Source organism: Burkholderia sp. AW49-1, from assembly GCF_053427845.1.
Genome location: NZ_JBSAXF010000009.1, coordinates 1 through 57671, shown reverse-complemented (window position 1 = coordinate 57671; position 57671 = coordinate 1). Strand labels below are relative to the sequence as shown.

The window sequence follows — 57671 nt, the reverse complement described above, 5'->3', positions numbered from 1 at the left end:
CGACCGGCTGGAGAGCGACGGCCAGCCGATGCAGTATGCGAGCCCCAATTCAGCCTACAACCCGAAGCTCGGCGCCGCCGTACCCGTAACGGGGGCGGCTGCTGACATCGGGCCGAACGGCAAGCCGCGCACGATCGTCGGCGCGCAGACCATCGAGCGGACCGAGCAGCTCAACGGGACGGTGCGGACGGGCTACGCGTTCACGGACCGCGTCGACGCGACGCTGACGCTCGGGCACTGGGAAAACCATTACCGGCAGCACGGCGAAACCTTCCTGCGCGATGCGGCGGGCAATCCCGTCTACGGCGGCAACGTGTCGATCGGCGGCCGGAACATGACCATCGCGCCGAGCGCGTTCGCGCCGCAGCGCGGCGACCAGGAGAACTGGCTGTACGCGCTCGGCCTGAACGGCAGGCTCGATTCGGGCTGGCGGCTGTCGGGCGTGGTGTCGGCGTACGACGTATCGCGTGACGTGCTGCGCGCGGCGTCGACGGTGCAGGGCGGGGCGGGCACGCTGTTCCAGGGCGACGGCACGGGCTGGCGCACGTTTGACCTGAAGGCCGAGGCGCCGGAAGTGAAGGGCCACGCATTCACGTTCGGCTATCACTACGACAACTATTTCCTGCGCAACGTCACGTACAACACGGCCGACTGGCCGGCCGGGCCGACTACGTCGCTCGCGAGCGTCTACCGGGGCGACACGCGCACGCAGGCGCTGTTCGCACAGGACGCGTGGCGTTTCGCGCCCGGCTGGCTCGCGACCCTCGGCCTGCGCTACGAGCGCTGGGACGCATACGGCGGCGTGCTCGGCAACGCCAACGGCATGCTCGGCTACGCGGACCGCGGCGCGAATGCGCTGTCGCCGAAAGTCGCGCTGCAATGGGACGCGACGGACGTCTGGCGCTTCCGGCTGTCGTTCGCGACCGGCACGCGCTTTCCGACGGTCGGCGAACTGTTCCAGGGCGCGATCTCGAACAACGCGATCGTCAACAACAACCCGAACCTGCGCCCGGAAAAGGCGATCGACTGGGATTTCACGGCCGAGCGCGACGTGGGTGTCGGCGTCGTGCGCGCGAGCGTGTTCCAGAGCGACCTGCGCGATTCGATCTACAGCCAGACGACGGTGTCGGGCGCATCGACCGTCACCAACATCTCGAACGTCGATCGTGTGCGCGTACGCGGCGTCGAACTCGCATTCAGCGGTCAGAACGTCGGGCTGCGCGGGCTCGACATCGACGCGAACGTGTCGGCGAGCAATGCGCAGATTCTGGCCGACGCCGCGAATCCGGCTTACGTCGGTTCGCGCTTTCCGCGCATCCCGCGCATGCGCGCGAACCTGCTCGCGTCGTACCGCTTCGACGAGCACTGGCTCGCGAGCGCCGGCGTCCGCTACTCGGGCCGCCAGTTCAATACGCTCGACAACGGCGACGTGAATCCGGACGTGTACGGCGGCACGAGCATCTTCACGGTCGTCGACCTGAAGGCGCGCTACCGGTTCGACCGTCACTGGACCGCGTCGCTCGGCATCGACAACCTGACCGACCGCCGCTATTACGTGTTCCACCCGTATCCGGGCCGCACTTTCTTCGGAGAACTGAAATGGTCGCTGTGAAATCGTTCGCGGCAGGCTGCGCGATGTGGCTCGCGGCGCTGTCGCCCGCACGCGCGCACGACGCGCCGAACGCCGTCGATCCGCATGCGGCGCACATGAACATGCAGGCCGCGCCGGCGCAGCAGAAGCAGCCGCTCGCGACCGGCGCCGCATTCGACGCGCGGCACCGGCTGTGGGTCGCATGGGTCGAAGGCGCGCACGTCGTCGTCGCGCGCTCGGACGACGCGGGCCGCACGCTGTCCGCACGCACGACCGTCAACGCGATGCCCGAGCCGATCTACACGAGTGCGGAAAATCGCCCGAAGATCGCGACGAGCCCGGACGGTCGCGCGGTGTACGTGTCGTGGTCGATGCCGCTCGATGCGCCGTACACCGGCATGGTGCGCTTCTCGCGTTCGCTCGACGGCGGCGCGACCTGGAGCGTGCCCGTCACCGTGCATCGCGACCGGCAGGCGATCACGCACCGCTTCGACATGATGGCGGTCGATCCGGCCGGCAACATTGCGATCGCGTGGATCGACAAGCGCGATCTCGTCGCGGCGAAGGCGGCGGGGCGGACGTACGACGGCGCGGCAGTCTACTTCGCCGTGTCGCGCGACGGCGGCGCGTCGTTCGAGCCCGAGCGCAAGGTCACCGATCACACATGCGAATGCTGTCGCATCGCGATGGCGATCGGTCCGGCCGGACATATCGAGGCCGTGTGGCGCAACGTGTTCCCGGGGCAGGTCCGCGACCATGCGCTCGCGGTGCTGCCCGTGTCGGCGTCGGCGCCCGTCGTGCCGGTTCGCGCGACGTTCTCGAACTGGCACGTCGAGGCGTGCCCCGAGCACGGGCCCGCGCTCGCGATCACGCCGGACGGCACCCGCCACATTGCGTGGTTCGGCGTCGTCGACGGTCGCGCCGACGTGTTCTACTCGCGCATCGACGTCGATGGCCGGCCGCTCGGCACGCCTTGGACGTTCGGCGCGAATCCGGCGGTGCCGGCCGAGCAGGCATCGCATGCGGCGCTCGTCGCGCGCGGCGATGTCGTCTGGCTCGCATGGAAGGCGTTCGACGGCGACACGATGCAGATCAAGCTGCGCCGCTCGGACGATCGCGGCGAGCACTGGTCGGTGCCGCGCGTGATCGCGACGACGTCGGGTGCGAGCGACAACCCGCAACTGCTCGACGATGCCGGACGCATCTACCTGTCGTGGCGTACGCGTCACGACGGCTATCGGCTGATTTCCGTGGAGGGAGCGCAATGAAACGACTGATGGTTTCGATCGGCGCCGTGCTTGCGAGCCTGTCCGCGTGGGCCGGTGAACTGCAGCCGCTGCACGCGGCCGAGGTCGCGAAGTTGTACGCGACGGCGCCCGAACGGCCGCTCGCGGTCGAGATCTGGTCGCTCGATTGCGGCTACTGCCGCGAGAACGCCGCGCATCTGGTCGCGTGGGGGCGGCGGCATCCGGACGTGCGGCTCGCGATGGTCTCGATGGACGCGTACGACGAGAACGGTGCGGCAATCGCACACGCGCTCGCGCAAATGAACCTGCCGCCGCAGGTCGCGCAGTATGCGAATGCGGAGCCGATGCCCGAGCGCCTGCGGGCGGCACTCGATGCGAGGTGGCGGGGAGAAATGCCGCGTACCGTGTGGATCGGACGCGATGGCGCACGCGAGGCGCGCAGCGGATTGCTGACGACCGACGTGCTCGACGGCTGGTTGCAAGGCGGCAAGCGTCGGTGAAAGCGGAAGGTGGCGCGCGGGCGATGCCGCGCGCCGCTTCGATGCAGATACGAAACGAAAGCGCGCCCGCAGGCGCGCGAGAAGATCGTCAGGCCGCGCGCCTGAACAGCCGGATCACGAACAGCAGAATCACGGCGCCGATGACCGCGACGATCACCGAACCGATGAAGCCGCTGCCGAGGCTGATGCCGAGCACCCCGGCCAGCCAGCCGCCGATCACCGCGCCGACGATACCGACGATGATGTCGACGATCAGGCCGAACCCGCCGCCCTTGACGAGCAGGCCAGCCAGCCAGCCGGCGATCGCGCCGATGATGAGCCACATAATCAAGCCATGAGTCATGGTGATCCTCTCCTTGTGTTGAGTCGAAATGACCGGACGTCGGCTGTTTCTCCGCAAGCTGCGTGAAGGCGGCATGCGACCCGCCGCGCCGCCCACGCAATGTAACGCGATAGACGGGTCGGAATCGTTAAGTAATGTTATGCACCCTTAACGGGTTTTTCCAGGGGATTCGTCTGTCTACGCAATGAATCTGTAAGGAAGGGGCGCCATGTGTCATCGTCCTTGCGTCGGCGTCGATGCGTCGGTGTCGGGCAGGCCGTCACCGGCGTCGGCAATCAGGCGGGTGACGGTCGCCGCGTCGCCGATCGCCTCGATCGCCAGCAGCGCGAAGCGCGCGAGAAAGAGCGATGCATCGGTTTCGCCGATGCGAGTCATCGTGCGGCACAGGTCGGTGTAAAGGATGTCGCGTTCGGTGTCCGTCATCATGCGTTCTCCTGAAGATCGGCTGACATGTGCGGGTGCAGCGCGCGTTCGAGTGCGGCGCTCAGGTCGGTGACGCGCGCATCGTGCCAGCGGCCGAGCACATGTCCGTCCGGACGCACGAGATAGACGGTGCCGTCGCGCGCGCCGTACAGGTCGAACAGCCGGCCGTCGGCATCGTAGCCGCCGCATCGCTGATGTTGCGGTGCCGCGTGTCGCGCGAGCGTGACCAGCGCGAACGGGATGCCGGCGTCGTGCAGGCGTCGCTCGAGATCGGCGAACGACTGATCGGGCGCACCGTCGCGTGTGAAGCGGAACGCGGTGAAGCACGAGCCGACGAGATCGGTCAGGTAGCCGCGACGCGCGCCGTTGTCGTTGCAGATGTCGCTCGACGTGTGCAGCATCAGCGGACATTCGGCGAGCACCGTGCCGGGCGGCGGCCCAGCCGAGAACGAATCGCGTTCGTCCGCATTCAGCGGCGACGCCGTGTAGGCGATGGCCGAAGTCTGGCGCGGATTGATCAGCGAACGCAACGCCGGATGCCGGACCGCGAGCGTCAGCACGGCCTTGCGCATCAGCTCGAACGCGAACGACGGCGGCGCCATGAACTCGGTGCTCTTGGTGCCGTAGCGCAGGTTCTCGTGCGTCGCGAACACGCGCTCGTCCGAATAGCTGTCGAGCAGCGCGTCCGACGCGAGGCCGCGAATCACGTACGCCAGTTTCCACGCGACATTGTCCGCGTCGTCGATGCCCGAGTTCGCGCCGCGCACGCCGAAGATCGGCACGAGGTGCGCGGCGTCGCCACAGAACAGCACGCGGCCGTGCCGGTAGCGTTCGAGCGTCAGCGCGTTCGCCTTGTAGATCGTGATCCAGATCGGCGACCAGTCGCCGCGCTCGCCCATCATGTCGAGCAGGCTCTGTACGCGCGGGATCACGTTCTCGGGTTTGACGGCCGCTTCGGGATCCTCATCGTCGCGCAGCTGGTAGTCGATCCGCCACACGTTGTCGGGCTGCTTGTGGACGAGCACCGTCGAGCCCGGATTCGACGCCGGGTCGAAGTAGGCGAGCCGCTCGGTCGGCCGATCGCTGTCGAGCGCGATGTCGACGATCACGTAACGGCCTTCGTAGCTGGTGCCGTGCAGCGACAGGCCGAGCGCATCGCGCATCGTGCTGCGCCCGCCGTCGCTCGCGACGACCCAGTCGGCATCGAGTGCGTACCCGCCGAGCGGCGTATCGACGTCGAGACGCACGCCGTCCGGACGCCGCGTGACGCCGGCGACCTTCGTCTGCCAGCGGATTTCGACGAGTTCGGGGCGGCGCAGCGCGGCATCGAGCAGGAACTGCTCGATGTGATACTGCGCGAGGTTCACCATCGGCGGCAGCTTCTGGTTTTCGTCCTCCGGCATCGTGAAATGCAGTACTTCGTCGTGACGATGGAAGCTGCGTCCGCCGCTCCACGGCAGTCCGACGCCAAGGAAACGATCGAGTGCGCCGAGCCGCTCGATGATCTCGAGGCTGCGTCGCGAGATGCAGATTGCGCGGCTGCCGTGACAGACCGAATCGTCGGCTTCGAGCAGCACGCTGCGGATGCCGTGATTGGCGAGACCGAGCGCGACCGCAAGGCCCACCGGCCCGCCACCGACGATCGCGACGCGGTGCCGCTGCATGTCGACACCGTCGCTGCAGGCCGGCAGGTGAGCGGGATGGCGCGCGGCGACGAACGGATATGGCTTGAATTCAATGCCCATCGTTGGCTTCCAGGTTGCACTGTTTGAATGCGCACGCTCGACGACGCGATGCGTGCGGCAGGCTGGATGCAGTATGGAAGCCGGACCGAACATCGCTGTCCCCATTCCGGGTACAGCGTACGGCTGGCAGCGGGCCGGGATTTACCCCGACGCGTTCAGGCTCGGCGAGCGCGGTTCAGGGTTGCAGGCACAGCGCGAACAGCTGGCGCTGGCTCGAGATACCGAGGCGCCGGTACGCGCGCTTCTGATAGGTGACGACGCTGGAGGCCTTGATGCCGATCGTCTCGCCGATCTCCTGCGCGGTCTGGCCTTCGAGCACGCCGCGCAGCACGTCGAGTTCGCGCTTGGACAATGCCGGGCATGCGCCGCGCAGCCGCGCGAGCATCAGTTGCGGGATCCCGATCTGCGCCGCGCCGGCGAGCGCATAGTGGTGCTGCGCGGCCTGCGCGATCAGCGGCGCGAGCGTTTCGATGGCCGCGATTTCGCGCGGCTGGAACGCGCCGCTGCGATGCGCGCGATACAGATTGATCGACAGCCAGGTCGAGTCGTTTGGCTGCATCAGCAACGCGAGGCGATCGGACACGTCGGGACCGCGATAGCAGGCCGCGCGATATGCGTCGTGGCAGATCTCGTCGCCGGCCTGCTGATGCAGCAGCACGTCGCGGCGGTGCGTGCCGCGACCGGCGGCCGAGACGATCTTCTGGTTGCCGTCGAGCGTATAGAAATGTCGCGCGTAGGTGTCGGCGACGTCACGCAGGTAGCGGCCGCCGCGATGATCGGCGACCGAGACGGTGCGGGGCCGGTTGCCGAATTCGTACGCGAAGATCGTGCACTGCGTGACGGACAGCGCGTCGTCGAAGAGCTTCAGGATTTCCGCGGCGAACACATTCGGCTCGCTGCCGCCGATCGCGGTGACGAGGCCGGTTGCGCGGGACACGTCCAGTTGTCCGCCGAGGTTGGGTCGTTCGAGACGCCAGATGCGCATGATGCGGGGGGGAGGGGCGGGTGGTCCGGCGATTGTAATCGGCGGCGCGCGGCGCGGGAGTCGGGGGATGCCCGCAAGCGGAAATGACGGGGAGGGTGGCGTAGGACTCCGTTTATCGGAAACCGTGGCCGGGAAAGAGAAAAGGCCTGATAAGCGATGCTTATCAGGCCTTTATATCTTGGTGCCGGAGATAGGAGTCGAACCTACGACCTTCGCATTACGAATGCGCTGCTCTACCAACTGAGCTACACCGGCAGCAGAGAAATGAAATTATATGGTTAAATCCGAGATCTTGGCAATAGGTTTTGCGAATTTTTTTCAGCTTGCTGCGGCTGCTTCGCGAAACCATCGATCCGGCGGACTTCCCGCTTTCACTTCACTGCGATGCAGCCTGTCAGGGCCACATCGCGAAGGCGCGATTGTACTGGCGTCTCGCACCTCCGTCTAGTGCTGCAGTGCAAATTTATTTGCCTTCGCCTTCGTTGTGATAGCTGGTCACGCGCTCGACTTCGTTCTTCGAGCCGAGGAACACCGGCACGCGCTGGTGCAGGCCGGTCGGCTGCACTTCCATGATGCGCTGCGTGCCCGTCGTCGCGGCGCCGCCGGCCTGTTCGACGATGAACGACATCGGGTTCGCTTCGTACATCAGGCGCAGCTTGCCCGGACGATCGGGCGTGCGCTTGTCGGCCGGGTACATGAAGATGCCGCCGCGGTTCAGGATCCGGTGCACGTCGGCCACCATCGACGCGATCCAGCGCATGTTGAAGTTGTCGCCTCGCGGGCCTTCCTTGCCAGCGTTCAATTCGCTGACGTAGCGCTGGACCGGCTCATACCAGTGACGTGCGTTCGATGCGTTGATCGCGTATTCGCGCGTATCGGCCGGGATCTGCATGTTGCTTTGCGTGAGCACCCACGAGCCGACTTCGCGGTCGAGCGTGAAGCAGTTCACGCCGTTGCCGGTCGTCAGCACGAACACGGATTGCGGACCATACACCGCGTAGCCGGCCGCGACCTGCTCCGTGCCCGGTTGCAGGAACGATTCCTCGGTGGCCTGCTTGCCGTCCGGGCAGCGCAGCACCGAGAAGATCGTGCCGATCGACACGTTCACGTCGATGTTCGACGAGCCGTCGAGCGGATCGAACACGAGCAAATATTCGCCGCGCGGGTAGTTCGCGGGGATCGGGAAGAACGTTTCCATTTCTTCCGACGCCATCGCGGCGAGGTTGCCGCCCCATTCGTTCGCGTCGAGCAGGATTTCGTTCGACAGGATGTCGAGTTTCTTCTGCACTTCGCCCTGGACGTTCTCGCTGCCGGCGGTACCGAGTGCATCGCCGAGCGCGCCCTTCGACACGTTGTAGCTGATCGCCTTGCACGCGCGGGCGACGACTTCGATCAGCAGGCGGAGGTCGGCGGGGAGGTTGTTGGTCTCACGCTGCTGCTCGATCAGGAACTTGGACAGCGTGGTGCGGCGGGCAATGGACATGACAGACTCCGAAAGGCCAAAGAATCCTTGAATTGCCGCAATTTTACCCGGCGCGCCTCCCGAGCCGCCGCCTTTTTTCGTCCGGTTACATGGTCGATCGGCTGCCCCGGCCGGGTTCGGGCGTGCGCGGCGCGGCGGCTCGGCGCGAAAGCGGCGGTAAAACCGGGCGCCTGAACGCGTGGTCCCGCTCCGACCCCGCCAACCTTCAGACGACAAAAAAGCCGGCGCCGCGATGGGGCGGCGCCGGCTTCGTCGCACGAGCACGCGACGCGAATCGCGTGCGTGACGTTACGCGAGTGCCTTCTCGACGATCTCGCGCACGTCGCGCGATTTCGCGCCGGCGGCGACCTGCTCGAGCGCATCGCGCATCCGGTCGCGCAGCGCCGGCGTGAAGCGGCGCCACAGTTCGAGCGAGCGGGCGAGGCGCGCGGCGACCTGAGGGTTGATCGCGTCGAGCGCGAGCACCTGTTCGGCCCAGAACGCGTAGCCCGAGCCGTCCGCCGCGTGGAATTGCGCCGGGTTTGCCGCGCAGAAACTGAAGATCAGCGAGCGTGCGCGGTTCGGGTTCTTCAGATTGAACGCGGGGTGGGCCATCAGCTTGCGTACCTTCGCGAGCGTCGGCTGCGTGGACGTGCCGCGCTGCGCGGCCTGCATCGCGAACCACTTGTCGATCACGAGCGCTTCCTTCTCGAAGCGACGGTAGAAGTCGTCGAGCGCGCGTTCGGCCGCGTCGTTCGCGCCCGATGCCGCGGCGGACAGCAGCGCGCCGAGCGCGGCGGCACGATCGGTCATGTTGTTCGCCGCATCGTACTGCGCGGTCGCGATGCGCACGGCGTCGGCCGGATCCTCGAGTTCGGCGAGATACGCGAGCGCGAGGTTCTTCAGCGCACGGCGGCCGGATGCGTCGGGCGTCGGCTCATACGCGCCCGGTGTCTGATGCTGCTCGTACGCGGCGAGCCACTCGACGCGCAGCGCGGTCGCGAGCTGGCGGCGCACGAACTGGCGCGCGCGATGCACGGCGGCCGGATCGGCTTCCGCCATCTGGTCGGCCAGATAGGTTTCCGACGGCAGCGTCAACGCGAGTTCGCGGAACGCGGGCGACAGGTTTTCATCGGTCAGCACGCGGCGGAACGCGGCGACGAAGTTCTCGCCGAGCGTGAGCGGCTCGTTCGCGGCGGCGCGCGCGGCGAGCGTCAGCAGCGCGCGCGTCGCGAGGCGCTGGCCGGCTTCCCAGCGGTTGAACGGGTCGCTGTCGTGGGCGAGCAGGAAGGCGAGGTCGTCGTCGCTGTAGTCGTACTCGACGATCACCGGTGCCGAGAAATTGCGCAGCAGCGACGGCAGCGGCTGCTCCGGCACGTCGACGAACGTGAAGGTCTGTTCGGTATCGGTGAAGTCGAGCACGCGCGTCGTGCCCGACGCGGCCGTTTCGCCGTCGAGACGCAACGGCAGGTCGCGGCCGTCGCGGCCGATCAGGCCGATCGCGAACGGAATCAGCAGCGGCCCCTGCTGCGTCTCGCGCGCGGCCGGCGACGCATCGCCGTAGCCTTGCGCGAGCGTGACCGTGTAGCGGCGCGCGGCCGCGTCGTACGCGGTGCGCACCGACACGCGCGGCGTGCCGGCCTGGCTGTACCAGCGTTCGAATTGCGCGAGATCGCGTCCGTTTGCGTCGGCCATCGCATGACGGAAGTCGTCGCACGTCACGGCGTGACCGTCGTGGCGCTTGAAGTACAGGTCCATCCCGTTGCGGAAGCCGTCGCGGCCGAACAGCGTCTGGTACATCCGCACGACTTCCGAGCCTTTCTCGTAGACGGTCATCGTGTAGAAGTTGTTGATCTCGACGTAGCTTTCCGGACGCACCGGATGCGCCATCGGGCCCGCGTCCTCGGCGAACTGCAGCTGGCGCAGCACGCGCACGTCCTCGATGCGCTTGACCGCGCGGGCCGCGGAATCGACGTCGTCGCCCGCCGCCATGTCGGCCGAGAATTCCTGGTCGCGGAACACCGTCAGGCCTTCCTTCAGGCTCAGCTGGAACCAGTCGCGGCAGGTCACACGGTTGCCGGTCCAGTTGTGGAAGTACTCGTGGCCGACCACGGATTCGATGTTCGCGAAGTCGGTGTCGGTCGCGGTCTCGGGGTTCGCCAGAACGTACTTCGTGTTGAAGATGTTGAGCCCCTTGTTCTCCATCGCGCCCATGTTGAAGTCGCCCACGGCGACGATCATGAAGCGGTCGAGATCGAGCTCGAGGCCGAAGCGCTTCTCGTCCCAGCGGATCGAGTGAATCAGCGAATCCATCGCGTGACGGGTCTTGTCGAGGTCGGCCGGTTCGACCCAGACCTGCAGCAGCTTTTCCTTGCCGGAGCCGGACGTGATCTTCTCCTCGATCGCGACGAGCTTGCCCGCGACCAGCGCGAACAGATAGCTCGGCTTGCGGAACGGGTCTTCCCATTTCGCGAAGTGGCGGCCGTCGGGCAGCTCGCCCGAGTCGACGAGGTTGCCGTTCGACAGCAGCACCGGATACGCGGTCTTGTCGGCGCGCAGCGTGACGGTGTACGACGCCATCACGTCGGGGCGGTCGAGGAAGTAGGTGATGCGGCGAAAGCCCTCGGCTTCGCACTGCGTGAAGAAGTTGTCGCTCGACACGTACAGGCCGGACAGCGTCGTGTTCTGGTCCGGCGCGCACGCGCCGTCGAGCGTGAGCTCGAACGCGTCGGGCACGTTTTCGACGGTCAGCCCGTGTTCGTGCACGCGCACCGCGCCGTACGGCGCGCCGTCGAGGTGTGCACCGAGGAATTCGAGCGCTTCGCCCAGCAGCTCCAGGTGCGGCGTCGGCGCCGCGTCCGGATTGCGGCGCACGCGCATCGTATTCCTGACGATCGTGCGGGCCGGCGCGAGATCGAATTCGAGCGCGACGGAATCGATGAGGAAGGCCGGCGGCGTATAGTCGGCGCGGCGGATCACGGTGGAGGAGGCGTTGTCGGACATGGTCGTCGAGATCGGTGGAATGGGGATCGGGCCCGCGGCGCGGGCCGGGCGAACCGGGCCATTGTACAAAGGCTGGCGGCTGCGTGCCGGGCGAACTTTTTACCGGTTCCGGCTGTCCGCGTATTATCGGCATCCCGTGCGGTTCGCGCGGTGCGACGAACGGATGACGGATCGACGAGGATCGACATGAAACACGAATGGATTCAACGAAGTGCGGGCTGGGCGGCGGTGCTGTGCGTGGCGCTGCTGACGGGCTGCACGAGCTACGTGACGACGCAGGTCACGGCCTTCTCGGACTGGAGCGGCAGCGATGCGACACGCACCTACGCCTTCACGCGCACGGATGCGCAGAAGCACAGCATCGAGCAGTCGACCTACGAGCCGATCGTCGCGAACGAGCTGTCCGCGTATGCATTCAGGCAGGTGCCTGCCGCGCAGGCCCGCTATCTGGTCGGGCTGGCCTACGGGGTCGGCAGCGATCTGGTGACGGTGCCGCAGCCGGTTTACTACGACCCGTGGTTCATGGGGCCGGGGCCGTACTGGCGGGGCGGGCCGTGGGGCCCGTGGGGGCCCTGGGGGCCGATGCCGGCCGGCTACGTCGCGCAGACCTACCAGGTCTTCGACTACACGCTCGGCATCCGGATCACGGAGCGCGCGACCGGCAAGGAAGTCTACAACGTGACCGCGCGCACCACCGGCGACAACGGTGCGCTGCTGTATGCGATGCCGTTCCTCGCGCGCAGCGCGCTCGCCGATTTCCCGTTGGCGAACGGCGCGATCCGCACGGTGCGGTTGCCGGTCGACAAGCACGGCGGCCCGGCCGCGCCGGCCGCCAACGAGCGTGCGGTGCCGGCCGTGCCGGCATCGGGGGCGGCGGTCGCGAAGTAACGCGGGATCGACACCGGCGCGGCCGCCCGGCCGCGCCACGTGCCTGCGCGCGTCACGCCCCGACGCCCAGCAGCGCCAGCGCGCCGAGCACGACGAACAGCACGGCCGCGATGCCGTGCACCAGCTTCGTCGGCAAGCGGTGCGCGAAACGGTCGCCCAGCAGGATGGCGGGCACGTTCGCCAGCATCATCCCGAAAGTCGTGCCGGCCACCACGCCGATGTAATCCTGGAAGCGCGCGGCGAGCGCGACGGTCGCGATCTGCGTCTTGTCACCCATTTCCGCGAGGAAGAACGCGACGAGCGTCGCGCCGAACACGCCGAGCCGCGAGCGGTTGGCATTGGCTTCGTCCGCATCGAGCTTGTCCGGCACGAGGATCCACAGCCCCATCGCGATGAACGAGAACGCGAGCGCCCAGCGCATGATCGACGGCGTGACGAGCGCGCCGAGCCATTCACCCAACGCACCGGCGAAGCCGTGGTTCACGAGCGTTGCGACGAGCACGCCAAGAATGATCGGCACGGGCTTGCGATAGCGCGCGGCCAGCACGAGGGACAGCAGTTGGGTCTTGTCGCCGATTTCAGCGAGGGTGACGGCGCCGGTGGAGATCAGGAAGGCTTGGGACACGTATGGGGTTCCACGGGCCGGTGTTGTGCGTGCGAGCGACGATCCACCGCGCGCCGGGCCCTGATGCGGCGCGCAGTGAACCATCGGTCTCGCCAGGCCTTGGTGGCTGCGTCCGCCATGGCCGAAAGGCCAAGTCTGTTGACGGACGCCTCCGTCACGATGCGCGCCGTTGGCGCGGAGCATCGAGCGGAGCGGCTACTCCCCAATGAGCGGCGAATTCTAGCACGCCGTGTGGCGTGCGCGGTGCGAATCCGGTTGCGCCGGCATGTGCCGCGACGCACGCCGGAGCAGGTGCAGGCAAGCGCGCGTGCGTTACGCGGCGGCGGTGCGGCGTGCGGCGCCGCGCTCGTGCACGAGCTGGCCGGCCGCATACGTGCGGTACACGGCGCGGTCGTCGCCGAGCAGCGCGAACGCGAACAGCAGTTCCTCGAGCGACTCCGCGCGTTTCGTGCGGCGCGCGAGCAGCGGCGTGGCCTGCGGGTCGAGCACGACGAAGTCGGCTTCGGTGCGCGGCGCGAGCGTGCCGACGGTGTCGGCGAGGTCGAGCGCCTGGGCGGCGCCGGCCGTCGCGAGCCAGAACATCCGCGTCGCGGTCAGGTGGTGGCCCGACAGCCGCGCGACTTTGTGCGCCTCGTTCATCGTCTGCAGCATCGAGAACGACGTGCCGCCGCCGACGTCGGTGGCGAGCGTGACGGGCACGTCGAATTCGCCGGCCTTGTCGAAGTCGAACAACCCGCTGCCGAGGAAGAAGTTCGACGTCGGGCAGTGCGCGACGACGGTGCGCGTCTCGGCCATCCGGCGACGGTCCTCGTCGTCGAGGTGGATGCAGTGGCCGTACACCGCGCGCGGGCGCAGCAGCCCGTAACGGTCGTAGATGTCGAGATAGCTGCGGTGGCCGGGGAACAGCTCGGCCACCCATTTCACTTCATCGACGTTTTCCGCGACGTGACTCTGCACGAACACGTCCGGATGGCGACGCGCGAGTTCGCCGCATGCCTCGAGCTGCGCCTCGGTGGACGTCGGCGCGAAGCGCGGCGTCAGCGCGTACATCTGGCGGCCCTTGCCGTGCCAGCGGCCGATCAGCTCGGCGCTGTCGTCATAGCCCGATTGCGCGGTGTCGCGCAGGAATTCGGGGCAGTTGCGGTCCATCAGCACCTTGCCCGCGATCATCCGCAGGTCGCGCGCGTCGCTCGCCGCGAACAGCGCGTCGGCCGACTGCTTGTGCACGGTGCAGTAGACGAGCGCGCTCGTCGTGCCGCAGGCGAGCAGTTCGTCGACGAAGAAGTCGGCGACCTCGCGCGCATGTTCCGGATCGCCGAACTGGCGCTCGGTCGGGAACGTGTACTTGTCGAGCCACGGCAGCAGGCCGGGCGCCGGCGACGCGATCATGTCCGTCTGCGGATAGTGGATGTGCGTGTCGATGAAGCCGGGCACGATCAGCTTGTCGCGCAGATCATGGACGACCGCGTCGCGCGCGAGCGTCGCGGCGAGCCGCGCATGCGGGCCGGCCGCGACGACCTTGCCGTCGTCGACGATCAGGAGGCCGTCGGTCTCGTGGTTCGCGGCCTGGCTCGACTGCGCCGGGTCGCCGTTGAAGGTCAGCAGTTGGGAACGGAAAGCGGTTTGCGTCATGACGAATGGTCCTGCATCAAGGTAAGGCGAACAGAAGAAAACGGTCGGCGCCGCGCGGGCGACGGCATGGCGGGTGCTGCCCGGGCATGCGCGACGCGGCAAAGCGCGGAGGCCGGGGCGCCGCGGATGGCGAACGCGCACGCGAGCGTGTCGGCATGTGCGACCGGCGCGGCGGCGAGCTGCATGACGAGCCGCCACGACAGGCTTCGGCGCGCGACGTCGCACAACGCCGTCGCCGCGCGGGCGACGGACGCGGCGTCGGCGTGCGCGCGCGGGGCACGCACGCGGCCGGCGTGGCGCAGGGTCGAGCCGGTCGCCACGAAGCGGATGTCGTCGACGTGTTTCATCTGTCTAGCGAACCTCGATGCCGGCCGTCACGCGGCTTGCCAGTACGAATCGAGACGCGCGATCAGCGCATCGCGCTGCGCGGCGTCGACGAACGACGCCTCGAAGCCGTTGCGGATCACCGCGTGCACTTCGGCGTCCGTCAGTTGCAGCCCGTCGACCGTCGCGAAGTAGTTGTCGTTCACGTAGCCGCCGAAATAGGCCGGATCGTCGGAGTTGATCGTCACCGCGACACCGCGATCGAGCAGCGCCTTCAGCGTGTGCTTCGCCATGTCGTCGAACACGCACAGCTTCAGGTTCGACAGCGGGCACACGGTCAGCGCCGTGCGCGTGCGTGCGAGGCGTTCGACGAGCGCCGCGTCCTCGATGCTGCGCACGCCGTGGTCGATCCGGTCGACCTTCAGCACGTCGAGCGCTTCGTAGATGTAGGCGGGCGGGCCTTCCTCGCCCGCATGCGCGACGAGCTTCAGCCCGAGCGCACGCGCCTTCTCGAACACGCGCGCGAACTTCGTCGGCGGATGGCCGAGCTCGGACGAATCGAGACCGACACCGATCAGCCGGTGGCGATAGCGTTCGAACAGCGGCAATGCGGATTCGAACGTCGCGAGCGCATCTTCTTCGGACAGGTGGCGCAGGAAACACAGGATCAGCTTGCTCGACAGCCCGCGCTGCTCGGCATCGGCGAGCGCGCGGTCGATGCCGGCAACGACGGTCTCGATCGGCACGCCGCGTTCGGTGTGCGTCTGCGGGTCGAAGAACAGCTCGGTGTGGACGACGTTGTCGGCGAGTGCGCGTTCGCAGTACGCGGCCGTCATGTCGTAGAAATCCTGCTCGGTCAGCAGCACGCTCGCGCCGGCGTAATAGATGTCGAGGAACGACTGCAGGTCGGTGAACGCGTACGCGGCGCGCAGCGCGTCGATCGACTCGTACGCGAGCTTCACGCCGTTGCGCTGCGCGAGCGCGAAAATCAGTTCGGGCTCGAGCGAGCCTTCAATATGGATGTGCAGCTCCGCTTTCGGAGCGCGGGCGATCTTGTCCTTGAATGTCGGGGTCATGGCGTTGTTCTTGGTCGGTCAGAATTGTGGGGAAACCTGCACGGGCGCGTTTGCCTCGACGGCCTGCAGCAATTGCGCGGCCACCGAGATCGCGATCACTTCGGGTGCCTTGTCGACGATGCCTTCGACGCCGATCGGGCAGCGCATCCGCGCGACCTGGGCCGGATCGATGCCGATCGCCGCCAGCCGATGATCGAACTGCATGCGCTTGGTGCGCGAGCCGGTCATCCCGAAATACGCATAGTCGCCGCGCCGCAGGATACGTTCGGCCAGCACGAAATCGAGTGTGTGGTCGTGCGTCATCACGACGAAGTACGCATGCGGCGGCGCCGTGTCGACGGCATCGGCCGGGCTGGCCATCGCGTCGATCGCGAGATTGCCGATCCCGGCGAGTGCGTCGGCCGGCGGGAACACCGCGTCGGGCCCGTCGATCCAGTGCACGTGGCACGGCAGCGTCGCCAGCACCTTCACGAGCGCGGTGCCGATGTGTCCCGCGCCGAACAGCACGACGGGGAACGCAAATGGCGCGATCGTTTCGGTCATCAGCGACACTCCGCCGGTTTCCCACAGCAGGCAGTCGGCGCGCGCCGCGGGCGATTCGGGCTCGCTGAGCAGCGGCGCGCCCGGCGAGGGGCCGAATGATACGCTACGCACGGTCGCGGCACCCGCCGCGACGCGCTTGGCGAGCGACATGATCCAGCCGAGGTCGCCGACGTCGAGCCGCTCGAACGCGAGCACGACCGCGCCGCCGCAGCACTGGCCGAGGCTCGGGCCGAGCGCGAGCCGTTCGAGCCGGCGTGCGTGGGGCACGTGCGCGCCGTCCTTCAGCAGGTGCCGCGCGATCTCGATCGCCTTCCATTCCAGATGACCGCCGCCGATCGTATGGCGGGCCGTGTCGCGCGTGACGAGCATTTTGGTGCCGGCCTCGCGCGGCGCGGAGCCGTCGGTGTGCGCGACCGTCACGAGCACGGCCGCTTCGCCGTGAGCGAGCAGTTGCTGCAAATCGCCGAGCCAGGCTTCCATCAGCACGCTCCGGTCCGGACGACGCGGCACGACGCGCGGCGCGGGCTGGCGGGCGCGGTGGCAACGAGGGTGGACGGGAGCGACGCGAGCCGGCTGCCCGACTGGTTCGGTGCGGTGGCCGTGCGCCGAAGGCGCGCGCGAACGACGCCGCGGGACGCGCGGACGCCATGAGGGTGACGGATGCGGATGGTTTGCGTTGTCATGATGAATCCGGTCGACATTGCGGATCGGGCGCGCGTTACGCAGGAGGTGAGACCGCTGGCCTCGCGCACGTAGATCGCCATCCAGTCGCGAAGATAGCACCGCGAGGCGGCGGAAACATTGCCGGGCGGTGATCCGGGCTATCAGGCGGCGATCATGTCGATCATAGGCCCGCCGCGCGGGATCGGGGCGCCGATGCACGGGCATCGGGCCGAAACGCATGCGCGGCGGGGCGTGCGCGCGGATGTCGCGCGCGGTGCGTTCGCCCGGAAATCCGCGTTGCGGCGGGGGTAGGTGTTTACGCGCGGCCGGCAGCGGCGGCCGCGTTGGCGCTGCGCCGGTGCAGCCGGGTGAGCGGCGCGAAGCGCCCGCGCGGCCTCGACCGGTCGGCCGGACCGTGTGGCGCGCCCGGTCAGCCTGCCAGCTTGCGGCGATGGCGCCAGAGGCTCGAGGCGACGGCGATCAGGATCGCGGCGAAGCCGATCAGCGCCCAGCCCGGCAGCAGGATGCCGAAGATCGGCGGGTAGACGGTCTCGCACAGGCCGGCGACCTTGAACATGCCGGGGAACCACTGGGCGGGCGGCAGGCTGTCGACGATCGGCTGCAACGTGTCGAAGCCGCAGCTGAAGCCCGGATTCATCTGGATCGACAGGTGCCGCGCGGCGGTGCCGACGCCGCCGGCCGCGGCGATCGCGATCAGCAGCTCGAGCACCCAGATGCCGCGCCAGTTGCGCATCCCGGCCGCCAGGAACGCGAAGATCCCGATCGCCGCGAAGAAGTAGCGCTGGATGATGCACAGCGGGCACGGATCTTCGTTCTTCACGTACTGCAGATAGAGCGCGCCGGCCAGCAGGGCGATGCACACCCATCCGAGCAGCATCAGCAGGCGGCGTTCACGGCGGAGTGCAAGCGTGGAGTCGTTCATGTCGGCGGGATTCCTGTCGTTGGTCGGTCCGATAAACAATCGCGCGATTTTAGCGCGAACGATCTGGCACGAAACTGACAACGCACGTGCGGCACCCCGCCGCAGCCACTGCGTCTGGGGCATCTGCCGTCGTCATTGCGCCCGTGCGGTCACCGGATCGTGGTCAGCACGGCTTCGACCGCCTGGCCGATCGCGAGCAGTGCATCGTCGCGATGCGGCGCGGCCGCGAGCATCAGGCCGACCGGCGCGGCGTCGCGCGGATGGCACGGCAGCGACAGCGCGCAGGCGTCGAGGAAGTTGAACGCGCTCGGGTTGCGAAGGATCAGCGCGTTGGTGCGCGTGAAGGCGGCGTCGTCCGCTTCGAGTTCGGCGATGCGCGGCGGCACGACCGGCACCGTCGGCGCGACGAGCGCGTCGAAGCGCGACCAGACCGTGTGCGCCGCTTCGTCCAGCATCGCCTGGCGGGCGGCGAGCAGGTCGAGATAGTCGGCCGCGCTCGCCGGCTCGCCCTTCAGGATGCGCGACAGCACGCGCGGATCGTATTGGTCGCGGTGCTGCGCGAGCAGCGGGCGATGCCACGCGTATGCCTCGATCGGCGAGAAGCCGAAGCGGTTGATGTCCGGCAACCGGTCGAGCGCGGAAAAGCGCACTTCCGTGACGATCGCGCCGGCGGCTTCGAGGTGTTTCAGCGATGCGTCGAGCGCGGCGGCGACATCGGCGTCGACACCGTCCGTCACATAGTTGGTCAGCACGCCGAGCCGCACGCCTTCGAGCGGCCGCGCGGCCGGCACGTTCGGCTCGAGGCCCGCGAGCATGCGGTCGACGAGTGCGCAACAGGCGACCGTCAGGCCGATCGGGCCGAACGAGTCGAGCGTGGTCGACAGCGGCACGCCGCCTTGCGTCGGGATTCGGCTCGCGGTCGGCTTGAAGCCCGTGAGCCCGCACAGCGCGGCCGGAATGCGGATCGAGCCGCCGGTGTCGGTGCCGAGCGCGACGGCCGCCATCCCGTCGGCGATGGACGCGGCCGCGCCGGACGACGAGCCGCCGGCAATCCGCGCGTCGCCCGGCACGTCGCGGCGGTACGGCGAGCGCGGCGTGCCGAAGTGCGGATTCAGGCCGAGCCCCGAGAACGCGAACTCGCTCATGTTGGTGCGGCCGACCAGCACCGCGCCCGCGCGCTTGAGCCGCGCGACGGCGACCGCGTCGGCCTTGGCGGGCGGCGCGCCGTCGAGCACGCGCGAGCCGGCGCGCGTCACCTGGCCCGCGACGTCGAACAGATCCTTCACCGACACGGGGATACCCGCGAGCGGCGACAGCACGGTGCCCGCTGCACGCAGGCGGTCGTGGGCATCGGCGGTCGCGCGCGCGTTGTCGGCGTCGACTTCGGTGAAGACGGCGGCACCCTGGCCGGACGGATCGGCGATCCGGTCGAGCGCGACGTCGACGAGCGCGCGGCTCGTGGTCCGGCCGGCGGCGAGGTCGGCGGCGAGCTGGGCGAGCGGAGGGAAGGGCGTGAAGGTGGTCATGGGCGGCTCAGGGACGAAGATGTTGGACAAGCGTGGCGCGAAACGAGTCGATATGGCGTTCGACGGCCGTGCGCGCGCCGGCGGCATCGCGCGCGGACAGCCGTTCGAACAATTCGAGGTGTTCGCGCTGGACCTCGGACAGGTGGCGCGGCTCGGACAGCGTGACGAACCAGAAACGCAGCGAGCGTTCGTGCAGCGCGCGCAGGATTTCCGCGAGCACGCTGTTGCGTGCCGCCGCGGCGATCGTCTGATGAAACGCGCGGTCGAGCTCCATCATGCCTTCGATGTCGTGCGTGTCGACGCAGGCCTGCCCGTCGTCGAGCAGCGCGGCCATGCGCGCAAGATCGTCGGGCGTCGCATAGCGTGCGGCGAGTTCGACGCAATGCGCTTCGTTGATGCGGCGCACGTCGATCACCGCGACGATGTCGTCGAGCGACAGCGGCTGCACCATCAGCCCCTTGCGCGGCATCACGGACAGCAGCCCTTCGAGCACCAGCCGGTGGACGGCCTGATGGACGGGCGTGCGACCGATGCCGGTGCGTGCGACGAGGTCGGCTTCGTTGAGCGCGGCGCCAGGCTTCAGGCGCATCGTGATGATGTCGCGCTGGATCAGCGCGTACGCGCGATCGGCGAGGCTGACCGCCGATGCGGCGGGCCGGTCGTGGAGGGCGTCGGTCAGGACGTTCATGCGGGCGGCGGCGAGGTGGCCGGGCAGGGCGCGATCATGGCGCGGTCGATCGGGTAGCGTGGGCGATTCGTGAATATTATTGTGATATATCACTGATGTCCAGTTTGCCCGGGCGACTGTCGATGTTATCGAACGGGGCCGGTGACGCGCGTCACGGCGGATGCGACGAGTTGCAACAATATCGACAGGATGTTGCTCGTTTACCGCGCGATCGTGCACTGAAGCATAATGAATCCTCGTCAATCCACCACGCGCGAGCGACGTACCAGACCATCGTCATGAGCGAAAACACGCCTTCCCCGGCCGGTCTGCCCGGCACCTCTTCCGCTTCCACCGATTCCCCCCGTTCCAGTCCGGCGCATACGCCGGAGGCGCCCGCCACGCAGGCTGCCGCCGCGCAGATCGTCGCGGCGGACGGCGCGTCGCCGGTCACGGCGGCGTCCGAGCCGGGCGCCGCGGGCACGACAGGCGCAGCCGCAGAAGGCCGTGCAGTGCCGCCGAAACCCGGTGCCGCGCCGCCCGGCTTCGGCGCGCAGCCCGATTTCGACACGCCGCGTCCGCCGCCCGCGAGCGCGCAGAACGCGCCGCCGGCGTACCTGAAGCAAAGCGACACGCCGTGGTCGGTGTTCGGCCGGATCGTCGCGGCGCGCGCACGCCGGATCTTCGATCGCGCCGGCCAGCGGATCACGCAGCGCACGCTGCGCATCGGCGTGTCGGCGCGGATCTTCCATCCGGAGCCGGGCGCGAAGGGGCTGCGCGGCAAGACGCTGCAGTATCTCGAGGAATCGATCGCGCACTGGGTGATGTCGCGCGACGTGCTCGTGTTCATGATCCCGACCGTCGGTCACCAGGGCATGCTGCATCCGAGCAACATCCGCCTGCGCGACTACGCGAAGCATCTCGACGGCCTGCTGCTGCAAGGCGGCGCCGACGTGTCGCCGCAAACCTACGCGGCGTCGGATGCGCGCCCCGAATGGCCGGGCGACCGCGTGCGCGACATGTACGAGCTCGAGCTGTTTCACGAGTTCGTCGAGTCCGGCAAGCCGGTGCTCGGTGTGTGCCGCGGCGCCCAGCTGATCAACGTCGCGTTCGGCGGGTCGCTGTACCAGGACATCGCGACGGACGTGCCGACCGCGAATGCGCACGTGAGCGAGCATTACGACCAGCATCGCCACGCCATCCGCTTCCCCGACTCGTCGACGCTCGCGAGCATGTTCCCCGGGCGCAGCGAAGCGATCGTGAACTCGATCCACCATCAGGCGATCCGCGATCTCGGCCGCGATCTGAACATCGAGGCCGTGTCGGCCGGCGACGGGATCATCGAAGGCATTCGCTACCGACGTGCACCGTTCGTCGTCGGCGTGCAATGGCACCCGGAGTTTCATCGTGCCGGCGGTTCCGAGTTGCTCGACTGCACGCCGCTGCTCGATGCGTTCCTGCGCGCGGCTCGCGAGACCCGCCTGTAACCCGTTCTTGTATTGCCGCGCAGGTAAGCCGGCCGCATCCCGATAAATTCGAGATGCGGCCGTTTCGTTTTGAACGATAATCGCGACTCCCGATTCGTTCGACGGAGTCTGACGTTGGCCTTCCGAGATTTTTCCCCTGCACGATGCGCGACGTGGATCGTTGCGCTGGCCGCCTGCGCGCACGCGGGCGCGGCGTGGTCCGACGCGACCGCGCCGGTCGCGGGCACGCGCCCCGCGGTGACGAGCCTGAGCGGCGATGCGGCGACTGCGGTGCCGGCATCCGCGACATCCGCCACGGATGCCACCGCGCAAGGCAACGTCGCCGAACTCACGCAGATGCTGCATGACGGACGAATCGTCGAGATGCGCACCACCTACAACGGCAGCTATGGCGCAAGCCTGATGTTCGATCCGCGCGAGATGACGTATTACGTCGCGCTGTTTCAGGACAAGCATCTGTGGCGCGTGATCAGGTCGCAGGAGAAGAACCGCGCGGAGATGGTGTACGCGAACTTCGTCCAGCAGACGGTGCAACTCGCGGATGTCGAAATTCGTCGCACTGAACTCCAGGCGCAGAAGACGTTCCTCGAACGCGTGATCGCCCTGCAGGCGAATCGCGCGCAGCAACTGCAGGCAGATCTGAATATTGCACGCGGCCAGCAGTCCGAGGTCGCGCAGCGACAGAAGGCGGCGCAGGAGCAGACGCAGGCGCTGCAGATCGAGAAGCGGGCCGCGCAAGTGCAGTTGCGTGATCTGCAGGAGCAGGTACGGCAACTCGAACGGCAGTCCGAAACGGGGTTGCCCGCGCACAAGTGACGATTCAGCCCGATGGACCGACGGACGGACGAAAACCCGGCGAAGCCTGCTTCGCCGGGTTTTTTGTTGGGCGCTGTCAGCGGGTGAGCGTATCCGGTACGTCGGTCAGGCGGCGGTGGGACAGTTGCGCTGTCCAGTCGAAGCCGGCGACGGGCGCATTGGCCGCCGGTGCCGGGCGATCGGCCTGCAGCGCGTTCGCCATCGCGATAAGCGTGAGCGGATCGTCGAGCGGATCGTGCGCGGCTCCGGGATGCGCGGGCGAACCGGCGCGATCGGGCGTCGGCGTGCGCGACGCGTGGTGCGTGACCGACGGGCGGGCGGTGAATTGCGGCGCGGAAGGTGCGTGCTCGCGTGCCGTTGTCGTGCGCCTGTTGTCGGGCCGATGCGGCGCCGGCGATGATGTGCTGGCGACGCGCTGAACGTTCGGTGTCGTGTCGGGGCGTCGCGGCGCTGGATCGGTCGTCGCGCTGCGCGCGACGGGCAACGCTGCGGAAGGCGTCGCAAGCGGCCGCGCCGTAACGGGCTGCGCCGGCGCGATGGTCGGCGTGGCGGGCGCCACCGCGGCCGTTTGCACGGCACCCATCGACTGCACGGGATGCGCCGGCACGACGCCAACGGTCTGAATCGCAGGCGCAGGCGCGAAACCCGGGAACGGCTCGTGCGCGGCGATCAGCCAGCCGATGATGCCGAGTGCGCCGATGCTCCAGCAGGCGGCGTGCCGCGCACGCCGCTCATGCGTGCGACCGGCGGCATGCTCGATGTGCTGGCCGGCGGCGCGCGCCGCAACGGCCGGTACACCGACAGACACCGGGCGCGCGGCGGGCGGCGATTGCCAGCGGCACGTGCGATGCGGTGCTTCGACGTCGATGCATGAGGTTTTCAGGATGGCAGTGCAGCGCGTGCCGAGCCGGGTGCTGGGTGCGCCGCTGAACGTCCATTCGCGGCCGAACGGCGGCACGCCGTCGAGTGGTGCGACACGAGGGCGGGCAAGCGGGCCTTCGACGGAAACGAGGGGCGTCGGGATCATGAGGGCGGTACGCGGTGCGACACGGGCGACGATGCCGGCCGCGGCGCGAATAGCGTGGCGAGTCGTGACATTGTGGTGAGTCGCCGGCGACCTGTCGATCAGACCGATCTGATTTTCGTGCGTTTTTCGAGGCGATTCGTACGAGACGAACGCGGCGACGGCGATCGCGGGTCGGCCCAAGGCAATTGTCGGCTTCGCGTGGCATCATTTGCCGACCATGCCGGCGTGCACATCGTTGCGCGGCGTGCCGCCGGCTGGCAGCGATGTTCGTGCGTGCCGGTCCGGTGCCACCCGCATCGTCCGATCCACACGGCGCCGATGTCGCGCCGTCCGCGCCGAGAGAACAGCATGTCCACAGCAACGCACGCCGTCGCGCAGGAATCCAAGGTTCGTACCGTGTTCCGGGTCGTCAGCGGCAACTTCCTGGAAATGTACGACTTCATGGTCTACGGGTATTACGCGTCGGCCATCGCGAAAACCTATTTTCCGAGCGGCAATGCGTTCGCGTCGCTGATGCTGTCGCTATCCGTGTTCGGCGCGGGCTTCCTGATGCGCCCGGTCGGCGCGATCGTGCTCGGCGCATACATCGACCACCACGGCCGCCGCAAGGGGCTGATCCTGACGCTTGGGCTGATGGCGCTCGGCACGCTCACGGTGGCCGCGATACCCGGCTATGCGACGATCGGCGTGCTCGCGCCGGTGCTTGTGCTGCTCGGCCGGTTGCTGCAGGGCTTTTCCGCGGGCGTCGAGCTTGGCGGCGTGTCGGTCTACCTGTCGGAGATCGCGACGAAGGGCCACAAGGGGTTCTATACGTCGTGGCAATCGGGCAGCCAGCAAGTGGCCGTCGTGTTCGCCGCGTTCGTCGGCGTGCTGCTGAACCGCGCGCTGCCGGTCGAGGACATGACCGCGTGGGGCTGGCGCATTCCGTTCCTGATCGGCTGTCTTATCGTCCCGTTCCTGTTCCTGATCCGTCGTTCGCTGAAGGAGACCGACGAATTCCTCGCGAAGCGTCATCGTCCGACGATGGGCGAGATCATGCGTTCGATGCTCGAGAACTGGGGTGTCGTGATCGCCGGCATGGGGATGGTGATCATGACGACGGTGTCGTTCTACATGATCACGGCCTATACGCCGACGTTCGGCAAGGAAGTGCTGCACCTGTCGTCGCTCGACGCGCTCGTCGTGACCGTCTGCGTCGGCCTGTCCAATCTCGTCTGGCTACCGCTGTCCGGCGCGCTGTCGGATCGCATCGGCCGCCGCCCGGTGCTGATCGCGTTCACGGTGCTCACGCTGCTGTCGGCCTACCCGGCCGTGCTGTGGCTCGTGGCCGATCCGTCGTTCCTGCGGCTGCTGGCGGTCGAGCTGTGGCTGTCGTTCCTGTACGGCTCGTACAACGGCGCGATGGTCGTCGCGCTGACCGAAGTCATGCCGGCCGACGTGCGCACGGCCGGCTTCTCGCTCGCGTACAGCCTCGCGACGACGATCGGCGGTTTCACGCCGGCGATCTCGACGTTGCTGATCCACCAGACCGGCAACAAGGCGGCCCCGGGGCTGTGGCTGAGCGTCGCCGCGATCTGCGGATTGATCGCGACGCTCGTGCTGTATCGCACGCCCGAGTCGCGCAACCAGTACAAGGCGGCCTGACGCCGCCCGCGTCGCGTCACGTCGAATGAAAAAAGGAGCGCGTCGCGCTCCTTTTTTCATCTGCGTTCGGCCGCGGTCAGGCGTCGCGCAACGCGTCGGCGACCGCCGCCGCCACGTCGAGCCATTGCCCCGGTGCGGACTGGCGGGCGAGCCGCGCGTGCGGATACCACGGACAATCGTCGCCGGTGAACCAGCGCCAGTCGGGCGCGAACGGCAGCATGATCCACAGCGGCTTGCCGAGTGCGCCCGCGAGGTGCGCGACCGCCGTGTCGATCGTGACGACACCGTCGAGCCGTTCGATCAGCGCGGCCGTGTCGGCGAAGTCGTTCAGTCGCCCGTCGAGGCGATGCACGCGCGGATGCGCGTCGACGCGCGCGCGTTCATCTTCGTCGAGCGCCGGCTGCAGCACAACCCAGTCGATGTCCGGCAGCGCGAGCAGCGGCGCGAGCGCGTCGAACGGCATCGAGCGGTTTTCCTGCGCCTGCCGCCGCCCTGACCACGCGAGACCGAACTTGCGCTTCGACTGGCCGCCGAGCGAGCCGCGAAAGCGCCGGTGCGCGCTGTCCGGCGCGTCGAGGTAGCGTTTGCCCGCGACGATGTCGGCCGGCTGCAGGCCGAGCAGGAACGGCAGGCTCATCAGCGTGCACGCGACGTCCGCCGCCGGCGGCTTCGCGGCGCCCTGTGCGACGAGCGTCACGCGCCAGCGTGCCGCGGCAGGCGCGAGCAGCGTGACGAGTTCCGGCTGCACTTCGAGCACGACGCGCGCGCAGCGCGCGCGGGCGAGCGGCACGAAGCGGACGAACTGCAGCGTGTCGCCGAAGCCCTGTTCCGCGCGGATCAGCAGCGTGCGCGACGCAATCGGCTCGCCTTGCCAGCGCGGCAACGTGCCGAGCGGCGTCGCGCCCGGCGTGTCGTGACGCGTTTCGTATGCGGGCAGGCCGCGCGTGAAGTCGCCCAGCGTCAGCAGCGTGACGGCGCGATGCAGGTGCGCGAGTTTGAGGTCGGGAGCGACGCGCAGCGCCTGGTCGTACGCGCGCAGCGCCATCTCGTGCGCGCCGAGTGCGTGATGCGCGTTGCCGAGGTTCAGCCACGCGAGACTGAACGACGGATCGAGGCCGACCGCGCGTTCGTAATAGGGCAGCGCTTCGCGCTGGCGTGCCTGCGCGCACAGCGCGTTCGCGAGCCCGAAAAGGGCGAGCGGGAACGGCGGGTGCAGCGCGAGCGCGGCTTCGAATGCGGCGGCGGCTTCGGCGTGACGGCCGACCGCCTCGAGCGTGTTGCCGAGATTGAAATGAGCGGCGACGAAGCGCGGCTGCGCGGCGATCGCCGCCTGGAAGTGCGCGATCGCGTCATCGGCCCGGCCCATCGCGTTCAAGGCCATCGCTAGATTGTTGTGCGCGCCGGCGTGCCCGGGCCGCAGTTCGAGGGCGCGATGAAACGCGGCGAGCGCGTCGTCGTGACGGCCGAGGGCATTCAGCGCGTTGCCGAGGTTGTTGTGGATCGATGCGTCGTCGGGCGTGAGCCGAAGTGCGCGGCCGAATGCGTCGATGGCATCCTCGTGGCGCTGCAGTGCCGCATACGCGTTGCCGAGGTTGTAGTGCGCGAGCGGAAATTCGGGCGCGAGCGTCAGCGCGTTGCGAAAGCGGTCGATTGCTTCGTCGAGGCGGCCGAGCGCCTTCAGTGCGTTGCCGAGATTGAGCTGCAGCGCGGCATCGTTCGGGCGCAGCTCGACCGCACGCCCGACGAGATCGGCCGCCTCGGCATGCTGGCCCTGCTGATGCCGCAGCACGCCGAACAGATGCAGTGCGTCGGCGTCGGCGGGATTGGTGGCGAGTGCGGTGCGATAGCCGTGCTCGGCCTCGGCGAGGCGGCCCGCGCGGTGCGCGGCATACGCTCGGTCGAATGCGGAATCCATGACGCGAAAACTGACGGAAAGCGCGTATTTTCCCACACTGCGCGCGGGCGCCCCAGATCGGCCGGTCGGCATATGGCCCCGTCACGCGGAGCGGCGTAGACTTGCACAATCGCGTGTCATCGAGGTTCTCATGGCTGACACACTGCTCGATATCCCGCCCGTGCTGATCGTCGGCGCGGGCCCGACCGGCCTTGCCGCCGCGATGGCGCTCGCGCGTGCCCGCGTGCCGGTGCGCATCATCGACCGGCTCGTCGCGCCCGCACCGTATTCGCGCGCGATCGGCATCCAGGCGCGCACGCTCGAACTGCTGGAGCAGCATCGCGCGGTCGAACCGTTTCTCGCGTTGGGCCATCGTGCGCATGCCGCCGCGTTGCATGCGGACGGCCGCGTGATCGCGCGGCTCGATTTCGATCCGCTGCAAACGCGCTATCCGTATTTGCTGTTCCTCGACCAGAGCATCACCGAGCGGCTGCTCGCCGAGCACCTGGCCGGGTTCGGCGTGACGGTCGAACGCGGCGTCACGCTGACCGCGTGCGACGCGGGCGGTACGTCGCTCGACGTGACGATCCGCGGCGCCGACGGCCGTGAACAGGCGTTCGCACCGTCGTACCTGATCGCCGCCGACGGCGCGCACAGCACGGTGCGTCATCTGCTCGGCCTGGGCTTCACGGGGCATGCGTTCGAGCAGACCTTCCTGCTCGCCGATTTCTCGGCGATACCCGACTGGCCGGACGAGGAGATTCACCTGTTCACGACGCCGGACGGCATCGCGGGGCTGTTTCCGATGGGCGGCGGCCGCTACCGGCTCGTCGCCGACCGGCCGCCCGGCGGCGACGCATCGCCCGACGCGCCGAACCCGACGCTCGACGAATGCGAGGCGATCGTGCGCGCTCGCGTCGGCGCGTCGATCGCGCCGAGCGATCTGGCGTGGTCGGCGTATTTCCGTCTGCATAGCCGGATGGTCGACCGGCTGCGTCACGGGCGTGTGTTCTTCGCGGGTGACGCCGCGCATGTTCATAGCCCGGCGGGCGCGCAGGGCATGAACACGGGTATCCAGGAAGCGTTCAATCTCGGCTGGAAGCTCGCGCGCGTGCTTGGCGCGGGCACGCCGGAGCGGCTGCTCGACACGTATCACGCGGAGCGCCATCCGATCGAGCGTGACGTATTGCGGCAGACCGGCTTCATTACGCAGATCGTCGAAGCCGACCACGGCGCGATGAAGCTGCTGCGCGATCATGTCGTGCCGCTGCTGGCGTCGTTCGGGCCGGTGCGTGACGCGGTGCGCCGCACCGTCAGCGAGCTCGGTGTGCAATACCGGAAAAGCCCGCTCACGCTCGAACGCGTGCTCGATGGCGGGCCGCGCGCAGGCGAGCGTGCACCCGACGCGCTCGTGCACGTGGTCGACGGGCCGCTCGGCCGGGCGCCCGGGACCGCGCGACTATACGACCTGCACGATCCGGCGAGCTTTACGCTGCTGCTGCTCGAGGAGCCGGCAGGTGCCGACACGGGCGATACGGCCGATGTGCCGCCGATGCCCGCGGACGCGCAGGCGCTTGTGCAGGGGCTGGAGCGGATCATGCCGGGCGCCGTGCGAACCTGGCGCGTCGCCGATGCCGAAAGCGACGGCACGGACGGGCTCGCCCAGGTATACGGCCGTTCGAGGCCGTCGTTTTACCTGCTGCGTCCCGACGGTTACATCGCGGTGCGCGGCCGTACCGCAACCGACGCGAACGCGCTGCTGCGCCATTGCGAAAGCTGGTTCGCGGGCATGCCGGTGCCCGCTTAGCGGGGCGCTCAGACGGGGGCCGCGGCCGGCACGAGCGATGCGCGATGCGCGGCGATCGCGTCGCGCACGATCGGCGCGGCGCGTTGCGCGGCTTCGCTCGACGGATCGTCGAGCGCGGCGAGTAGCGCGCGCCGCATCCGCGGTTCCCAGAAGCGCCGGATGTGTTCGGCGATGCCGGCCAGCGCTTCTTCGCGATCGGGCATCGATTCGAAGAACGCGCCGATCTGGTTGGCCATGTCGATCAGGTGTCCGATGTCCATCGCGTCCTCACTTGCCCGTCGTCGCAGCGGCCGGCGTGGCGGCGCGGCGCTCGAGCAGATCCAGCTGCTCCGAGTTGAAGCGTGCATATGCGCGCTGCCAGTCCGACGGCTGCGCAACCGGCATCACCTGCACGGCCGTGACCTTGTATTCCGGGCAGTTCGTGGCCCAGTCGGAGCTGTCCGTCGTGATCACGTTCGCCCCTGACTCGGGGAAGTGGAACGTCGTGTACACGACACCCGGCTGCATGCGGTCGGACACGAGCGCACGCAGTACCGTCTGGCCGGCCCGCGATTCGATGCCGACCCAGTCGCCGGTCCGGATTCCGCGATCCTCCGCATCGTGCGGATGAATCTCGAGGCGATCCTCTTCGTGCCACCGGACGTTCTCGGTCCGGCGCGTTTGCGCGCCGACGTTGTATTGCGACAGTATCCGGCCCGTGGTCAGGATCAGCGGATAGCGCTGCGTGACCTTTTCAGGCGTCGGAATGTACTGCGTGATCACGAACCGGCCCTTGCCGCGCACGAACGCGTCGATGTGCATCGTTGGCGTGCCGTCCGGTGCAGCTTCGTTGCACGGCCACTGGATGCTGCCGAGCGCGTCGAGTTTCTCGTACGACACGCCAGAGAAGGTCGGCGTGAGCCGCGCGATCTCGTCCATGATTTCCGACGGATGCGTGTAGTGCATGTCGTAGCCGAGCGCCTGCGACAGCAGCAGCGTCACTTCCCAGTCGGCATAGCCCGCGAGCGGCGGCATCACCTTGCGTACGCGCGAGATGCGACGCTCCGCGTTCGTGAACGTGCCGTCCTTCTCGAGGAACGTCGAGCCCGGCAGCAGCACGTGCGCGTATTTCGCAGTTTCGTTCAGGAAGATGTCCTGCACGACGATACATTCCATCGACGACAGCGCGGCCGCGACGTGCTGCGTATTCGGGTCCGACTGGACGATGTCCTCGCCCTGGCAGTAAAGCCCCTTGAAGCTGCCGTCGAGCGCCGCGTCGAACATGTTCGGGATGCGCAACCCCGGTTCCGGTTGCAGCGTGGCCGACCATGCTTCCTCGAACTGGCTGCGCACGATTGCGTCGCTGATGTGCCGGTAGCCGGGCAGCTCGTGCGGGAACGAACCCATGTCGCACGAGCCTTGCACGTTGTTCTGGCCGCGCAGCGGATTGACGCCGACGCCTTCGCGACCGACGTTGCCGGTCGCCATCGCCAGGTTCGCGATACCCATCACCGTCGTCGAGCCTTGCGCGTGTTCGGTCACGCCGAGGCCGTAGTAGATTGCTGCGTTGCCGCCGGTGGCATAGAGGCGTGCGGCCTCGCGCACCCGTTCGGCCGGTACGCCCGTCACCTCAGCGGTGGCCTCGGGCGAATTTTCGGCGCGCGACACGAAGTCGCGCCATTGCTCGAACGCGCGCGTGTCGCAGCGTTCGGCGACGAACGCGTCGGCGACGAGCCCTTCGGTGACGATCACGTGTGCGAGCGCGTTGACCATCGCGACGTTGGTGCCGGGGCGCAGTTGCAGGTGGTGCGTGGCCTTCACGTGCGGGCCGTCGACCACGTCGATGCGGCGCGGGTCGATCACGATCAGCTTCGCGCCTTCGCGGATGCGCCGTTTCATGCGCGAGCCGAATACCGGGTGGCCGTCGGTCGGGTTCGCGCCCATCACGACGATCACGTCGGCCTGGCCGACCGACGCGAAGGTCTGGGTGCCGGCCGATTCGCCGAGCGTCGTCTTCAGGCCGTAGCCGGTCGGCGAGTGACACACGCGTGCGCAAGTGTCGACGTTGTTGTTGCCGAACGCGGCGCGCACGAGCTTCTGCACGAGGTAGGTTTCCTCGTTCGTGCAGCGTGACGACGTGATGCCGCCGATCGAATCGCGGCCATATTTCTGCTGCAGCTTGCGGAATTGCGTTGCCGCGTAGGTCAGCGCCTCTTCCCAGCTGACTTCGCGCCACGGGTCGGTGATCTGCTCGCGGATCATCGGTTTCGTGATGCGGTCCTTGTGCGTTGCGTAGCCCCACGCGAAGCGGCCCTTCACGCATGCATGACCTTCGTTCGCGAGGCCGTTCTTGTGCGGCGTCATGCGCACGACCTGCGTGCCCTTCATCTCTGCCTTGAACGAGCAGCCGACGCCGCAGTACGCGCAGGTCGTGACGACGGAGTGCTCGGCCTGGCCGAGCTGGACGACGGATTTCTCCTGCAGCGTGGCGGTCGGGCACGCGGCGACACAAGCGCCGCACGATACGCAGTCCGACGCCATGAACGATTCGCTTTCGCCGGCGGCGACGCGCGATTCGAAACCGCGGGCGGCGATCGTCAGCGCGAACGTGCCTTGCGTTTCCTCGCATGCGCGCACGCAGCGGTTGCAGACGATGCACTTCGACGGATCGTACGTGAAGTACGGATTCGATTCGTCCTTCTGCTCGCGCAGGTGATTCGCGCCGTCGAAGCCGTAACGCACTTCGCGCAGCCCGACCACGCCCGCCATGTCCTGCAGCTCGCAGTCGCCGTTGGCGGGGCAGGTGAGGCAGTCGAGCGGGTGATCGGAGATGTACAGCTCCATCACGTTGCGGCGCAGCGACTGCAGCCGGTCCGACTGCGTGCGCACCTTCATCCCGGCTTCGGCGGGCGTCGTGCACGATGCCGGATAGCCGCGCCGGCCTTCGATTTCGACCAGGCACAGGCGGCACGAGCCGAACGGTTCGAGCGAATCGGTCGCGCAGAGCTTGGGCACATTGACGCCGGCTTCGATCGCGGCGCGCATCACCGACGTGCCGGCCGGCACCGTCACCGGCTGGCCGTCGATTTCGAGCGTGACGTCGGTATCGGCATGCCGTTGCGGCGTGCCGTAGTCGGTTTCGTCGAACGGATCGCGCACGCGCGCCTGCGCGGCGCTCTTGCACGCGCATTGGCCCGAGCCGCAGCCGCCTTGGCGGACGTTGTTCGTGTCGAGGGACATTCAGGGCTCCTTCTGGGTCAGGCCGCGGCCTTGACCGGACCCGACGCGGCTTGCTTGCCGGCGGCGAGCCCGAAATCTTCGGGGAAATGGTCGAGCGCGGACAGCACCGGGTACGGCGTCATCCCGCCCATCGCGCACAGCGAGCCGGCGAGCATCGTGTCGCACAGGTCGCGCAGCAGTGTGACCTGTCGCTCCGACTTGTCACCCTGGCGAATGCGTGCGATCGTCTCGACGCCGCGCGTCGATCCGATCCGGCACGGCGTGCACTTGCCGCATGATTCGAGCGCGCAGAACTTCATCGCGTATTCGGCGAGCTCCGCGAGATTCGACGTGTCGTCGTGCAGCACGATGCCGCCGTGGCCGACGACCGCGCCGATGGCCGTATACGCCTCGTAGTCGAGCGGCACGTCCCACTGGTGTTCGGGCAGATAGGTGCCGAGCGGGCCGCCGACCTGGGCGGCGCGCGCGGGCCGGCCGCTGGCCGTGCCGCCGCCGTAGTCGAACATCAGCTCGCGCAGCGTGACGCCGAACGCGAGCTCGACGAGGCCGCCGTAGCGGATGTTGCCCGCGAGCTGGAACGGCAGCGTGCCGCGCGAGCGGCCCATCCCGTAGTCGCGATAGAACGCGGCGCCGCGCGCGAAGATCACCGGCGCGGTCGCGAGCGTGATCACGTTGTTGATCACGGTCGGCTGGCCGAACAGGCCGGCGAGTGCGGGCAGCGGCGGCTTCGCGCGCACGACGCCGCGCTTGCCTTCGAGCGATTCGAGCAGCGCCGTTTCCTCGCCGCACACGTACGAGCCGGCACCCTTTGCGACGTGCAGGTCGAATGCATGCGCGGAGCCGAGCACGCGTTCGCCGAGCCAGCCGGCTTCACGGGCGCGCTCGATCGCGGTTTCGAGTGCCGCGATCGCGTGCGGGTATTCGCTGCGCACGTAGATGTAGCCGAGCGTCGCGCCCGTCGCGATGCCCGCGATGATCATCCCTTCGATCAGGCAGTACGGATCGCTTTCCATGATCAGGCGATCGGAGAACGTGCCCGAATCGCCTTCGTCCGCGTTGCAGACGATGTACTTCTGCGTCGCGCTCGCCTGCCGGACGGTGCGCCATTTGATGCCGGCGGGGAATGCCGCGCCGCCGCGGCCGCGCAGCCCCGATTCGATCAGCAATTCGCATGCGGCGCCGCCGTCGAGTGCGAGCGCGTTCTTCAGGCCGGCGAGGCCGTCGTGCTTCAAGTAATCGTCGATCGACAGCGGATCGGTCAGGCCGATGCGCGCGAACGTGAGGCGCTGCTGGCGCGCGAGATAGGGCAGGGCGTCGACGAGGCCGACGCCGCTCGGATGCGCGCCGCCGTCGAGCCAGTTCGCATCGAACAGGGCAGGCACATCGGCGGCCGACAGGTTCGCGTAGCCCACGCGCCCGGCGGCCGCGCCGACCTCGACGAGCGGCTCGAGCCACAGCAGCCCGCGCGAGCCGTTGCGGATCAGGTCGATCGCGACGCCGCGCCGCTCGGCTTCCGCGACGATCGCGGCGGCGAGGGCGTCGGCGCCGAGCGCCAGCGCGGACGAATCGCGCGGAACGTAGATGCGGGTCGTCATGCTGCCTCCGGGGTGCGGGCGGTCGCGTCGGCGAGCAGGGCGTCGAACTTCTCCGGCGTGACCTTTGCATGCAGCACGCCGTTGACCGTCATCGACGGCGATTGCGCGCACAGCCCGAGGCAGTAGACCGACTCGAGCGCGACGTCGTCCGGCGCGTGCGCGTCGGTGCCATCGCCGTGCGCCGCGTCGAATCGACAACCCGTGCGCGCTTCCGCGTGCGCGGCCAGCGCTTCGCAGCCCATGCTGCGGCACGCCTCGGCGCGGCACATCTGGATCGTCACGCGCGCGGGCGGCGCGGTGCGGAAGTGGTGGTAGTAGGTGATCACGCCGTGCACTTCGGCGCGCGACAGATTCAGCGCCTTCGCGAGCGGCGCGACACAGCCGGCGGGCACGTAGCCTGCATCGTCCTGGATCGCATGCAGGATCGCGACGAGCGAGCGGCCGGCACGCGCGTGGCGCTCGACGAGCGCGTCGGGCGCAGGGGAATTCGGGGACATCGGGTATGCTCCTCCAAAGTCTCATATGTGCCGTTGATTCATATAGTGCACATCGGGACTTCGTCCTGATTGATTTTGAGCAACGATAAGCGGAAGATTCCGCAGTCGCAATAGGAAATCGGAGTGCATAATTGATTCGAATCGAATGCGACGCATATCTGACCGTACGCGACACCGAGGGCCGCACCGCCAGCCTGTCGGACGTCGCCCCGTTGCTGGAGCTCGTGGCCGATACGGGCAGCATCGCGCAGGCCGCGCAGGCGAAAGGTCTGTCGTATCGGCACGCGTGGGGCATGCTGCGGGCGCTGGAGGCGTGCGTCGGCGGCGAGTTGATCGAGACGGCGCGCGGCAAGGGGTCGACGCTGTCGGAGCTCGGGCAGGCGATCGTCGACGCGCAGCGGCTCGCGCGCAGCCGTCTCGACGGCAACCTGCGCGCGCTGGCGGCCGAGGTGGCGAGCGACCTGAACCGGCGGCTCGCGCAGCGCGACGGCGCCGTGCGCATCCATGCGTCGCACGGCTACGCGGTTGCGACGCTCGTTTCCGCGCTCGTCGATGCGCAGGCCGCCGTCGACATCAAGTATCGCGAGAGCGTCGAGGCCGTGCAGGCGCTCGCGCGCGGCGAATGCGAGCTGGCCGGTTTTCATCTGCCGCGTGGCGCGTTCCGCGATCAGTGCGCGCAGATCTACCGGCCGTGGCTCGACGACACGCGTCACGTGCTGATTCATCTGACGCGTCGCCAGCAGGGACTCTTCGTGCCGCGCGGCAACCCGAAGCAGGTCGGCGGGCTCGCCGATCTCGCCCGCAACGACATCCGTTTCGTCAACCGGCAGCCGGGGTCGGGCACGCGGATGCTGCTCGATCTTGCATTGCGCGCGATCGGCATCGATCCCGAGCGTATCGACGGCTATGCGTCGGCCGAACTCACGCACTCGGCGATCGCCGCGTTCGTCGCGAGCGGGATGGCCGATCTGGGCTTCGGCGTCGAGCCGGCTGCCCATCACTTCGGGCTCGATTTCATCCCGGTCGTCGACGAGGATTATTACTTTGCGTGCGAACGCGCGCAGCTTGACTCGCGACCGCTCGCCGGCGTGCTCGCCTTGCTGCGCGATGCACGCTTCGTCGACCGCGTCGCGCATCTCGACGGCTACGATCCGGCCGCGTGCGGGACGCTGATCGGCATCGCGGAGGGGTTCGCCGGTATCGTCGGGGGCGGTATGCCGGACGGCAACGCACGGTAACGGTGACGCGCGCGAACCGCGCTGCAGCAGCGAGGGATTTGCGCTACGCTTGCCGCTCGATCAACGTTCCAACAAGCACGCCGTTCAGGCGTCATCCCGCCATGAAACTATCCGTTCCCTTCACTGCGGCAGCGTTGACCGCAGGGCTCCTTGTTGCCGCTTCGCCGTTGGCACTCGCGCAGAATTCACCAGGCGTGCCCGGCGGGATCCTGAGCGAGCAGTTCCGCCTGAACGAGCATCCGCAGATGCCGTTCGCGGCGTCGGCGCCGTCGCAGAAATACCAGAGCGGCAAGAAGTCGGCATTGCGCCGCAAGGGCGATATGGGGGATCCGAATGGCTGCAACCTGAAGTGTCCGACGGACACTCAATAAGCAGGCGCTGACGCGGCGGGTTGTCGCTGCAGCGATCGTCTGTCCTGGCCGCGCCCATGCCGCGCGGTTCTTTTCGGGCCCCGCAGGGTGTGCTGCCTTGCGGGGCTCGTGCTTTGTGGTTCGGTTCGGCCTTGCTTAGTGCTATTGGCGGTGCCGGATCAAGGTCCGGATCGAGCTAGGGTTAACCCTTGATTCGGGAAGAATGTCTTCCTGAAACCTGCCTTATTCTTAAGCAGACGCCTACATAAACTTCAGTTTGTCAGCGATGAACGGGTGTTCACCGCGAAATCAGACAAATCTGGAGGTAGGTCACCATGAAGTCGCTCGTTCAAGCCGTTGTCGTTGCTGCTGCTCTCGTTGCCCCGGTCGTGTCGTTCGCGCAGTCCGGCTCGGCACTTACCCGCGCGCAGGTTCGCGCCGAACTGGTTCAGCTTCAGCAGGCCGGTTACAACACCGCCCGCGGCGAAGACCCGCATTATCCGGAAGCGATCCAGGCCGCCACGGCGCGTGTCGCGGAGCAACAGCGCAGCGCGCTCGCCCAGGCGCAAGGCGGCGACGCCAGCGGTTACGGTGCGCAGGTGCAGGGCGCATCGGCATCGGGTTCGCGTGCGAGCGGTGTGCGTCCGGCCAGCGCAGAAGAAATGAAGTCGCTGTATCGCGGCAGCTAAGCTGCGCTTCGCCCGGTGAGGCCGTGTTGCGGCGGCGATGACGCGCCGCTTGCCGGGCAGAGGGTGCCGTCCGCTGCGGTCGATCACCGTGCAGGCGACGCCGAACATCCATCACCTCCTGCCGTCGGAATGTCGGCGGTGTTCCGCCGGGCCCGTCCGGGGCCGGCGCTTTTTTCGGAAGGCGCGGGACGTCCGGCTTCGGCAGCAACAAAAAACCCCGCAGACTCGCGTCGTGCGGGGTTCGTGCGTCAAACGCGGAATTTGGTGGAGGCGGCGGGAATCGAACCCGCGTCCAGAAGCGCTCCACGACTAGTTCTACATGTTTAGTTCAGTCATTTGATTTAACCGCAGCGACGCGGACGAACACGCTGCACTACGGCGATTCGCTAGATTTTCGACCCTGGCGTCGCGACGCCGACAGGGCTTAACTGACGTAAATGACCTCTGGCGGTATTGCTACCGGTCTTGCGACACTAGCCCGTCAGTGAACTAGGCAGAGGACGGCGGCCGTTAGGCTGCCAGTGCGAACGTATCGTCGTTTGCAGTTACGATTTTCCCATTGATTAACGAGGTGACGGGTCCTCGACATGCCCTAGCCGCTTCACAACCCCTGTCGAAACCAGGTCGCCCCCGCGGATAAGATTGATCATTATAGCCCAACATCGCGCAGCAGTTCGCGCAGTTCCTGCGTCGTGCCGACAAGATGCTGCGCTTGCCAGTCGGCCGGCGCGACGCCGTCACCGCAATAGCCGTACGCGGCAGCGACCGTCGCCATCCCTGCCGCACTGCCAGCCTGGATGTCGCGAAGATCGTCGCCGACATAGACGATGCGCTCCGGCGCGAGCGTCAGTTGTTCCGCCGCATGCAATAGCGGGGCTGGATGCGGTTTCGAGTGCGGCGTTGTGTCGCCCCCGACGATGCAGGCCGCGCGCGGCGCGAGGCCGAGCAGGTCGGCGAGCGGCGCTGTGAGGCGCATCACCTTGTTCGTGACGATGCCCCAGCGCACGCCGCGCGCATCGAGTTCGTCGAGCACGTCGCCGATGCCGGGGAACAGCACCGTGTGCACGCAGATGTCGGTCGCGTAATTGGCCAGGAACTCGTCACGCATCGCGTCGTAGCCGGGCGATTGCGGGTCGATGCCGAACGCGCCGCCGAGCAGGCCGCGCGCACCGGCCGATGCCAGTGGCCGCAGCACGTCGAGCGACGTTTCGGGCAGGCCGCGCACACGCTGCATCTTGTGGACTGCAGCGGCGAGATCGGGCGCCGTGTCGGCGAGCGTGCCGTCGAGGTCGAACAACACGGCATCGCAGTGCAGCAGGCGCGGCGCGTCGAATGCAGGCCGCTCGGTCGAAAGGGGAATCGTCATGCCGGTCGGAGGGTCACGCGCCGCGGCGGCACGCGACGAGATAGTTGATGTCGGTGTCGTTCGACAGCGCGAAGCGCTTGCCGATCGGGTGATAGGTAATACCCTTGATCTCGACGATGTGCAGATCGGTCCCGCGAATGAAGCTCGCCAGTTCCGACGGGCGGATGAAGCGCGCGTAGTCGTGGGTGCCCTTCGGCAGCATCTGCGCGATGTACTCGGCGCCGATCACCGCGAACAGGTAGGACTTCAGGTTGCGGTTCAGCGTGGAGAAGAACACCCAGCCGCCCGGCTTCACGAGCGTCGCGCACGCGGCGACGACGCCGGCCGGCGACGGCACGTGCTCGAGCATCTCCATGCAGGTGACGACGTCGTATGTGCCCGGCTCGCGTTCGGCGATCGCTTCGGCGGCGATCGCCTCGTAGTCGACCGTGATGCCGCTTTCGAGGCTGTGCAGGTCGGCGACCCCGAGCGCTTCGGTTGACAGGTCGATGCCTTTGACCTGGGCACCGAGCCCGGCCATCGATTCGGACAGGATGCCGCCGCCGCAGCCGATATCAAGCGCGCGCTTGCCGGCGAGGTGCGCATGCGAATCGATCCAGCCGAGCCGGACCGGATTCAGGTCGTGCAAGGGCTTGAATTCGGCATTCGGGTCCCACCACCGATGGGCGAGGTCGCTGAATTTCTGGAGTTCGTGCGGATCGGCGTTGGTCATGTCGGCAAACGGGCTACGGAAGGAGGGCGGTGCGTCGGTACGTCAGCCCCGAGTATATAAGGGGCCGCACGACGAGGCCAGCGAGCGCCAGAACGGGCGTCAAAGAAAAAGCCCCGCCGGAGCGGGGCTTTGAAGCAGTCGAAAACCGCGGCTTACTGCGCCGGAACGGTCGTCTTCTGGACTTCTTGCGTACCGACCACTTCGACTTCCACGCGGCGGTCCGGTGCGAGGCAGGCGATCAGTTGCTTGCGGTTCTTCTGGTTGCAGCCGGTCGTGACCGGGTTGCGCTTGCCCTTGCCTTCCGTGTAGATCTTGTTGGCCGGGACACCCTTGCTGACCAGGTACGACTTGACGGCTTGCGCACGGCGCAGCGACAGACGGTCGTTGTACTTGTCCGAACCGATGCGGTCCGTGTAGCCCGTAGCGACGACCACTTCCGTGTTCATGCCCTGGATCTTCGAAGCCAGTTCGTCCAGCTTCTGCTTGCCCAGCGGCTTGAGCGTAGCCTTGTCGAAGTCGAACAGTGCGTCGGCTTGGTACGTGATCTTCTGGCTCGTGATGGCCGGAGCAACCGGAGCGACCGGCGGCTGCGGTGCCTGGGCGACCAGTGCGCCATCGCACTTCGCGTTGGCGGTGGCCGGCGTCCAGAACGCGTCACGCCAGCAGAGCTCGTTCGTGCCGTTCATCCACACCCATTCGCCCGTGCCGTTCACCCAGTTGTCGTTGACGGCTTGACGCGACGCCGGCACCGACTGTGCCGAAGCGGATGCAGCCATAACTGCGGTAGCTGCAATGAACGCGAGCTTTGAAAGTTTATTCATATTTCTCCTCTCGAAATTGAGATTACCGCAGGTTTACTGCGAGCCTGTTGACGGTGACAAGTCATACATTGCTCGAAGTATAACATTGGTGCGGCACAAAAAACGCGGCACCGCTCTGTGTAGACTTCGAGCAGCGTCTAACTTTCAGTGCGTTGGCATTTTGCCATATCGTTCCCTTCCTACGAAAAAAAATCCTCCCCACCCCAAGATCGCTTCAACTTTGTGGTGCATGCGCAACACCTGCCTGCCGTAACTTTTAGAGATTGTCAAGAGCGTGTCCGCGAAATTGCAAGAAAGGCCGCGAGGGTTTACGCGCGTGCGTGACAGCGATCCGACCGACCCCAAGCCTTGTGAAGGGGCGCGATCACGACTGGTTCGGGCGCCTTTTCCATGGGCGGCGATTTTTGCTGTTTACATATAGAGGGGGTGGCGAATTGGCGGTTGATGGGCGCATGTTAGAATCTCGCGTTGCGTTGCGCATGCAGCGCCCACGCGAAAGGCGTTCGCCGTCTTCGCTCCGAAACGATACGGATACATGGATCAATTCGCCAAAGAGACCCTGCCCACCTCCCTAGAGGAGGAAATGCGCCGTTCGTATCTCGATTACGCGATGAGCGTGATCGTCGGACGTGCCCTTCCGGATGTCCGCGATGGCCTGAAGCCCGTGCACCGGCGCGTACTGTTCGCGATGCACGAACTGAACAACGACTGGAACCGCGCGTACAAGAAATCGGCGCGTATCGTCGGTGACGTGATCGGTAAGTATCACCCTCACGGCGATACCGCGGTGTACGACACGATCGTGCGGATGGCGCAGGACTTCTCGCTGCGCTACATGCTGATCGACGGACAGGGCAACTTCGGCTCGATCGACGGCGACAATGCCGCGGCGATGCGTTACACCGAAATTCGCATGGCGAAGATCGGTCACGAACTGCTCGCCGACATCGACAAGGAAACGGTCGACTTCGAGCCGAACTACGACGGCAACGAGATGCAGCCGTCGGTCCTGCCGTCGCGCATCCCGAACCTGCTGATCAACGGCTCGTCGGGTATCGCGGTCGGCATGGCGACCAACATCCCGCCGCACAACCTGAACGAAGTCGTCGACGCGTGCCAGCACCTGCTGAACAACCCGGAAGCGACGATCGACGAGCTGATCGAGATCATCCCGGCGCCGGACTTCCCGACGGCCGGCATCATCTACGGTGTCGCCGGCGTGCGCGACGGCTATCGCACCGGGCGCGGCCGCGTCGTGATGCGCGCGGCCACCCACTTCGAGGAGATCGACCGCGGTCAGCGGATGGCGATCATCGTCGACGAGCTGCCGTATCAGGTGAACAAGCGTTCGCTGCTCGAGCGCATCGCCGAGCTCGTCAACGAGAAGAAGCTCGAGGGCATCTCCGACATCCGCGACGAGTCCGACAAGAGCGGCATGCGCGTCGTGATCGAGCTGAAGCGCGGCGAAGTGCCCGAGGTGGTGCTGAACAACCTGTACAAGGCGACGCAGCTGCAGGACACGTTCGGCATGAACATGGTCGCGCTGGTCGACGGCCAGCCGAAGCTGCTGAACCTGAAGGAAATCGTGCAGTGCTTCCTGTCGCATCGACGCGAAGTGCTGACGCGCCGCACGATCTACGAACTGCGCAAGGCGCGCGAGCGCGGCCACGTGCTCGAAGGTCTCGCGGTCGCGCTCGCGAACATCGACGAGTTCATCGCGATCATCAAGGCAGCGCCGACGCCGCCGATCGCGAAGCAGGAGCTGATGGCGAAGCCGTGGGATTCGTCGCTCGTGCGCGAGATGCTGACGCGCGCCGAGACCGAGAACGCGTCGGCGGGCGGCCGCTCCGCGTACCGTCCGGAAGGCCTGAACCCGGCGTTCGGGATGCAGACCGACGGGCTGTATCGTCTGTCCGACACGCAGGCGCAGGAAATCCTGCAGATGCGTCTGCAGCGCCTGACCGGTCTCGAGCAGGACAAGATCATCGGCGAGTACCGCGAAGTGATGGCGCAAATCGCCGACCTGCTGGACATCCTCGCGCGCCCCGAGCGGATCACGACGATGATCGGCGAGGAGCTGACGACGGTGAAGGCCGAATTCGGCGACGCACGCCGCTCGAAGATCGAGCTGAACGCGACCGAATTGAATACCGAAGACCTGATCACGCCGCAGGACATGGTCGTCACGATGTCGCACGCGGGCTACGTGAAGTCGCAGCCGCTGTCCGAGTATCGCGCGCAGAAGCGCGGCGGCCGCGGCAAGCAGGCGACGCAGATGAAGGAAGACGACTGGATCGAGACGCTGTTCATCGCGAACACGCACGACTACATCCTGTGCTTCTCGAACCGCGGCCGCGTGTACTGGGTCAAGGTCTATGAAGTGCCGCAGGGTTCGCGCAACTCGCGCGGCCGTCCGATCGTCAACATGTTCCCGCTGCAGGACGGCGAGAAGATCAACGTCGTGCTGCCGGTCAAGGAATTCTCGGCCGACAAGTTCGTGTTCATGGCGACGTCGCTCGGCACCGTGAAGAAGACGCCGCTCGAGGCATTCAGCCGCCCGATGAAGAAGGGCATCATCGCGGTCGGTCTCGACGAGGGCGACTTCCTGATCGGTGCATCGATCACCGATGGCGCGCACGACGTGATGCTGTTCTCCGACGCCGGCAAGGCCGTGCGCTTCGACGAGAACGACGTGCGCCCGATGGGCCGGGAAGCGCGCGGCGTGCGTGGCATGCAGCTCGAGGACGGGCAGCAGGTCATCGCGCTGCTGGTTGCCGGCAGCGAGGAGCAGACCGTGCTCACCGCGACCGAGAACGGCTACGGCAAGCGCACGCCGATCACCGAGTACACGCGTCACGGCCGCGGCACGAAGGGGATGATCGCGATCCAGACGTCCGAGCGCAACGGCAAGGTCGTCGCCGCGACGCTCGTCGACGCCGAGGATCAGATCATGCTGATCACGACCGCCGGCGTGTTGATTCGTACCCGCGTGTCCGAGATTCGCGAGATGGGGCGTGCCACGCAAGGTGTTACACTCATCAGTCTCGATGAGGGTACCAAGCTCTCCGGCCTGCAGCAGATCGCAGAAGCCGAAGAGGGCGATGGCGAGGCCGACGAGGCGTCGGACGGCGAAGCCTGAAGAACGGATGAGATTCGAGCCGCCGCGGGCGCCAGGCGCCGCGGTCGGCGAGCAACCATTCATATTTCCAAAAGGGAGTGATGATGCAAAAGCAATTCAAGCAACTGGTTCTGCTGGCTGCACTGGTGCCGACGTTCGCGATGGCGCAAGCGCTGTCGAATTCCGCACCGGCTGCGACCGCGGCAGCTGCGCCGATCGACGCCGACAAGAAGGCTGCGATCAAGGATCTGCTCGACGCGATCGACGCGCCGAAGCTCGTGTCGGCTATCGGCAACAGCGCCGAGATGCAGGCAAAGCAGCTCGTGCCGGCGATCCTGTCGGACGCGCTGTCGGAAAACAAGACGCTGAACGACAAGCAAAAGCAAGCCGCCGTGCCGACGCTGCAGAAGAACGCGGTGCCGAAGCTGGTTGACGGCGCGGGCAAGGTGTTCGGCACGCAGCAGTTCCAGAGCGACGCGATGTCGGCTCAGTACGACGCATACGCGAAGTACTACAGCACGTCGGAGATCAAGGATCTGACGACGTTCTACAAGAGCCCGACGGGCCGCAAGTTCATCCAGGTTCAGGATCAGGTCGGCCGCGACGTGGTCAACGGCCTGATGCAGAAGTACATGCCGCAAGCGATCCAGGCGACGCGCGCACAGGCTGACAAGGAAGTCGCGGCAGTCAAGCCGGGCAAGTAAGCCGTCCGGGCACGCCGCCCGGCCGTTCGGCCGGGTTTGGCGGGAGCCTGATGACAGTGCGATAATGGCCGTTTGCGCGCGAGCGCAAGCGGCCATTCCTTTTCTGGCGCGGTTCTTTCTGCCGGCGGCAAGCCGGTCGCGTCTCTCCCGAGGTTTTCACGATGCGCGTCTTTAACTTCTCCGCCGGTCCTGCGGCACTCCCCGAGGAAGTGCTGCGGCAGGCCGCCGACGAAATGCTCGATTGGCACGGCAGCGGCATGAGCGTGATGGAGATGAGCCATCGCGGCAAGGAGTTCATGTCGATCCACGAGGCAGCGCTGACCGACCTGCGCGAGCTGCTCGATGTGCCGGCCAGCCACCGGATCCTGTTCCTGCAGGGCGGCGGCATTGCCGAGAACGCGATCGTGCCGATGAACCTGCTCGGTTCGCGCAAGACCGCCGACTTCGTCGTGACGGGCTCGTGGTCGCAGAAGTCGTTCAACGAAGCGAAGAAATATGGCACGCCGCACCTGGCCGCGTCGGGCAAGACGGCCGACGGTTTCACGCGCGCGCCCGCCCGCGCCGAATGGCAACTGTCGGACGATCCGGCCTACGTGCATCTGTGCACGAACGAGACGATCGACGGCGTCGAGACGTTCGAGATTCCGGACCTCGGCGACGTGCCGCTCGTCGCGGACGTGTCGTCGCACATCCTGTCACGTCCGATGGACGTCGCGAAGTACGGCGTGCTGTTCGGCGGCGCGCAGAAGAACATCGGGATGGCCGGCGTGACGGTCGTGATCGTTCGCGAGGATCTGCTCGATCGCGCGCTGTCGATCTGCCCGTCCGCATTCGAATGGAAGACGGTCGCCGCGAACAATTCGCTGTACAACACGCCGCCCACCTATGCGATCTACATCGCGGGCCTCGTGTTCCAGTGGCTGAAGCGGCAGGGCGGCCTCGAGGCGATCGAGGCGCGCAATATCGAGAAGGCGAAGCTGCTCTACGACACGATCGATGCGAGCAGCTTCTATCTGAACAAGGTCGAGCCCGCGGTGCGTTCGCGTATGAACGTGCCCTTTTTCCTGGCCGACGAAACGCGCAACGAAGACTTCCTTGCCGGCGCAAAGGCGCGCGGGCTGCTGCAGCTGAAGGGCCACAAGTCCGTCGGCGGCATGCGGGCGTCGATCTACAACGCGGTGCCGCTCGAGGGCGTGAAAGCGCTCGTCGAGTACATGAAGGACTTCGAACAGCGCGGCGCCTGAGCGCGCGCTGTTCAAACAGCACGGCAACTACGCATGGACGACGAACTGAATTCCCGCCTGAAACCGCTGCGCGACCGCATCGACGCGATCGACGCGCAGCTGATCGCGCTCCTCAACCAGCGCGCCGCGGTGGCGCTCGAGGTGGGCGAGGTCAAGAAGCACTTCAACGCGCCGGTATTCCGGCCGGAGCGCGAGCTGCAGGTGATCGCGCGCCTGCAGGACATGAGTGCGGGGCCGCTCGCGAGCGAGCACATCAGCGCCATCTGGCGCGAGATCATGGCCGCGAGCCGCGCGCTCGAACAGACGATCCATGTCGCGTTCCTCGGGCCGGTCGGCACGTATAGCGAACAGGCGATGTTCGAGTATTTCGGCCAGTCGATCGAAGGGCTCCCGTGTCCGTCGATCGACGAAGTATTCCGCTCGGTCGAGGCAGGCGCGTCCGCATTCGGCATCGCGCCGGTCGAGAACTCGACCGAAGGCGCAGTGTCGCGCACGCTCGACCTGCTGCTGCAGACGCAGTTGCTGATCAGCGGCGAACTCGCGCTGCCGATCCATCACAACCTGCTTACGCAGAGCGGCACGCTCGACGGCGTGACGCGCGTCTGCGCGCATGCGCAGGCGCTCGCGCAATGCCAGCAGTGGCTTGCCGCGAACGCGCCGCAGCTCGAGCGGCAAGCGGTGTCGAGCAACGCGGAGGCCGCGCGTCTCGCGGCGGCGGACCCGGGCGTCGCCGCGATCGCGGGCGACCGCGCGGCCGCGCACTACGGCCTGCAGATCGCGTTCCCGCTGATTCAGGACGATCCGCACAATCGCACGCGCTTCGTGATCGTCGGCAAGCAGCCGGCCGGGCAGAGCGGTCACGACCAGACGTCGCTGATCGTGTCGGTGAAGAACGAGCCAGGCGCGGTGTTCAAGCTGCTCGAACCGCTCGCGCGGCACGGTGTGTCGATGACGCGCTTCGAGTCGCGCCCGGCGCGGGTCGGCACGTGGGAGTATTACTTCTACATTGACATCGAAGGGCACCGGGACGAGCCAGCCGTGGCTGCCGCGCTCGCGGAGCTCGGCCAGAAGGCCGCGTTCCTGAAGATACTCGGTTCGTATCCGCGCGCGCGCTGACGCGTAGCGGCCGGTCGCCTGCACCGAGCAGGCGGCGCGGCGAAGCGGGCAGGGCAGGCCGGGCGGCGCTGCCCAAGGCGGGTTCGGGCGGTATCCGGTGCGGGTCGCGCCGGGTGCGGGCCCGTTGCCCGGAATCTGGATTTCCGTGCGCGGGGCGTCGTTCCGCGCGCGTTACTTGGCTCTTGTCGTGTCAGGCTTTGCATTCAACAAACTTGTCATCTTCGGTGTCGGCCTGATCGGCGGATCGCTGGCGCGCGCCCTGCGCGAGCGCGCACCGGCCGGCGCGGGCGAAGTTGTCGGCGTCGGTCGTTCGCGTGCGTCGGTCGAGCGTGCGCTTGCGCTCGGCGTAATCGATCGGGCAGCGGCGCTCGACGACGATGCGCAACTGCGCGACGCGCTTGCCGGCGCCGATCTCGTGTTGCTGGCCGCGCCCGTCGCGCAAACGGGCCCGCTGCTCGCGCGCATCGCACCGTGGCTCGACGCTGCGACAATCGTCACCGACGCTGGTAGCACCAAGTCCGACGTCGTCACGGCGGCACGCGATGTGCTCGGTGCGCGGATCGCGCAATTCGTGCCGGGCCATCCGATTGCCGGGCGCGAATCGAGTGGCGTCGAGGCCGCGCTGCCGGATCTGTACGTCGGTCGCAACGTCGTGCTGTGTCCGCTGCCGGAGAATGCGCCCGAAGCGGTCGCGCGTATCGATGCGATGTGGCGGGCGACTGGTGCCGACGTGCGCACGATGAGCACGGCGCAGCACGATCGCGTGTTTGCGTCGATCAGTCATCTGCCTCACGTGCTGTCGTTCGCGCTCGTCGAGCAGATTCTCGGCGAGACGGATGCCGAACTGAAATTCTCGTACGCGGCGGGCGGCTTCCGCGATTTCACGCGGATTGCGGCATCGAGTCCGGAAATGTGGCGCGACGTGTGTGTCGCGAATCGTGCGGCGCTGCTCGATGAGCTCGATGGCTATACGCGCGTGCTCGCCCGGCTGCGTGCGGCGATCGACGCCGGCGATGGCGCAGCGCTCGAAGCCGTGTTCACGCGCTCGCGCGCTGCACGCAAGGCATGGCAGGAACGTGGCGCGCAGCCCGCTGCCGAACCGGTCAAGAAATAACAGGAAACAGGACGATTCCCATGGACTATCTCGATCTCGGCCCGTATTCCAGCGCATCGGGCACCGTGCGCCTGCCCGGCTCGAAAAGCATCTCGAACCGCGTGCTGCTGCTCGCGGCGCTTGCCGAAGGCGATACGACGATCACCAACCTGCTGGATTCCGACGACACGCGCGTGATGCTCGACGCGCTCGGCAAGCTCGGTGTGAAGCTCGCACGCGAGGGTGACACCTGTGTCGTCACCGGCACGCGCGGCGCGTTCACCGCGAAGACCGCCGATCTGTTCCTCGGCAACGCGGGCACCGCAGTGCGACCGTTGACGGCGGCGCTCGCGGTCAACGGCGGCGACTATCGCGTGCACGGCGTGCCGCGCATGCACGAGCGACCGATCGGCGACCTCGTCGACGGCCTGCGGCAGATCGGCGCGCAGATCGACTACGAGCAAAACGAAGGCTTTCCGCCGCTGCGGATCAAGCCTGCGGCGATCACGGTCGACGCGCCGATCCGCGTGCGCGGCGACGTCTCGAGCCAGTTCCTCACCGCGCTGCTGATGACGCTGCCGCTCGTGAAGGCGAAGGACGGCAGGATCGTCGTCGAAGTCGATGGCGAACTGATCTCGAAGCCGTACATCGACATCACGATCCGGCTGATGGCGCGCTTCGGCGTGACCGTCGAGCGCGACGGCTGGCAGCGCTTCGTCGTGCCGGCCGGCGTCCGCTACCGTTCGCCGGGGCGCATCATGGTCGAGGGCGATGCGTCGTCGGCCTCGTACTTCCTCGCGGCCGGCGCGCTCGGCGGCGGCCCGCTGCGCGTCGAGGGCGTGGGGCGCGCGAGCATCCAGGGCGACGTCGGCTTCGCGAATGCGCTGATGCAGATGGGCGCGAACGTATCGATGGGTGACGACTGGATCGAGGTGCGCGGCATCGGCCATGACCACGGCAAGCTCGAGCCGATCGACATGGATTTCAACCTGATTCCCGATGCGGCGATGACCATCGCGGTCGCGGCGCTGTTCGCGAGCGGCACGAGCACGCTGCGCAACATCGCGAGCTGGCGCGTGAAGGAAACCGACCGCATCGCCGCGATGGCGACCGAACTGCGCAAGGTCGGCGCGATCGTCGAGGAAGGCCCCGACTATCTGGTCGTCACGCCGCCGCAACGGCTCACGCCGAATGCAGCGATCGACACGTACGACGATCACCGGATGGCGATGTGCTTCTCGCTCGTCAGCCTGGGCGGCGTACCCGTGCGCATCAACGATCCGAAGTGCGTCGGCAAGACGTTCCCCGACTATTTCGACCGCTTCGCCGCGCTCGCCAAAGCCTGACCCGACAGTTCCGATGAAATCGACCCGACCCTTTCACCCGACCCCCGTCATCACGATCGACGGTCCGACCGCTTCCGGCAAGGGGACCGTCGCTGCGCTCGTCGCCGCGCATCTCGGCTTTCACCTGCTGGACAGCGGTGCGCTGTACCGTCTCGCGGCGCTTGCGAGCGTGCGCTACGGCATCGCTGCGGAGGATATCGAGGCACTCGTGAAGCTGATCGACGACCTTCACATCACGTTCCGCGAGGGCTGCGCGCAGCTCGACGGCGTCGACGTGTCGAACGACATCCGTGCCGAAGCGGTGGGCAACCGCGCGTCGGCGATTGCCGTGCACGGGCCGGTGCGTACCGCGCTCGTTGCGCGTCAGCGCGCGTTTCGCAAGACGCCGGGCCTCGTCGCCGACGGCCGCGACATGGGCACCGTGATCTTCCCGGACGCCGTGCTGAAGGTGTTCCTGACGGCCAGCGCCGAGGCACGCGCGGCCAGACGGCATAAGCAATTGATGCAAAAAGGTTTTTCTGCTAATATAGATAACTTGCTCCAGGATCTTCGTGAACGTGATGCGCGCGACAGCAATCGCGCGGCCGCGCCGCTGAAGCCTGCGGCAGATGCCAAGCTGCTCGATACGTCGGCGCTTTCGGTCGATGAAGCAGTCGACCAGGTGCTGCAGTGGTACCGGGCGCTCGGTCAGCCGGCCTGAGAAGGCGGGCGGCAGTAGGTGCCTCGCGCGAGAAGCGCGGAGCGTGTTTCGAACCCTTAACCCCGTGTGGCTTCGATCTGGCCCTTTCAGCCTGCCATTCCGGCCGGCGTGGCACAGCGATCCATGCACAATCAGATTTTTATGTCCGACCTGCAAACCTCCACCCCGAATACCGAATCCTTTGCGGCTCTGTTCGAAGAGTCGCTGACCCGCCAAGACATGCGCGCCGGCGAAGTGATTTCCGCCGAAGTCGTGCGCGTCGACCACAACTTCGTGGTCGTCAATGCAGGCCTGAAGTCCGAGGCTTACATTCCGATCGAGGAATTCCTGAACGATCAGGGCGAGGTTGAGGTGCAGTCGGGCGATTTCGTGTCCGTCGCGATCGACGCACTCGAAAACGGCTACGGCGACACGATCCTGTCGCGCGACAAGGCGAAGCGCCTTGCATCGTGGCTGTCGCTGGAAAAGGCCCTCGACAACAACGAACTCGTCACCGGCACGATCACCGGCAAGGTGAAGGGCGGCATGACCGTGATGGTCAACGGCATCCGCGCGTTCCTGCCGGGTTCGCTGGTCGACACGCGTCCGGTCAAGGACACGACCCCGTACGAAGGCAAGACGCTCGAGTTCCGCGTGATCAAGCTCGATCGCAAGCGTAACAACGTCGTGCTGTCGCGTCGTGCAGTGATCGAGGCAACGCAAGGCGAAGAGCGCGCGAAGCTGCTCGAGACGCTGAAAGAAGGCGCGATCGTCAACGGCGTGGTCAAGAACATCACCGACTACGGCGCATTTGTCGACCTGGGCGGCATCGATGGCCTGCTGCACATCACCGACATCGCATGGCGTCGTGTGCGTCACCCGAGCGAAGTCCTGTCGGTTGGCCAGGAAGTCACCGCGAAGATCCTCAAGTTCGACCAAGAGAAGAACCGCGTCTCGCTGGGCATCAAGCAACTGGGCGACGATCCGTGGGAAGGCATCTCGCGCCGTTACCCGTCGGGCACGCGCCTGTTCGGCAAGGTCACGAACATCACCGACTACGGCGCATTCGTCGAAGTGGAATCGGGCATCGAAGGCCTCGTCCACGTGTCGGAAATGGACTGGACCAACAAGAACGTTGCTCCGTCGAAGGTTGTCCAGCTGGGCGACGAAGTCGAAGTCATGGTCCTCGAGATCGACGAAGACCGTCGTCGTATCAGCCTCGGCATGAAGCAGTGCAAGCCGAATCCGTGGGATGACTTCAGCCGCAACTTCAAGAAGGGCGACAAGATCACGGGCGCAATCAAGTCGATCACCGACTTCGGCGTGTTCATCGGTCTGCCGGGCGGCATCGACGGCCTGGTCCACCTGTCGGACCTGTCGTGGAGCGAAGCCGGCGAAGAAGCCGTTCGCAAGTACAAGAAGGGCGACGAAGTCGAAGCGATCGTGCTCGGCATCGACGTCGAGAAGGAGCGTATTTCGCTCGGCATCAAGCAGCTCGAAGGCGACCCGTTCAGCAACTACGTTGCGATGAACGACAAGGGTTCGATCGTCGACGGCGTGGTGAAGTCGGTCGATGCGAAGGGCGCTGTCGTCACGCTGACGGGCGATGTCGAAGGCTACCTGCGTGCATCGGAAATCTCGCAGGATCGCGTCGAAGACGCACGCAACGTGCTGAAGGAAGGCGACAAGGTCAACGCGATGGTGATCAACATCGATCGCAAGTCGCGTGGCATCAACCTGTCGATCAAGGCGAAGGATTCGGCTGAACAACAGGAAGCGATCCGCGGCCTGCAGTCGGACACCAGCGCTGCTGCGACCGGTACGACCAACCTCGGCGCGCTGCTGAAGGCGAAGCTCGACGGCCAGAACCAGTAAGCCTCACGAGGTCTGCTGAAGTATGACCAAATCCGAGTTGGTCGCGCAGCTGGCACTGCGATTTCCGCAACTTGTCCTCAAGGATGCGGATTTCGCGGTGAAAACGATGCTCGATGCGATGTCCGACGCCTTGTCGAAAGGGCATCGCATCGAAATTCGGGGTTTCGGCAGCTTCGGCCTCAACCGTCGCCCGGCGCGCGTCGGACGCAACCCGAAGTCGGGGGAGAAGGTGCAGGTGCCCGAGAAGTTCGTGCCGCACTTCAAGCCCGGCAAGGAATTGCGTGAACGCGTCGACGGCCGCGCCGGCGAGCCGCTGAAAGCTGATGATCCGGACGACGAGCGTTGAGCGTCGTTCGGCTTGCCCGGAATTCGTCCGGCGAAGGCTGAAGAAAAAAGCGCCCCTTGCGGGCGCTTTTTTCATTTCCGGCTGCCGCGTGACAACGTGCACCCGCAGGATGTGCGGTGACGCGGAAACGCTTCCTTTACAATACGGGTCGATTCGGCGCCGCGAAGGGGAGTCGCGCGCCACGGCAAACCTCAACAAAGAGAGGGCTACATGAAGTTTATCGTCTGGCTGATCCGGGTATTGGTGTTCGTGCTGCTGCTGGTGCTCGCGCTGGCCAATACGCAAACCGCGACGCTGAATTTCGTTGCCGGCTACGCATGGCAAGCGCCGCTGATCCTGATCGGCCTCGCGTTCTTCGTCGTGGGCCTGCTGGCCGGCCTGCTGTCCGCGCTGCCGGCGATCTTCCGCATGCGCCTCGAGAACGGGCGCCTGAAGCGCGATCTGCGTACGGCGCGCGAAACCCCGGCCGTCGTCGACCAGCCGCCGATGCCGCCCGTCATTTAACACGGACGCCGCGCGCCCCTCGCGCGGTTTTCGTCTCTGCTTCGATATTTCGCATGGATCTGGATTTCTGGTGGTTGCTCGCGATTCCGGTAGCGTTCGCGCTCGGCTGGGCGGCGTCACGCTATGACCTGAAGAACCTCCTGTCGGAGAGCGCCAACCTGCCGCGATCGTATTTCCGCGGCCTGAACTTTCTGTTGAACGAACAACCGGACAAGGCGATCGACGCGTTCATCGAGGTCGCGAAGCTCGACCCCGAGACGGTTGAGCTGCACTTCGCGCTCGGCAACCTGTTTCGTCGCCGAGGCGAAACGGATCGTGCGATCCGCGTGCATCAGAACTTGCTGAGCCGCACGGACCTGCCGGTAAACGAGCGCGACCACGCGCTGTACGAGCTCGGCCAGGATTTCCTGAAGGCCGGGCTGCTCGATCGTGCGGAGGAGGCCTTTCACCGGCTCGCCGATGGCGATTACGCGCTGGGCGCGCAGCGGGCGCTGCTGACGATCTATGAGATCGAGAAGGACTGGAACAAGTCGATCGATACCGCGAAACGCATCGAATCGATGAGCGACAAGCCGCTCGGCACCGAAATCGCGCAGTTCCATTGCGAACTCGCGCAGGACGCGCTGCAACGCAAGAACGCCACGGACGCGACCGGGCAACTGAAGCTCGCGCTTGCGGCGAACCCGCAGAACGTTCGTGCGACGATCCTGTCCGGCGATGCCGCGCAGGCGGCGGGCGATCACGCTGCCGCGATCGAGCACTGGAAGCGTGTCGAAGCGCAGAATCCGGCGTATCTGCCGCTCGTCGCCGACAAGCTGATGAAGGCTTACGTAGCGCTCGGCAAGCCGGTCGAGGGCGCCGAGCTGCTGATGGGCTACGTCGATCGTTATCCGTCGAACGACCTGCTCGATATTGCTTATCAGCACATCGCCGGGTTGCGCGGCCAGGAAGCGGCGCATACGCTCGCGCGTACGCAGATGGAGAAGTCGCCGAACCTGTCGGGCATGCTGCACCTGCTCGATGCGCAGATCGCGGCCGCCGACGAGCCGCGCCGTAAGGAACTTGAAATGATGCGTGCGCTGATCAAGCAGCGCACCAAGAATCTGCCACGTTATACGTGCCAGAATTGCGGTTTCCGGGCACGGCTCTTCTACTGGCAGTGCCCCGGGTGCAGCGGCTGGGAAACCTATGCGCCGCGCCGCGTCGAACCTGCGATGCCGGGCTGATCACGGCATTCGGCGAGGAAGCGCTGCGGTTGTCGCCGGGCGTGGCCCGGCGGCCAAGTTAGTCATTTACCGGGACGTACCGGAACATCTATGAAAATCACCATCATCGGCACTGGCTATGTCGGTCTCGTCACGGGCTCCTGCCTCGCCGAGATCGGCCACGACGTCTTCTGTCTGGATGTCGATCCGCGCAAGATCGAGATCCTGAACAACGGCGGGATGCCGATTCACGAACCGGGCCTGCTGGACATCATCGCGCGCAACCGCGCGGCAGGCCGTCTGCGATTCTCGACCGACATCGAGGCGAGCGTTGCGCACGGCGAGATCCAGTTCATCGCGGTCGGCACACCGCCCGACGAGGACGGTTCGGCCGACCTGCAATACGTGCTCGAGGCCGCGCGCAACATCGGCCGCTACATGACCGGTTTCAAGGTGATCGTCGACAAGTCGACGGTGCCGGTCGGCACCGCGCGGCGCGTGCGCGCGGTGGTCGACGAGGCACTCGGCGCGCGCGGCCTCGCGGGCAGCGTCGCGCACCGTTTCTCGGTCGTGTCGAATCCGGAATTCCTGAAGGAAGGCGCGGCAGTCGAGGACTTCATGCGTCCGGACCGAATCATCATCGGTGTCGACGACGACGAGACTGGCACGGTGGCGCGCGAGAAGATGAAGAAGCTGTACGCACCGTTCAACCGCAATCACGAGCGCACGATCTACATGGACGTACGTTCGGCAGAATTCGCGAAATATGCGGCGAATGCGATGCTCGCAACGCGCATTTCGTTCATGAACGAGATGTCGAATCTGGCCGACAAGGTCGGTGCCGACATCGAAGCCGTGCGCCGCGGGATTGGTTCCGATCCGCGCATCGGCTATCACTTCCTGTACGCGGGCGTCGGTTACGGCGGCTCGTGCTTCCCGAAAGACGTGCAGGCGTTGATTCGCACCGCGAGCGAAAACGGCCAGCCGCTGCGCATCCTGGAGGCCGTCGAAGCGGCCAACTCCGCACAGAAGGACGTGCTGATCGGCAAGATCGAGCAGCGCTTCGGCGCAGACCTGACCGGTCGCGAATTCGCGGTCTGGGGCCTCGCGTTCAAGCCGAACACGGACGACATGCGCGAGGCGCCGAGCCGTCGGCTGATCGCCGCGCTGCTCGAGCGTGGCGCGACCGTGCGCGCGTACGATCCCGTCGCGATCGACGAGGCACGCCGCGTGTTCGCGCTCGATCTCGGCGAGGCTTCCGACGTGCTTGCGCGCCTGCACTTCGTCGATACCCAGGACGCGGCCGTGACCGCCGCGGATGCGCTCGTGATCGTCACCGAATGGAAGGAATTCAGGAGCCCGGATTTCACGCGCCTGAAGGCCGAACTGAAGGCACCGGTGATCTTCGACGGACGCAATCTGTACGAGCCGGACGCGATGGCCGAACTCGGCATCGACTACCATGCGATCGGGCGTCCGCATGTCGACCCCCAGTCCTCTCCCCGTGGATGAGCGCACGATGACTACCTTTCGCGAAGTGGTGCCGGTACCGCGCGCGCAGCTCGCGCGTTCGCGCGTGCTCGTGGTCGGCGACGTGATGCTCGACCGCTACTGGTTCGGCAACGTCGAGCGCATTTCTCCGGAAGCGCCGGTGCCTGTCGTGCACGTGCAGCGCCAGGAAGAGCGGCTTGGCGGTGCAGCCAACGTCGCGCGCAACGCGGTGACGCTCGGCGGTCAGGCCGGCCTCTTGTGCGTGGTCGGCTGCGACGAGCCGGGCGAGCGCATCGTCGAATTGCTCGACGGCAGCGGCGTGACGCCCCATCTCGAACGCGATGCGTCACTGCCGACGACGATCAAGCTGCGCGTGCTCGCGCGCCAGCAGCAGTTGCTGCGCGTCGACTTCGAGGCGATGCCGACGCACGAGGTGCTGCTCGCCGGGCTCGCGCGTTTCGATGCGCTACTGCCGCAGCACGATGTCGTGCTGATGTCGGATTACGCGAAAGGCGGGCTGACGCACGTGACGACGATGATCGAGAAGGCGCGTGCGGCAGGCAAGCCGGTGCTCGTCGATCCGAAGGGCGGCGACTGGGCGCGCTATCGCAGCGCATCGCTGATCACGCCGAACCGTGCCGAGTTGCGCGAGGTCATCGGTCAGTGGCACTCGGAAGACGACCTGCGCGCGCGTGTCGCGAAGCTGCGTGCGGAGCTCGATCTCGATGCGTTGCTGCTCACGCGTTCGGAAGAGGGGATGACGCTCTTTTCCGCAGCGGGCGAACTGCACGCACCGGCGCTCGCGCGCGAGGTGTATGACGTGTCCGGCGCGGGCGATACCGTGATCGCGACGGTCGCGACGATGCTCGGTGCCGGCGTGCCGCTCGTCGATGCCGTCGTGCTCGCGAACCGTGCGGCAGGCATCGTGGTCGGCAAGCTGGGGACGGCCACGGTCGACTACGACGAACTGTTTCACTGAGTACGCTCGGCAGCGCGCCGCACGTAAGTCTTGCAATTTTTCAGGCAGAACGACCATGACCATCATCGTCACCGGCGCAGCCGGTTTTATCGGCGCGAACATCGTCAAGGCGCTCAACGAGCGCGGCGAGTCGCGCATCATCGCGGTCGACAATCTGACGCGCGCGGACAAGTTCCGGAACCTCGTCGATTGCGAGATCGACGACTATCTCGACAAGACGGAATTCGTCGAGCGCTTTGCGCGCGGCGATTTCGGCAAGGTGCGCGCGGTGTTCCATGAAGGCGCCTGTTCGGACACGATGGAAACCGACGGCCGCTACATGATGGACAACAACTTCCGCTATAGCCGCGCGGTGCTCGACGCGTGCCTCGCGCAGGGCGCGCAATTCCTGTACGCGTCGTCTGCCGCGATCTACGGCGGCTCGACGCGTTTCGTCGAGGAGCGCGAGGTCGAGGCGCCGCTGAACGTCTACGGCTATTCGAAGTTCCTGTTCGACCAGGTAATCCGCCGCGTGCTGCCGAGCGCGAAGAGCCAGATCGCCGGCTTCCGCTACTTCAACGTGTACGGTCAGCGCGAGACGCACAAGGGCCGCATGGCGTCGGTCGCGTTCCACAACTTCAACCAGTTCCGCGCTGAAGGCAAGGTCAAGCTGTTCGGCGAGTACAACGGTTATGCGCCGGGCGAGCAGACGCGCGACTTCGTTTCGGTCGAGGACGTCGCGAAGGTGAACCTGTTCTTCTTCGATCATCCGGAGAAATCCGGCATCTTCAATCTCGGCACCGGCCGGGCACAACCGTTCAACGACATCGCGTCGACGGTCGTGAACACGCTGCGCGCGCTCGACAACCTGCCGCCGCTGACGCTCGCGCAGCAGGTCGAGCAAGGGTTGATCGAATACGTGCCATTCCCGGATGCGCTGCGCGGCAAGTACCAGTGCTTCACGCAGGCAGACCAGACGAAACTGCGTGCTGCCGGCTACGATGCGCCGTTCCTGACGGTGCAGGAAGGTGTCGACCGCTACGTGCGTTGGCTATCCGGCCAGGTTTAAGCCTGCGCGTCGCATCGATAGACTGGGTCTCACGGTCGGCAGCCGCCGACCGTTTTCATCGGAGATCCAGCACATGATCAGGAAATGGTTTGCCGCCGCCGCGATGTTCGGCGCGATCGCGTCGGCCTGGGCGGCCGTCGACGTCAACACCGCGAACGAGGATGCACTCGTCGGCATCAAGGGCATCGGTCCCGCACGGGCGAAGGCGATTCTCGACGAGCGCGGCGCACACGGGCCGTTCAGGAATGCAGATGATCTCGCGTCGCGCGTGAAAGGCATGGGCGGCCAAACGGTCGAGCGCCTTCAGCGGGAAGGGTTGACGATCGGTGCGGCAGGCTCGGGTGCGGCGGCACCGGCCTCGGGCAAGCCGGCGGCGGCGAAGCCTGCTGCGGCACCTACCCGTACCGCGCAGAAATAACGCTCGCGAGACGAAGGGCTCCTTCAGCCGCCGTCATTGCGACGGCTTCCCGCGGCTTGCCGCGGGTTTTTTGCGTGCATGCGGCAAACGCGCACAGGTGCATCGTGAGGCACATCTATTCCATCGTCGCAATGGGGTTGCCGGCGCGAGCCCCGGTGCTGGTTTACAATCAATCGATTGATCGGCCTCGCACTCACGGTATCTCCATGGCTTACAAAACTATCGAAGACACGATCGGCAACACGCCGCTCGTGCAACTGGTCCGCCTGCCGGACGACGAGATTCGCGCACGCAACAACGTGGTGCTCGCGAAGCTGGAAGGCAACAATCCGGCCGGTTCCGTGAAGGATCGCCCGGCGCTGTCGATGATCAGCAAGGCCGAGGTGCGCGGTCGCATCAAGCCGGGTGATACGCTGATCGAGGCGACGAGCGGCAACACGGGCATCGCGCTCGCGATGGCAGCGGCGATCCGCGGCTACAAGATGGTGCTGATCATGCCGGAGGATCTGTCGATCGAACGTCGTCAGAGCATGGCCGCTTACGGCGCTGAAATCATCCTGACGCCGGTAAAGGGCGGGATGGAACTGGCGCGCGACCTCGCCGAGCAGATGCAGCGCGAAGGCAAGGGGGTGATCCTCGATCAGTTCGGGAACCCCGACAATCCGGTCGCGCACTACGAAGGAACAGGTCCGGAAATCTGGCGCGACACCGAGGGACGCGTCACGCACTTCGTGTCGGCGATGGGCACGACGGGCACGATCATGGGCACGTCGCGCTTTCTGAAGGAACAGAATCCGGCGATCGAGATCGTGGGCGCGCAACCGGAAGAAGGGTCGCGTATTCCGGGCATTCGCAAGTGGCCGGAAGCCTATATGCCGACGATCTTCGATCGCAGCCGCGTCGATCGCGTCGAGAACGTGAGCCAGGCCGCATCCGAAACGATGGCGCGCCGGCTCGCGGCCGTCGAAGGCATCTTTGCAGGCATCTCGTCGGGTGGCGCATGTGAAGTCGCGATGCGGATCGCGCGTCAGGTGGAGAACGCGACGATCGTGTTCATCGTCTGCGATCGCGGCGATCGCTACCTGTCGACTGGCGTATTTCCTGCCTGAGCCCGAACGGTATCAGCAGCATCACGCGATAAAAAAAGCGCCGCACAA

General features: G+C 66.8%; 50 protein-coding genes, 1 tRNA gene, 1 other RNA gene and 1 riboswitch (1 of these 53 running past the window's edge). Of the genes, 27 read left to right on the top strand and 25 right to left on the bottom strand.

Annotation, left to right across the window (positions count from 1 at the left end):
• The 3 genes in view from ACV22W_RS16035 to ACV22W_RS16025 are tightly spaced (each overlapping or abutting the next) and all read left to right on the top strand, a layout consistent with a single transcriptional unit that may run on beyond the window.
• On the top strand, positions 1-1612 hold the 3' portion of the coding sequence (locus ACV22W_RS16035) for a TonB-dependent receptor (RefSeq protein ID WP_448020402.1). 737 nt of this gene lie to the left of the window's left edge; only the last 1612 of its 2349 coding nucleotides appear in the window; the start codon falls outside the window, past its left edge; the stop codon is at positions 1610-1612.
• On the top strand, positions 1600-2859 hold the full coding sequence (locus ACV22W_RS16030) for an exo-alpha-sialidase (RefSeq protein WP_448020400.1): 1260 nt from the start codon (positions 1600-1602) through the stop codon (positions 2857-2859). Before ACV22W_RS16035 ends, ACV22W_RS16030 begins: the two co-directional genes overlap by 13 nt.
• On the top strand, positions 2856-3338 hold the full coding sequence (locus ACV22W_RS16025; RefSeq protein ID WP_448020399.1) for a TlpA family protein disulfide reductase: 483 nt from the start codon (positions 2856-2858) through the stop codon (positions 3336-3338). The genes ACV22W_RS16030 and ACV22W_RS16025 overlap by 4 nt, the downstream gene beginning before the upstream one ends.
• Positions 3339-3426: 88 nt before the next feature.
• Here ACV22W_RS16025 and ACV22W_RS16020 read toward each other — a convergent pair whose 3' ends face one another.
• The 7 genes from ACV22W_RS16020 to pepN all read right to left on the bottom strand — a co-directional run bounded on the left by ACV22W_RS16020 (position 3427) and on the right by pepN (position 11299).
• Positions 3427-3681, bottom strand: a complete 255-nt coding sequence (locus ACV22W_RS16020) for a GlsB/YeaQ/YmgE family stress response membrane protein (protein WP_059530096.1) — start codon at positions 3679-3681, stop codon at positions 3427-3429.
• A gap of 213 nt (positions 3682-3894) precedes the next feature.
• Positions 3895-4107, bottom strand: a complete 213-nt coding sequence (locus tag ACV22W_RS16015) for a hypothetical protein (protein WP_448020397.1) — start codon at positions 4105-4107, stop codon at positions 3895-3897.
• Entirely contained in the window at positions 4104-5849 is a 1746-nt protein-coding gene (locus ACV22W_RS16010; RefSeq protein WP_448020396.1) for an FAD-dependent oxidoreductase, read from the bottom strand. Before ACV22W_RS16010 ends, ACV22W_RS16015 begins: the two co-directional genes overlap by 4 nt.
• Positions 5850-6024: 175 nt before the next feature.
• The gene (locus tag ACV22W_RS16005) at positions 6025-6834 is read right to left on the bottom strand and encodes a helix-turn-helix transcriptional regulator (protein ID WP_448020395.1); all 810 of its coding nucleotides are present in this window, start codon (positions 6832-6834) and stop codon (positions 6025-6027) included.
• 179 nt (positions 6835-7013) lie between these two features.
• Positions 7014-7089: transfer RNA gene (locus tag ACV22W_RS16000), tRNA-Thr, on the bottom strand.
• Positions 7090-7297: 208 nt separating this feature from the next.
• Positions 7298-8317 carry a class 1 fructose-bisphosphatase gene (locus ACV22W_RS15995; protein WP_059530086.1) on the bottom strand — a complete coding sequence of 340 codons (1020 nt, stop codon included), beginning with the start codon at positions 8315-8317 and terminating at the stop codon, positions 7298-7300.
• 288 nt (positions 8318-8605) lie between these two features.
• Positions 8606-11299 (bottom strand): aminopeptidase N, encoded by a 2694-nt coding sequence (gene pepN / locus ACV22W_RS15990; RefSeq protein WP_448020393.1) that lies wholly within the window; start codon positions 11297-11299, stop codon positions 8606-8608.
• Between the two features lie 186 nt (positions 11300-11485).
• On the opposite strand from pepN, the gene ACV22W_RS15985 reads away from it, so the two are divergent.
• Positions 11486-12187: a DUF4136 domain-containing protein gene (locus ACV22W_RS15985; RefSeq protein WP_448020391.1), complete on the top strand. Its 702-nt coding sequence runs from the start codon at positions 11486-11488 to the stop codon at positions 12185-12187.
• 52 nt (positions 12188-12239) lie between these two features.
• Here the strand turns inward: ACV22W_RS15985 and ACV22W_RS15980 are convergent, their stop codons facing one another.
• The 8 genes from ACV22W_RS15980 to ACV22W_RS15945 all read right to left on the bottom strand — a co-directional run bounded on the left by ACV22W_RS15980 (position 12240) and on the right by ACV22W_RS15945 (position 20207).
• Entirely contained in the window at positions 12240-12812 is a 573-nt protein-coding gene (locus ACV22W_RS15980) for a TMEM165/GDT1 family protein (protein ID WP_448020389.1), read from the bottom strand.
• A 40-nt stretch (positions 12813-12852) separates the two neighbouring features.
• Positions 12853-13028: riboswitch (yybP-ykoY riboswitch) on the bottom strand.
• 96 nt (positions 13029-13124) lie between these two features.
• Positions 13125-14444, bottom strand: a complete 1320-nt coding sequence (gene guaD, locus ACV22W_RS15975; RefSeq protein WP_059699462.1) for a guanine deaminase — start codon at positions 14442-14444, stop codon at positions 13125-13127.
• Positions 14441-14791, bottom strand: coding sequence for a hypothetical protein (locus tag ACV22W_RS15970; protein ID WP_448020388.1), 351 nt, complete (start codon positions 14789-14791; stop codon positions 14441-14443). The genes guaD and ACV22W_RS15970 overlap by 4 nt, the downstream gene beginning before the upstream one ends.
• A gap of 27 nt (positions 14792-14818) precedes the next feature.
• Positions 14819-15844, bottom strand: a complete 1026-nt coding sequence (locus ACV22W_RS15965) for an adenosine deaminase (RefSeq protein ID WP_124613256.1) — start codon at positions 15842-15844, stop codon at positions 14819-14821.
• Positions 15845-15862: 18 nt separating this feature from the next.
• The gene (gene xdhC, locus ACV22W_RS15960) at positions 15863-16867 is read right to left on the bottom strand and encodes a xanthine dehydrogenase accessory protein XdhC (RefSeq protein WP_448020385.1); all 1005 of its coding nucleotides are present in this window, start codon (positions 16865-16867) and stop codon (positions 15863-15865) included.
• Positions 16868-17480: 613 nt separating this feature from the next.
• A complete protein-coding gene (locus tag ACV22W_RS15955) occupies positions 17481-17993 on the bottom strand; it encodes a disulfide bond formation protein B (RefSeq protein WP_059467072.1) in 513 nt (170 codons plus the stop codon).
• 149 nt (positions 17994-18142) lie between these two features.
• Positions 18143-19519, bottom strand: coding sequence for an amidase (locus tag ACV22W_RS15950; RefSeq protein WP_448020384.1), 1377 nt, complete (start codon positions 19517-19519; stop codon positions 18143-18145).
• 7 nt (positions 19520-19526) lie between these two features.
• Positions 19527-20207 carry a GntR family transcriptional regulator gene (locus ACV22W_RS15945; protein ID WP_448020383.1) on the bottom strand — a complete coding sequence of 227 codons (681 nt, stop codon included), beginning with the start codon at positions 20205-20207 and terminating at the stop codon, positions 19527-19529.
• A gap of 278 nt (positions 20208-20485) precedes the next feature.
• Here ACV22W_RS15945 and ACV22W_RS15940 point away from each other — a divergent pair, with 278 nt between their 5' ends.
• Both ACV22W_RS15940 and ACV22W_RS15935 read left to right on the top strand, forming a co-directional pair.
• Entirely contained in the window at positions 20486-21673 is a 1188-nt protein-coding gene (locus ACV22W_RS15940) for a gamma-glutamyl-gamma-aminobutyrate hydrolase family protein (protein ID WP_448020382.1), read from the top strand.
• Positions 21674-21787: 114 nt separating this feature from the next.
• On the top strand, positions 21788-22489 hold the full coding sequence (locus tag ACV22W_RS15935; RefSeq protein WP_448020381.1) for a DUF2968 domain-containing protein: 702 nt from the start codon (positions 21788-21790) through the stop codon (positions 22487-22489).
• Between the two features lie 76 nt (positions 22490-22565).
• Here the strand turns inward: ACV22W_RS15935 and ACV22W_RS15930 are convergent, their stop codons facing one another.
• Positions 22566-23516: a hypothetical protein gene (locus ACV22W_RS15930; protein WP_448020380.1), complete on the bottom strand. Its 951-nt coding sequence runs from the start codon at positions 23514-23516 to the stop codon at positions 22566-22568.
• Between the two features lie 348 nt (positions 23517-23864).
• Between ACV22W_RS15930 and tcuC the strand changes: the two genes are divergently transcribed.
• Positions 23865-25160, top strand: a complete 1296-nt coding sequence (gene tcuC / locus ACV22W_RS15925) for an MFS transporter (RefSeq protein ID WP_059816248.1) — start codon at positions 23865-23867, stop codon at positions 25158-25160.
• 76 nt (positions 25161-25236) lie between these two features.
• On the opposite strand, the gene ACV22W_RS15920 is transcribed toward tcuC, so the two are convergent.
• Positions 25237-27075 (bottom strand): tetratricopeptide repeat protein, encoded by a 1839-nt coding sequence (locus ACV22W_RS15920; RefSeq protein WP_448020379.1) that lies wholly within the window; start codon positions 27073-27075, stop codon positions 25237-25239.
• 130 nt (positions 27076-27205) lie between these two features.
• On the opposite strand from ACV22W_RS15920, the gene ACV22W_RS15915 reads away from it, so the two are divergent.
• Positions 27206-28861, top strand: a complete 1656-nt coding sequence (locus ACV22W_RS15915; protein WP_448020378.1) for an FAD-dependent monooxygenase — start codon at positions 27206-27208, stop codon at positions 28859-28861.
• An 8-nt stretch (positions 28862-28869) separates the two neighbouring features.
• Here the strand turns inward: ACV22W_RS15915 and ACV22W_RS15910 are convergent, their stop codons facing one another.
• From ACV22W_RS15910 to ACV22W_RS15895, 4 genes are read right to left on the bottom strand one after another with little or no spacing between them, the layout of a single operon-like run.
• A complete protein-coding gene (locus ACV22W_RS15910) occupies positions 28870-29121 on the bottom strand; it encodes a formate dehydrogenase subunit delta (protein ID WP_448020377.1) in 252 nt (83 codons plus the stop codon).
• A gap of 7 nt (positions 29122-29128) precedes the next feature.
• Complete coding sequence (gene fdhF, locus ACV22W_RS15905) at positions 29129-32080, bottom strand: formate dehydrogenase subunit alpha (protein ID WP_448020376.1); 2952 nt, start codon at positions 32078-32080, stop codon at positions 29129-29131.
• 17 nt (positions 32081-32097) lie between these two features.
• A complete protein-coding gene (locus ACV22W_RS15900) occupies positions 32098-33675 on the bottom strand; it encodes a formate dehydrogenase beta subunit (RefSeq protein WP_448020375.1) in 1578 nt (525 codons plus the stop codon).
• Entirely contained in the window at positions 33672-34172 is a 501-nt protein-coding gene (locus tag ACV22W_RS15895; protein WP_448020373.1) for an NAD(P)H-dependent oxidoreductase subunit E, read from the bottom strand. The genes ACV22W_RS15900 and ACV22W_RS15895 overlap by 4 nt, the downstream gene beginning before the upstream one ends.
• A gap of 131 nt (positions 34173-34303) precedes the next feature.
• On the opposite strand from ACV22W_RS15895, the gene ACV22W_RS15890 reads away from it, so the two are divergent.
• The 3 genes from ACV22W_RS15890 (at position 34304) to ACV22W_RS15880 (ending at position 36449) form a co-directional block, all read left to right on the top strand.
• Positions 34304-35410: a substrate-binding domain-containing protein gene (locus ACV22W_RS15890; RefSeq protein ID WP_448020371.1), complete on the top strand. Its 1107-nt coding sequence runs from the start codon at positions 34304-34306 to the stop codon at positions 35408-35410.
• A gap of 101 nt (positions 35411-35511) precedes the next feature.
• On the top strand, positions 35512-35781 hold the full coding sequence (locus tag ACV22W_RS15885) for a hypothetical protein (protein ID WP_448020369.1): 270 nt from the start codon (positions 35512-35514) through the stop codon (positions 35779-35781).
• A gap of 314 nt (positions 35782-36095) precedes the next feature.
• A complete protein-coding gene (locus tag ACV22W_RS15880) occupies positions 36096-36449 on the top strand; it encodes a DUF4148 domain-containing protein (protein WP_448020367.1) in 354 nt (117 codons plus the stop codon).
• Between the two features lie 262 nt (positions 36450-36711).
• Here the strand turns inward: ACV22W_RS15880 and ssrA are convergent.
• The 4 genes from ssrA to ompA form a co-directional block, all read right to left on the bottom strand.
• Positions 36712-37081, bottom strand: a transfer-messenger RNA (tmRNA) gene (gene ssrA, locus ACV22W_RS15875).
• Positions 37082-37098: 17 nt separating this feature from the next.
• A complete protein-coding gene (locus ACV22W_RS15870; protein ID WP_448020366.1) occupies positions 37099-37815 on the bottom strand; it encodes an HAD-IA family hydrolase in 717 nt (238 codons plus the stop codon).
• Positions 37816-37828: 13 nt separating this feature from the next.
• Complete coding sequence (gene ubiG, locus ACV22W_RS15865) at positions 37829-38527, bottom strand: bifunctional 2-polyprenyl-6-hydroxyphenol methylase/3-demethylubiquinol 3-O-methyltransferase UbiG (RefSeq protein ID WP_059530025.1); 699 nt, start codon at positions 38525-38527, stop codon at positions 37829-37831.
• Positions 38528-38679: 152 nt separating this feature from the next.
• Entirely contained in the window at positions 38680-39348 is a 669-nt protein-coding gene (gene ompA / locus ACV22W_RS15860; protein ID WP_006400736.1) for an outer membrane protein OmpA, read from the bottom strand.
• Between the two features lie 535 nt (positions 39349-39883).
• On the opposite strand from ompA, the gene gyrA reads away from it, so the two are divergent.
• The 16 genes from gyrA to cysM all read left to right on the top strand — a co-directional run bounded on the left by gyrA (position 39884) and on the right by cysM (position 57623).
• The gene (gene gyrA / locus ACV22W_RS15855) at positions 39884-42487 is read left to right on the top strand and encodes a DNA gyrase subunit A (RefSeq protein ID WP_448020364.1); all 2604 of its coding nucleotides are present in this window, start codon (positions 39884-39886) and stop codon (positions 42485-42487) included.
• Between the two features lie 83 nt (positions 42488-42570).
• Positions 42571-43170, top strand: a complete 600-nt coding sequence (locus ACV22W_RS15850; protein ID WP_059448245.1) for a DUF2059 domain-containing protein — start codon at positions 42571-42573, stop codon at positions 43168-43170.
• 161 nt (positions 43171-43331) lie between these two features.
• Positions 43332-44414 carry a 3-phosphoserine/phosphohydroxythreonine transaminase gene (serC, locus tag ACV22W_RS15845; RefSeq protein WP_059530019.1) on the top strand — a complete coding sequence of 361 codons (1083 nt, stop codon included), beginning with the start codon at positions 43332-43334 and terminating at the stop codon, positions 44412-44414.
• 33 nt (positions 44415-44447) lie between these two features.
• Complete coding sequence (pheA, locus tag ACV22W_RS15840) at positions 44448-45530, top strand: prephenate dehydratase (RefSeq protein WP_448020362.1); 1083 nt, start codon at positions 44448-44450, stop codon at positions 45528-45530.
• 187 nt (positions 45531-45717) lie between these two features.
• Positions 45718-46644, top strand: coding sequence for a prephenate dehydrogenase (locus ACV22W_RS15835; RefSeq protein ID WP_448020360.1), 927 nt, complete (start codon positions 45718-45720; stop codon positions 46642-46644).
• Positions 46645-46664: 20 nt separating this feature from the next.
• Positions 46665-47969 (top strand): 3-phosphoshikimate 1-carboxyvinyltransferase, encoded by a 1305-nt coding sequence (gene aroA, locus ACV22W_RS15830; RefSeq protein ID WP_059530011.1) that lies wholly within the window; start codon positions 46665-46667, stop codon positions 47967-47969.
• A 13-nt stretch (positions 47970-47982) separates the two neighbouring features.
• Complete coding sequence (gene cmk / locus ACV22W_RS15825) at positions 47983-48669, top strand: (d)CMP kinase (protein ID WP_448020358.1); 687 nt, start codon at positions 47983-47985, stop codon at positions 48667-48669.
• 141 nt (positions 48670-48810) lie between these two features.
• Entirely contained in the window at positions 48811-50523 is a 1713-nt protein-coding gene (rpsA, locus tag ACV22W_RS15820) for a 30S ribosomal protein S1 (protein ID WP_059467119.1), read from the top strand.
• Positions 50524-50545: 22 nt separating this feature from the next.
• Entirely contained in the window at positions 50546-50869 is a 324-nt protein-coding gene (locus ACV22W_RS15815; protein ID WP_006750752.1) for an integration host factor subunit beta, read from the top strand.
• Positions 50870-51079: 210 nt separating this feature from the next.
• Positions 51080-51373, top strand: a complete 294-nt coding sequence (locus ACV22W_RS15810; protein ID WP_059530004.1) for a lipopolysaccharide assembly protein LapA domain-containing protein — start codon at positions 51080-51082, stop codon at positions 51371-51373.
• A 53-nt stretch (positions 51374-51426) separates the two neighbouring features.
• On the top strand, positions 51427-52599 hold the full coding sequence (gene lapB, locus ACV22W_RS15805) for a lipopolysaccharide assembly protein LapB (RefSeq protein ID WP_448020356.1): 1173 nt from the start codon (positions 51427-51429) through the stop codon (positions 52597-52599).
• A gap of 90 nt (positions 52600-52689) precedes the next feature.
• On the top strand, positions 52690-54090 hold the full coding sequence (locus ACV22W_RS15800) for a UDP-glucose dehydrogenase family protein (protein WP_448020354.1): 1401 nt from the start codon (positions 52690-52692) through the stop codon (positions 54088-54090).
• 7 nt (positions 54091-54097) lie between these two features.
• Complete coding sequence (gene rfaE1 / locus ACV22W_RS15795; protein WP_448020352.1) at positions 54098-55048, top strand: D-glycero-beta-D-manno-heptose-7-phosphate kinase; 951 nt, start codon at positions 54098-54100, stop codon at positions 55046-55048.
• 55 nt (positions 55049-55103) lie between these two features.
• A complete protein-coding gene (rfaD, locus tag ACV22W_RS15790; protein ID WP_448020351.1) occupies positions 55104-56096 on the top strand; it encodes an ADP-glyceromanno-heptose 6-epimerase in 993 nt (330 codons plus the stop codon).
• A 73-nt stretch (positions 56097-56169) separates the two neighbouring features.
• A complete protein-coding gene (locus tag ACV22W_RS15785; protein ID WP_448020349.1) occupies positions 56170-56514 on the top strand; it encodes a ComEA family DNA-binding protein in 345 nt (114 codons plus the stop codon).
• A gap of 206 nt (positions 56515-56720) precedes the next feature.
• Positions 56721-57623 carry a cysteine synthase CysM gene (cysM, locus tag ACV22W_RS15780; protein WP_448020347.1) on the top strand — a complete coding sequence of 301 codons (903 nt, stop codon included), beginning with the start codon at positions 56721-56723 and terminating at the stop codon, positions 57621-57623.
• Positions 57624-57671 lie beyond the last annotated feature (48 nt).

Coding starts and splice junctions, on each gene's coding strand:
- ACV22W_RS16030 (WP_448020400.1), top strand. CDS start 1,600: ATGGTCGCTGTGAAATCGTTCGCGGCAGGCTGCGCGATGTGGCTCGCG.
- ACV22W_RS16025 (WP_448020399.1), top strand. CDS start 2,856: ATGAAACGACTGATGGTTTCGATCGGCGCCGTGCTTGCGAGCCTGTCC.
- ACV22W_RS16020 (WP_059530096.1), bottom strand. CDS start 3,681: ATGACTCATGGCTTGATTATGTGGCTCATCATCGGCGCGATCGCCGGC.
- ACV22W_RS16015 (WP_448020397.1), bottom strand. CDS start 4,107: ATGATGACGGACACCGAACGCGACATCCTTTACACCGACCTGTGCCGC.
- ACV22W_RS16010 (WP_448020396.1), bottom strand. CDS start 5,849: ATGGGCATTGAATTCAAGCCATATCCGTTCGTCGCCGCGCGCCATCCC.
- ACV22W_RS16005 (WP_448020395.1), bottom strand. CDS start 6,834: ATGCGCATCTGGCGTCTCGAACGACCCAACCTCGGCGGACAACTGGAC.
- ACV22W_RS15995 (WP_059530086.1), bottom strand. CDS start 8,317: ATGTCCATTGCCCGCCGCACCACGCTGTCCAAGTTCCTGATCGAGCAG.
- pepN (WP_448020393.1), bottom strand. CDS start 11,299: ATGTCCGACAACGCCTCCTCCACCGTGATCCGCCGCGCCGACTATACG.
- ACV22W_RS15985 (WP_448020391.1), top strand. CDS start 11,486: ATGAAACACGAATGGATTCAACGAAGTGCGGGCTGGGCGGCGGTGCTG.
- guaD (WP_059699462.1), bottom strand. CDS start 14,444: ATGACGCAAACCGCTTTCCGTTCCCAACTGCTGACCTTCAACGGCGAC.
- ACV22W_RS15970 (WP_448020388.1), bottom strand. CDS start 14,791: ATGAAACACGTCGACGACATCCGCTTCGTGGCGACCGGCTCGACCCTG.
- ACV22W_RS15965 (WP_124613256.1), bottom strand. CDS start 15,844: ATGACCCCGACATTCAAGGACAAGATCGCCCGCGCTCCGAAAGCGGAG.
- xdhC (WP_448020385.1), bottom strand. CDS start 16,867: ATGGAAGCCTGGCTCGGCGATTTGCAGCAACTGCTCGCTCACGGCGAA.
- ACV22W_RS15955 (WP_059467072.1), bottom strand. CDS start 17,993: ATGAACGACTCCACGCTTGCACTCCGCCGTGAACGCCGCCTGCTGATG.
- ACV22W_RS15950 (WP_448020384.1), bottom strand. CDS start 19,519: ATGACCACCTTCACGCCCTTCCCTCCGCTCGCCCAGCTCGCCGCCGAC.
- ACV22W_RS15945 (WP_448020383.1), bottom strand. CDS start 20,207: ATGAACGTCCTGACCGACGCCCTCCACGACCGGCCCGCCGCATCGGCG.
- ACV22W_RS15940 (WP_448020382.1), top strand. CDS start 20,486: ATGAGCGAAAACACGCCTTCCCCGGCCGGTCTGCCCGGCACCTCTTCC.
- ACV22W_RS15930 (WP_448020380.1), bottom strand. CDS start 23,516: ATGATCCCGACGCCCCTCGTTTCCGTCGAAGGCCCGCTTGCCCGCCCT.
- tcuC (WP_059816248.1), top strand. CDS start 23,865: ATGTCCACAGCAACGCACGCCGTCGCGCAGGAATCCAAGGTTCGTACC.
- ACV22W_RS15920 (WP_448020379.1), bottom strand. CDS start 27,075: ATGGATTCCGCATTCGACCGAGCGTATGCCGCGCACCGCGCGGGCCGC.
- ACV22W_RS15915 (WP_448020378.1), top strand. CDS start 27,206: ATGGCTGACACACTGCTCGATATCCCGCCCGTGCTGATCGTCGGCGCG.
- ACV22W_RS15910 (WP_448020377.1), bottom strand. CDS start 29,121: ATGGACATCGGACACCTGATCGACATGGCCAACCAGATCGGCGCGTTC.
- fdhF (WP_448020376.1), bottom strand. CDS start 32,080: ATGTCCCTCGACACGAACAACGTCCGCCAAGGCGGCTGCGGCTCGGGC.
- ACV22W_RS15900 (WP_448020375.1), bottom strand. CDS start 33,675: ATGACGACCCGCATCTACGTTCCGCGCGATTCGTCCGCGCTGGCGCTC.
- ACV22W_RS15895 (WP_448020373.1), bottom strand. CDS start 34,172: ATGTCCCCGAATTCCCCTGCGCCCGACGCGCTCGTCGAGCGCCACGCG.
- ACV22W_RS15885 (WP_448020369.1), top strand. CDS start 35,512: ATGAAACTATCCGTTCCCTTCACTGCGGCAGCGTTGACCGCAGGGCTC.
- ACV22W_RS15880 (WP_448020367.1), top strand. CDS start 36,096: ATGAAGTCGCTCGTTCAAGCCGTTGTCGTTGCTGCTGCTCTCGTTGCC.
- ACV22W_RS15870 (WP_448020366.1), bottom strand. CDS start 37,815: ATGACGATTCCCCTTTCGACCGAGCGGCCTGCATTCGACGCGCCGCGC.
- ubiG (WP_059530025.1), bottom strand. CDS start 38,527: ATGACCAACGCCGATCCGCACGAACTCCAGAAATTCAGCGACCTCGCC.
- ompA (WP_006400736.1), bottom strand. CDS start 39,348: ATGAATAAACTTTCAAAGCTCGCGTTCATTGCAGCTACCGCAGTTATG.
- gyrA (WP_448020364.1), top strand. CDS start 39,884: ATGGATCAATTCGCCAAAGAGACCCTGCCCACCTCCCTAGAGGAGGAA.
- ACV22W_RS15850 (WP_059448245.1), top strand. CDS start 42,571: ATGCAAAAGCAATTCAAGCAACTGGTTCTGCTGGCTGCACTGGTGCCG.
- serC (WP_059530019.1), top strand. CDS start 43,332: ATGCGCGTCTTTAACTTCTCCGCCGGTCCTGCGGCACTCCCCGAGGAA.
- pheA (WP_448020362.1), top strand. CDS start 44,448: ATGGACGACGAACTGAATTCCCGCCTGAAACCGCTGCGCGACCGCATC.
- aroA (WP_059530011.1), top strand. CDS start 46,665: ATGGACTATCTCGATCTCGGCCCGTATTCCAGCGCATCGGGCACCGTG.
- cmk (WP_448020358.1), top strand. CDS start 47,983: ATGAAATCGACCCGACCCTTTCACCCGACCCCCGTCATCACGATCGAC.
- rpsA (WP_059467119.1), top strand. CDS start 48,811: ATGTCCGACCTGCAAACCTCCACCCCGAATACCGAATCCTTTGCGGCT.
- ACV22W_RS15815 (WP_006750752.1), top strand. CDS start 50,546: ATGACCAAATCCGAGTTGGTCGCGCAGCTGGCACTGCGATTTCCGCAA.
- ACV22W_RS15810 (WP_059530004.1), top strand. CDS start 51,080: ATGAAGTTTATCGTCTGGCTGATCCGGGTATTGGTGTTCGTGCTGCTG.
- lapB (WP_448020356.1), top strand. CDS start 51,427: ATGGATCTGGATTTCTGGTGGTTGCTCGCGATTCCGGTAGCGTTCGCG.
- ACV22W_RS15800 (WP_448020354.1), top strand. CDS start 52,690: ATGAAAATCACCATCATCGGCACTGGCTATGTCGGTCTCGTCACGGGC.
- rfaE1 (WP_448020352.1), top strand. CDS start 54,098: ATGACTACCTTTCGCGAAGTGGTGCCGGTACCGCGCGCGCAGCTCGCG.
- rfaD (WP_448020351.1), top strand. CDS start 55,104: ATGACCATCATCGTCACCGGCGCAGCCGGTTTTATCGGCGCGAACATC.
- ACV22W_RS15785 (WP_448020349.1), top strand. CDS start 56,170: ATGATCAGGAAATGGTTTGCCGCCGCCGCGATGTTCGGCGCGATCGCG.
- cysM (WP_448020347.1), top strand. CDS start 56,721: ATGGCTTACAAAACTATCGAAGACACGATCGGCAACACGCCGCTCGTG.